At 48.5% G+C, this 52,796-nt stretch carries 52 protein-coding genes and 1 tRNA gene (1 of these 53 only partly in view); 26 read left to right on the forward strand and 27 right to left on the reverse strand.

Annotated features, from left to right (window positions below; all coding sequences use genetic code 11):
- Together ACTU3N_RS19830 and trmL are read left to right on the forward strand one after the other, a co-directional pair.
- A protein-coding gene (locus ACTU3N_RS19830) for a hypothetical protein (protein WP_443087855.1) crosses the window boundary here: on the forward strand, positions 1 to 1,363 show its 3' portion. Its footprint begins 4,391 nt before the window's first position; 1,363 of the gene's 5,754 nt are visible here — the last part of the coding sequence; its start codon lies off the left edge, out of view; its stop codon occupies positions 1,361 to 1,363.
- Positions 1,364 to 1,501: 138 nt separating this feature from the next.
- The gene (gene trmL / locus ACTU3N_RS19835) at positions 1,502 to 1,975 is read left to right on the forward strand and encodes a tRNA (uridine(34)/cytosine(34)/5-carboxymethylaminomethyluridine(34)-2'-O)-methyltransferase TrmL (RefSeq protein WP_443087856.1); all 474 of its coding nucleotides are present in this window, start codon (positions 1,502 to 1,504) and stop codon (positions 1,973 to 1,975) included.
- Between the two features lie 131 nt (positions 1,976 to 2,106).
- On the opposite strand, the gene cysE is transcribed toward trmL, so the two are convergent.
- From cysE to ACTU3N_RS19860, 5 genes are all read right to left on the reverse strand, one after another.
- Positions 2,107 to 2,928, reverse strand: a complete 822-nt coding sequence (gene cysE, locus ACTU3N_RS19840) for a serine O-acetyltransferase (RefSeq protein WP_443087857.1) — start codon at positions 2,926 to 2,928, stop codon at positions 2,107 to 2,109.
- 151 nt (positions 2,929 to 3,079) lie between these two features.
- Complete coding sequence (gene gpsA / locus ACTU3N_RS19845; RefSeq protein WP_443087858.1) at positions 3,080 to 4,099, reverse strand: NAD(P)H-dependent glycerol-3-phosphate dehydrogenase; 1,020 nt, start codon at positions 4,097 to 4,099, stop codon at positions 3,080 to 3,082.
- Positions 4,099 to 4,569: a protein-export chaperone SecB gene (gene secB / locus ACTU3N_RS19850; protein WP_443087859.1), complete on the reverse strand. Its 471-nt coding sequence runs from the start codon at positions 4,567 to 4,569 to the stop codon at positions 4,099 to 4,101. The genes gpsA and secB overlap by 1 nt, the downstream gene beginning before the upstream one ends.
- Positions 4,570 to 4,606: 37 nt before the next feature.
- Complete coding sequence (gene grxC, locus ACTU3N_RS19855) at positions 4,607 to 4,858, reverse strand: glutaredoxin 3 (RefSeq protein WP_263098810.1); 252 nt, start codon at positions 4,856 to 4,858, stop codon at positions 4,607 to 4,609.
- Positions 4,859 to 4,905: 47 nt separating this feature from the next.
- Positions 4,906 to 5,337, reverse strand: coding sequence for a rhodanese-like domain-containing protein (locus ACTU3N_RS19860; protein WP_443087860.1), 432 nt, complete (start codon positions 5,335 to 5,337; stop codon positions 4,906 to 4,908).
- Positions 5,338 to 5,581: 244 nt separating this feature from the next.
- On the opposite strand from ACTU3N_RS19860, the gene gpmM reads away from it, so the two are divergent.
- Genes gpmM through ACTU3N_RS19875 form a run of 3 tightly spaced genes read left to right on the forward strand, consistent with a single transcriptional unit; the run spans position 5,582 to position 9,340 of the window.
- Entirely contained in the window at positions 5,582 to 7,129 is a 1,548-nt protein-coding gene (gene gpmM, locus ACTU3N_RS19865) for a 2,3-bisphosphoglycerate-independent phosphoglycerate mutase (RefSeq protein ID WP_443087861.1), read from the forward strand.
- 9 nt (positions 7,130 to 7,138) lie between these two features.
- Positions 7,139 to 8,404, forward strand: a complete 1,266-nt coding sequence (gene envC, locus ACTU3N_RS19870) for a murein hydrolase activator EnvC (RefSeq protein WP_443087862.1) — start codon at positions 7,139 to 7,141, stop codon at positions 8,402 to 8,404.
- Between the two features lie 3 nt (positions 8,405 to 8,407).
- On the forward strand, positions 8,408 to 9,340 hold the full coding sequence (locus ACTU3N_RS19875) for a divergent polysaccharide deacetylase family protein (RefSeq protein ID WP_443087863.1): 933 nt from the start codon (positions 8,408 to 8,410) through the stop codon (positions 9,338 to 9,340).
- A 5-nt stretch (positions 9,341 to 9,345) separates the two neighbouring features.
- On the opposite strand, the gene ACTU3N_RS19880 is transcribed toward ACTU3N_RS19875, so the two are convergent.
- The 3 genes from ACTU3N_RS19880 to kbl all read right to left on the reverse strand — a co-directional run bounded on the left by ACTU3N_RS19880 (position 9,346) and on the right by kbl (position 12,894).
- A complete protein-coding gene (locus ACTU3N_RS19880) occupies positions 9,346 to 10,380 on the reverse strand; it encodes a glycosyltransferase (RefSeq protein ID WP_443087864.1) in 1,035 nt (344 codons plus the stop codon).
- A gap of 283 nt (positions 10,381 to 10,663) precedes the next feature.
- Complete coding sequence (gene tdh, locus ACTU3N_RS19885; RefSeq protein ID WP_443087865.1) at positions 10,664 to 11,689, reverse strand: L-threonine 3-dehydrogenase; 1,026 nt, start codon at positions 11,687 to 11,689, stop codon at positions 10,664 to 10,666.
- An 8-nt stretch (positions 11,690 to 11,697) separates the two neighbouring features.
- On the reverse strand, positions 11,698 to 12,894 hold the full coding sequence (gene kbl / locus ACTU3N_RS19890; protein WP_443087866.1) for a glycine C-acetyltransferase: 1,197 nt from the start codon (positions 12,892 to 12,894) through the stop codon (positions 11,698 to 11,700).
- A gap of 214 nt (positions 12,895 to 13,108) precedes the next feature.
- On the opposite strand from kbl, the gene rfaD reads away from it, so the two are divergent.
- The 4 genes from rfaD (at position 13,109) to rfaL (ending at position 17,405) form a co-directional block, all read left to right on the forward strand.
- A complete protein-coding gene (rfaD, locus tag ACTU3N_RS19895; RefSeq protein ID WP_443087867.1) occupies positions 13,109 to 14,068 on the forward strand; it encodes an ADP-glyceromanno-heptose 6-epimerase in 960 nt (319 codons plus the stop codon).
- 78 nt (positions 14,069 to 14,146) lie between these two features.
- Positions 14,147 to 15,193: an ADP-heptose--LPS heptosyltransferase RfaF gene (gene rfaF / locus ACTU3N_RS19900; protein WP_443087868.1), complete on the forward strand. Its 1,047-nt coding sequence runs from the start codon at positions 14,147 to 14,149 to the stop codon at positions 15,191 to 15,193.
- Between the two features lie 3 nt (positions 15,194 to 15,196).
- Positions 15,197 to 16,150, forward strand: a complete 954-nt coding sequence (gene rfaC, locus ACTU3N_RS19905; protein ID WP_443087869.1) for a lipopolysaccharide heptosyltransferase RfaC — start codon at positions 15,197 to 15,199, stop codon at positions 16,148 to 16,150.
- A gap of 31 nt (positions 16,151 to 16,181) precedes the next feature.
- The gene (rfaL, locus tag ACTU3N_RS19910; protein ID WP_443087870.1) at positions 16,182 to 17,405 is read left to right on the forward strand and encodes an O-antigen ligase RfaL; all 1,224 of its coding nucleotides are present in this window, start codon (positions 16,182 to 16,184) and stop codon (positions 17,403 to 17,405) included.
- 82 nt (positions 17,406 to 17,487) lie between these two features.
- Here rfaL and yibB read toward each other — a convergent pair whose 3' ends face one another.
- The 8 genes from yibB to rfaQ form a co-directional block, all read right to left on the reverse strand.
- Positions 17,488 to 18,345, reverse strand: a complete 858-nt coding sequence (gene yibB, locus ACTU3N_RS19915; RefSeq protein ID WP_443087871.1) for a protein YibB — start codon at positions 18,343 to 18,345, stop codon at positions 17,488 to 17,490.
- A gap of 93 nt (positions 18,346 to 18,438) precedes the next feature.
- Positions 18,439 to 19,581: a lipopolysaccharide N-acetylglucosaminyltransferase gene (locus tag ACTU3N_RS19920; protein WP_443087872.1), complete on the reverse strand. Its 1,143-nt coding sequence runs from the start codon at positions 19,579 to 19,581 to the stop codon at positions 18,439 to 18,441.
- Between the two features lie 15 nt (positions 19,582 to 19,596).
- On the reverse strand, positions 19,597 to 20,622 hold the full coding sequence (locus tag ACTU3N_RS19925; RefSeq protein WP_443087873.1) for a glycosyltransferase family 8 protein: 1,026 nt from the start codon (positions 20,620 to 20,622) through the stop codon (positions 19,597 to 19,599).
- 88 nt (positions 20,623 to 20,710) lie between these two features.
- Positions 20,711 to 21,424 (reverse strand): lipopolysaccharide core heptose(II) kinase RfaY, encoded by a 714-nt coding sequence (rfaY, locus tag ACTU3N_RS19930; RefSeq protein WP_443087874.1) that lies wholly within the window; start codon positions 21,422 to 21,424, stop codon positions 20,711 to 20,713.
- Positions 21,425 to 21,456: 32 nt separating this feature from the next.
- Entirely contained in the window at positions 21,457 to 22,473 is a 1,017-nt protein-coding gene (gene waaO / locus ACTU3N_RS19935) for a lipopolysaccharide 3-alpha-galactosyltransferase (protein ID WP_443087875.1), read from the reverse strand.
- A gap of 49 nt (positions 22,474 to 22,522) precedes the next feature.
- On the reverse strand, positions 22,523 to 23,320 hold the full coding sequence (gene rfaP, locus ACTU3N_RS19940) for a lipopolysaccharide core heptose(I) kinase RfaP (RefSeq protein WP_443087876.1): 798 nt from the start codon (positions 23,318 to 23,320) through the stop codon (positions 22,523 to 22,525).
- Complete coding sequence (locus ACTU3N_RS19945) at positions 23,313 to 24,437, reverse strand: glycosyltransferase family 4 protein (RefSeq protein WP_443087877.1); 1,125 nt, start codon at positions 24,435 to 24,437, stop codon at positions 23,313 to 23,315. The genes rfaP and ACTU3N_RS19945 overlap by 8 nt, the downstream gene beginning before the upstream one ends.
- Positions 24,434 to 25,483, reverse strand: a complete 1,050-nt coding sequence (gene rfaQ / locus ACTU3N_RS19950; protein WP_443087878.1) for a lipopolysaccharide core heptosyltransferase RfaQ — start codon at positions 25,481 to 25,483, stop codon at positions 24,434 to 24,436. The genes ACTU3N_RS19945 and rfaQ overlap by 4 nt, the downstream gene beginning before the upstream one ends.
- A 401-nt stretch (positions 25,484 to 25,884) precedes the next feature.
- On the opposite strand from rfaQ, the gene waaA reads away from it, so the two are divergent.
- Both waaA and coaD read left to right on the forward strand, forming a co-directional pair.
- Positions 25,885 to 27,162 (forward strand): lipid IV(A) 3-deoxy-D-manno-octulosonic acid transferase, encoded by a 1,278-nt coding sequence (waaA, locus tag ACTU3N_RS19955; protein ID WP_443087879.1) that lies wholly within the window; start codon positions 25,885 to 25,887, stop codon positions 27,160 to 27,162.
- Between the two features lie 8 nt (positions 27,163 to 27,170).
- A complete protein-coding gene (coaD, locus tag ACTU3N_RS19960) occupies positions 27,171 to 27,650 on the forward strand; it encodes a pantetheine-phosphate adenylyltransferase (RefSeq protein WP_443087880.1) in 480 nt (159 codons plus the stop codon).
- A gap of 30 nt (positions 27,651 to 27,680) precedes the next feature.
- On the opposite strand, the gene mutM is transcribed toward coaD, so the two are convergent.
- The 4 genes from mutM to radC form a co-directional block, all read right to left on the reverse strand.
- Positions 27,681 to 28,490 (reverse strand): bifunctional DNA-formamidopyrimidine glycosylase/DNA-(apurinic or apyrimidinic site) lyase, encoded by an 810-nt coding sequence (mutM, locus tag ACTU3N_RS19965; RefSeq protein ID WP_443087881.1) that lies wholly within the window; start codon positions 28,488 to 28,490, stop codon positions 27,681 to 27,683.
- 75 nt (positions 28,491 to 28,565) lie between these two features.
- Entirely contained in the window at positions 28,566 to 28,733 is a 168-nt protein-coding gene (gene rpmG, locus ACTU3N_RS19970; protein WP_003024094.1) for a 50S ribosomal protein L33, read from the reverse strand.
- Positions 28,734 to 28,753: 20 nt separating this feature from the next.
- The gene (rpmB, locus tag ACTU3N_RS19975) at positions 28,754 to 28,990 is read right to left on the reverse strand and encodes a 50S ribosomal protein L28 (RefSeq protein WP_002436699.1); all 237 of its coding nucleotides are present in this window, start codon (positions 28,988 to 28,990) and stop codon (positions 28,754 to 28,756) included.
- A 216-nt stretch (positions 28,991 to 29,206) separates the two neighbouring features.
- Positions 29,207 to 29,875, reverse strand: coding sequence for a RadC family protein (gene radC, locus ACTU3N_RS19980; RefSeq protein ID WP_443087882.1), 669 nt, complete (start codon positions 29,873 to 29,875; stop codon positions 29,207 to 29,209).
- Positions 29,876 to 30,045: 170 nt separating this feature from the next.
- Between radC and coaBC the strand changes: the two genes are divergently transcribed.
- The 4 genes from coaBC (at position 30,046) to ACTU3N_RS20000 (ending at position 33,619) form a co-directional block, all read left to right on the forward strand.
- The gene (gene coaBC, locus ACTU3N_RS19985) at positions 30,046 to 31,260 is read left to right on the forward strand and encodes a bifunctional phosphopantothenoylcysteine decarboxylase/phosphopantothenate--cysteine ligase CoaBC (RefSeq protein ID WP_443087883.1); all 1,215 of its coding nucleotides are present in this window, start codon (positions 30,046 to 30,048) and stop codon (positions 31,258 to 31,260) included.
- A complete protein-coding gene (dut, locus tag ACTU3N_RS19990; protein WP_443087884.1) occupies positions 31,238 to 31,696 on the forward strand; it encodes a dUTP diphosphatase in 459 nt (152 codons plus the stop codon). Before coaBC ends, dut begins: the two co-directional genes overlap by 23 nt.
- A 124-nt stretch (positions 31,697 to 31,820) precedes the next feature.
- Positions 31,821 to 32,417 carry a nucleoid occlusion factor SlmA gene (slmA, locus tag ACTU3N_RS19995; RefSeq protein ID WP_443087885.1) on the forward strand — a complete coding sequence of 199 codons (597 nt, stop codon included), beginning with the start codon at positions 31,821 to 31,823 and terminating at the stop codon, positions 32,415 to 32,417.
- A 185-nt stretch (positions 32,418 to 32,602) separates the two neighbouring features.
- Positions 32,603 to 33,619 (forward strand): SMP-30/gluconolactonase/LRE family protein, encoded by a 1,017-nt coding sequence (locus ACTU3N_RS20000; protein WP_443087886.1) that lies wholly within the window; start codon positions 32,603 to 32,605, stop codon positions 33,617 to 33,619.
- A 34-nt stretch (positions 33,620 to 33,653) separates the two neighbouring features.
- On the opposite strand, the gene pyrE is transcribed toward ACTU3N_RS20000, so the two are convergent.
- Together pyrE and rph are read right to left on the reverse strand one after the other, a co-directional pair.
- On the reverse strand, positions 33,654 to 34,295 hold the full coding sequence (pyrE, locus tag ACTU3N_RS20005; RefSeq protein WP_443087887.1) for an orotate phosphoribosyltransferase: 642 nt from the start codon (positions 34,293 to 34,295) through the stop codon (positions 33,654 to 33,656).
- A 128-nt stretch (positions 34,296 to 34,423) separates the two neighbouring features.
- A complete protein-coding gene (rph, locus tag ACTU3N_RS20010) occupies positions 34,424 to 35,140 on the reverse strand; it encodes a ribonuclease PH (protein ID WP_443087888.1) in 717 nt (238 codons plus the stop codon).
- A 123-nt stretch (positions 35,141 to 35,263) separates the two neighbouring features.
- On the opposite strand from rph, the gene ACTU3N_RS20015 reads away from it, so the two are divergent.
- Complete coding sequence (locus ACTU3N_RS20015) at positions 35,264 to 36,127, forward strand: YicC/YloC family endoribonuclease (RefSeq protein ID WP_443087889.1); 864 nt, start codon at positions 35,264 to 35,266, stop codon at positions 36,125 to 36,127.
- A gap of 59 nt (positions 36,128 to 36,186) precedes the next feature.
- On the opposite strand, the gene ACTU3N_RS20020 is transcribed toward ACTU3N_RS20015, so the two are convergent.
- Entirely contained in the window at positions 36,187 to 37,233 is a 1,047-nt protein-coding gene (locus ACTU3N_RS20020) for a hypothetical protein (RefSeq protein ID WP_443087890.1), read from the reverse strand.
- A 257-nt stretch (positions 37,234 to 37,490) separates the two neighbouring features.
- Here ACTU3N_RS20020 and ACTU3N_RS20025 point away from each other — a divergent pair, with 257 nt between their 5' ends.
- Entirely contained in the window at positions 37,491 to 38,108 is a 618-nt protein-coding gene (locus tag ACTU3N_RS20025) for a trimeric intracellular cation channel family protein (protein ID WP_443087891.1), read from the forward strand.
- Between the two features lie 8 nt (positions 38,109 to 38,116).
- On the opposite strand, the gene ACTU3N_RS20030 is transcribed toward ACTU3N_RS20025, so the two are convergent.
- Positions 38,117 to 38,572 carry a hypothetical protein gene (locus ACTU3N_RS20030; protein ID WP_443087892.1) on the reverse strand — a complete coding sequence of 152 codons (456 nt, stop codon included), beginning with the start codon at positions 38,570 to 38,572 and terminating at the stop codon, positions 38,117 to 38,119.
- Between the two features lie 258 nt (positions 38,573 to 38,830).
- On the opposite strand from ACTU3N_RS20030, the gene gmk reads away from it, so the two are divergent.
- The 7 genes from gmk (at position 38,831) to ACTU3N_RS20065 (ending at position 48,065) form a co-directional block, all read left to right on the forward strand.
- Positions 38,831 to 39,454 (forward strand): guanylate kinase, encoded by a 624-nt coding sequence (gene gmk / locus ACTU3N_RS20035; protein ID WP_443087893.1) that lies wholly within the window; start codon positions 38,831 to 38,833, stop codon positions 39,452 to 39,454.
- A gap of 54 nt (positions 39,455 to 39,508) precedes the next feature.
- On the forward strand, positions 39,509 to 39,784 hold the full coding sequence (rpoZ, locus tag ACTU3N_RS20040; RefSeq protein WP_000135058.1) for a DNA-directed RNA polymerase subunit omega: 276 nt from the start codon (positions 39,509 to 39,511) through the stop codon (positions 39,782 to 39,784).
- An 18-nt stretch (positions 39,785 to 39,802) separates the two neighbouring features.
- Positions 39,803 to 41,920, forward strand: a complete 2,118-nt coding sequence (gene spoT / locus ACTU3N_RS20045; RefSeq protein WP_443087894.1) for a bifunctional GTP diphosphokinase/guanosine-3',5'-bis pyrophosphate 3'-pyrophosphohydrolase — start codon at positions 39,803 to 39,805, stop codon at positions 41,918 to 41,920.
- Positions 41,921 to 41,924: 4 nt separating this feature from the next.
- Positions 41,925 to 42,614, forward strand: a complete 690-nt coding sequence (gene trmH, locus ACTU3N_RS20050) for a tRNA (guanosine(18)-2'-O)-methyltransferase TrmH (RefSeq protein ID WP_443087895.1) — start codon at positions 41,925 to 41,927, stop codon at positions 42,612 to 42,614.
- Between the two features lie 4 nt (positions 42,615 to 42,618).
- The gene (recG, locus tag ACTU3N_RS20055) at positions 42,619 to 44,700 is read left to right on the forward strand and encodes an ATP-dependent DNA helicase RecG (RefSeq protein ID WP_443087896.1); all 2,082 of its coding nucleotides are present in this window, start codon (positions 42,619 to 42,621) and stop codon (positions 44,698 to 44,700) included.
- A gap of 123 nt (positions 44,701 to 44,823) precedes the next feature.
- Complete coding sequence (locus ACTU3N_RS20060; protein ID WP_443087897.1) at positions 44,824 to 46,209, forward strand: nucleobase:cation symporter-2 family protein; 1,386 nt, start codon at positions 44,824 to 44,826, stop codon at positions 46,207 to 46,209.
- Between the two features lie 122 nt (positions 46,210 to 46,331).
- Complete coding sequence (locus ACTU3N_RS20065) at positions 46,332 to 48,065, forward strand: AsmA family protein (RefSeq protein ID WP_443087898.1); 1,734 nt, start codon at positions 46,332 to 46,334, stop codon at positions 48,063 to 48,065.
- 64 nt (positions 48,066 to 48,129) lie between these two features.
- On the opposite strand, the gene yicI is transcribed toward ACTU3N_RS20065, so the two are convergent.
- Together yicI and ACTU3N_RS20075 are read right to left on the reverse strand one after the other, a co-directional pair.
- On the reverse strand, positions 48,130 to 50,448 hold the full coding sequence (gene yicI / locus ACTU3N_RS20070; protein WP_443087899.1) for an alpha-xylosidase: 2,319 nt from the start codon (positions 50,446 to 50,448) through the stop codon (positions 48,130 to 48,132).
- A 10-nt stretch (positions 50,449 to 50,458) separates the two neighbouring features.
- Positions 50,459 to 51,850 (reverse strand): glycoside-pentoside-hexuronide family transporter, encoded by a 1,392-nt coding sequence (locus ACTU3N_RS20075; protein WP_443087900.1) that lies wholly within the window; start codon positions 51,848 to 51,850, stop codon positions 50,459 to 50,461.
- 286 nt (positions 51,851 to 52,136) lie between these two features.
- Between ACTU3N_RS20075 and ACTU3N_RS20080 the strand changes: the two genes are divergently transcribed.
- Together ACTU3N_RS20080 and ACTU3N_RS20085 are read left to right on the forward strand one after the other, a co-directional pair.
- Positions 52,137 to 52,231: transfer RNA gene (locus tag ACTU3N_RS20080), tRNA-Sec, on the forward strand.
- 162 nt (positions 52,232 to 52,393) lie between these two features.
- Positions 52,394 to 52,672: an Arm DNA-binding domain-containing protein gene (locus ACTU3N_RS20085; RefSeq protein ID WP_443087901.1), complete on the forward strand. Its 279-nt coding sequence runs from the start codon at positions 52,394 to 52,396 to the stop codon at positions 52,670 to 52,672.
- 15 nt (positions 52,673 to 52,687) lie between these two features.
- Here the strand turns inward: ACTU3N_RS20085 and ACTU3N_RS20090 are convergent.
- Positions 52,688 to 52,796 (reverse strand): IS3 family transposase (locus ACTU3N_RS20090; protein WP_140417647.1); only part of this gene is annotated, 109 nt, incomplete at its 5' end.

Below are 52,796 nucleotides of genomic sequence, written 5' to 3' on the forward strand. Positions count from 1 at the left end.
AATTCATGAAGTAACCCATTTAACGTCCCTAACCTCCGATCTTTTTACTCATTCCATTCCCACACCTGAAACCTATTATACTGCACTCTTTGCCCGGGAAAATTTTATGCGTGCATTGATGACAGCAGCCACACCAGGTACAGCTGCACCAATCTGGAGAAGCAGTGACTTTCTTAAATTTATGCAAAATGTAGTCAACTACCAGAATGTTCATGTCAGCCTGGATTATGCTTCAGTCATCAGATCAATTAAAAAGGATCCAATGCTGTCCGCCAATATATTCTATTCAGACGCAGAAGTTCTTGCGCTAATTGCTAATGATATTGATGCCCAGCGTAGCGTTGACACATTATTCCGTTCTAAACGAGATACACGGGAAAACAGTTTTCTTGCAGGTAATGATGATACCGACATGCTTGTTTTTCTCACTTTTTTACTGGATGCAACAACAAACGGTTTAATCCATCTTACCTCTCCAGAATCAGGAAATAAAAATAATAAACAAACCCTTCGGGCGATAAAAAGAAAAAAAATAAGTGGTGTGAGCATGGATCTGCAAATTTATGGTAATACCAATAACGCAGCTTTACTTTTCCCGGAATATAATCAATGGACAAAAAGTAAAAGTCCAGAAGCCAAAAAGAACCTGAAAAAGACTATCGCCACTTTGTCTCCTCAGGAAAAGAAAGCCTTATCTTTATGGACAGAATTTGCCGACCAGCATCACACTGTAAACAATATAACAACAAAACCAAAAATAAATAAAAAAATTATCAATAGCATCCGCTTAACTCCTGACGAAAAAATAACTTACGATAATATTCTCACAGTAGTTCGTAGTGGAAAACTCCCTGCTGCATCCGGTGATTTTCTCCGCATTGTCCATTATTCAAAAGGCGAAAAGAATCCATGGCTTAATGATGAACTGGATGTAAACGATTATGTCTCCACGGCGAAAGCGTTTATGAGTGCTTGCCCCGACGACCGATATGCTCTTTCAGAAATTACTGATCTCAGAAATCCCGGGGGAAATATCACCAGTATTGTGTTATACAAAATTGAAAATAGCACCCGGGCATTATCTTTGCCTCCTCTGCTGAACGCTCCTGTAAATACGAATAATGAATACCTCTATCCCCCGGGTAGCCTGTTCAAAGTTAAAAGCCTGGCGATTTCCGTCCCGGTTTCGACAGAAGCAGGCTATAAAAACGCCAATATCTACCGGGCGCAAAGGGTGGCAGTCACGCTAACTGAAGTGAACCCGGAAGAAGCAAAAAAAATCACGACGATAAAAAATATCTTTAATGGTGCGGAAACACACTTTCTCAAGGCTTCCGCAAGACGACATAGCGTGGATGAATAAAAAGCCTCGTTTGTTGGCCCGCCGACAACGATGAATGATTTTCTCCGCATATGGGGAACGCATGGATAAGCGGCACTACACAGGAGTTAGGCTGAGGAGAAAATTCTGCTATCCTGCCCCCGCTATCAAGGGGGCAGTATGTTAAATATCGTTTTATTCGAACCAGAAATCCCACCCAATACGGGGAACATCATCCGCTTGTGCGCGAACACAGGCTTTCGCCTGCACATCATCGAACCGATGGGTTTTACCTGGGATGATAAGCGCCTGCGGCGCGCGGGGCTGGATTACCATGAATTCGCTGCCGTGAAAAGACACCATGATTACGCTGCGTTTGTGCAAACAGAGCAGCCTCAACGCTTGTTTGCGCTGACGACAAAAGGCACACCGGCTCACAGCGCCGTGGAATATCAGGAAGGTGATTATTTGATGTTTGGCCCGGAAACGCGTGGCCTGCCGACGGCGATTCTTGATGCGCTCCCGCCTGAGCAGAAAATCCGCATCCCTATGATGCCGGACAGTCGCAGCATGAACTTGTCGAATGCCGTGTCGGTGGTCGTATACGAGGCATGGCGCCAGCTTGGTTACTCTGGTGCAGTGTTGCGTCGCTAAAAGCGCCTGTTAAACCTGGCGGTGCAACAGCTTGTTGAGCTACTGGCAGCACACCGCGCATTTAATGCAAATCCTGCGCCTGACTGATGCGTTGCATACATTAGTCAGGCAGCTGTATGAGAACCGGATGTTTAAATTCCGTCGCCGTATTCAAACCCATGATTGATGCCGTTGAAATGCTGATCCATATCCATTGACGGCTTCTCGCTCTCGGGTTTGCCCACAATGCGTGCTGGCACGCCAGCTGCCGTGGTATGTGGCGGCACCGGCTGTAACACTACAGAACCCGCGCCGATTTTCGCACCACGCCCGACTTCAATATTGCCGAGGATTTTAGCGCCCGCGCCAATCATCACACCTTCGCGAATTTTCGGATGGCGATCGCCGGAGGTTTTCCCGGTACCGCCAAGCGTCACCGATTGCAAAATCGACACATCGTCTTCAATGACAGCCGTTTCACCGACCACGATACCTGTCGCGTGGTCGAGCATGATACCGCGCCCAATAGTGGCCGCTGGATGAATATCAACCTGGAAGCTAACGGACACCTGATTTTGCAGAAAAATAGCCAGCGCCTGACGGCCCTGATGCCAGAGCCAGTGGCCGATACGATAAGCCTGCAATGCGTGAAAACCTTTCAGATAGAGCAGCGGCGTAGAATATTTATCAACCGCCGGGTCACGGGTGCGCACAGCCTGGATATCACAGGCCGCGGAAGCGATCATTTCCGGATCGGCGGCGTAGGCCTCTTCCACAACTTCGCGAATAGCGATGGCAGGCATAATTGGCGAGGCCAGTTTATTGGCCAGCATATAACTTAACGCACTGCCCAGATTCTCGTGCTTGAGTAGCGTTGCGTGGTAAAAACTGGCCAGCATCGGCTCACAGTCCGCCAGCGCCCGGGCTTCGGCTTTTATATTATTCCAGACCAGATCCAGTTCTTCACACGGCATTGCTTACTCCAGACATATCTAATATGGATACACAAAATCGTTCAGTTTACGCCGGGGCATCAATTCCTGCTGCCCCGTCACCTTGTTGTAACCTGCCGAGCGATGCTCTCAGGATACCTGGATACCGTTAAACTGAAGGAAACGTGTATCTTTAGTGGCTGCTGCGCTCATCTTTACGAGCACGACCTAACAGAGTCAATGCTGCCTCGCGCGCATTTTTACCGCAATACAATACCTGATAAATTTCTTCGGTAATGGGCATTTCGACACCAAACCGGTGCGCCAGCGCACGAACTTCTTTGGTATTGCGGTAACCTTCCACTACCTGGCCAATTTTATCCTGGGCACTCTGCACATCCATGCCCTGGCCGAGCATCATGCCAAAGCGGCGGTTGCGCGACTGGTTGTCAGTACAGGTCAGCACCAAATCGCCAAGCCCGGCCATGCCCATAAACGTTTGCGGATCGGCCCCCAACGCGGCGCCCAGGCGCGACATTTCGGTTAGCCCACGGGTTATCAGCGCCGTACGCGCATTCGCGCCAAAGCCAATACCATCGGACATGCCTGCGCCAATCGCGATTACGTTTTTCACCGCGCCGCCCAGCTGTACGCCGATGAAATCCGGGTTGCTATAGACGCGAAAGCTTTTACCGCAATGCAGTAATTGCTGAAGGTCTTCGGAAAACTGCGGATCGGTTGATGCCAGCGAAATCGCGGTGGGCAAACCTGCGGCCAGCTCTTTTGCGAAAGTCGGGCCGGAAATGACCGCCAGAGGAATCTTCTCGCCTAACGCTTCGCGCGCGACATCCTGCAACAGACGGCCCGTTTCGGCCTCCAGACCTTTAGTGGCCCAGACGATTCGCGCGTCGTCACGCATAAGCGGTTTAATTTGCGCCAGCACATCACCAAATACATGGCTTGGCACCACGACCAGGATATTTCGACTGGCGGATAACGCACGCGCAAGGTCGCTTTCCAGCTGTAGCGTCTCAGGAAAAGGCACATCAGGAAGAAACGCGGCGTTGCAACGGTCATGTTGCAGGGTCGCGATATGTTTAGGGTCATGACCCCAGAGCACAACCTGGTGGCCATTTCTTGCCAGCGTGATGGCAAGAGCGGTGCCGTACGATCCGGCACCGATTACAGTCATTGCAGCATTAAGTGCGTTCATCAGGCATCCTGATGTTGGTCAGCACCTTCGTCGCCGGTCTGCTGTTGCAGGTAGTTCATGAACAGCGCATCAAAATTGACCGGTGCAAGGTTCAGTTGCGGGAATGTACCGCGGGATACCAGGCTGGTGATGCACTCGCGGGCATACGGGAACAGAATGTTCGGGCAGTATGCACCCAGGCAATGAGCCATCTGAGTACCTTCGATACCATCGATTGAAAAAATACCGCCCTGCTGTACTTCGCACAGGAAGCCCGTTTCCTCACCCAGCGCTGCGGTGACGGTAACGCGCAGAACGACTTCATAAACACCTTCAGCCAGCTGGGTAGAAGCCGTATCAAGATCCAGTTTCACTTCCGGCTGCCACTCTTTCTGGAAAATGTGCGGCGCATTCGGCGCTTCGAAAGAAATATCTTTCGTATAAATACGCTGAATCTGGAAAGTCATTTCAGTGTTGTTTTGCTCAGTCATTATTGAATAACCCTTTAGTGTTGTAGTGCTCAAAGCTTTAACGCAACAGCGGATCCAGCCCGCCACGCGCATCCAGCGCATATAAATCGTCACAGCCGCCAATGTGCTGCGCATCGATAAAAATCTGCGGAACCGTTGTACGGCCACTACGTTGAATCATCTCTTCACGTTTTACCGCATCACCATCAATCGGCAGCTCGGCAAACGTCACGCCTTTGCTGCTCAGCAGCGCTTTCGCGCGATGGCAGAATGGGCACGTTGCTTTAGTGTAGATCTCAATATTGGCCATAACTCTTCTCCCGATCTCACCTTGCAGATTGATACCTGCAAAGTAAATTATTTACCGCGAACCAACGGCAGATTTTCACTGCTCCAGCCGGCAATGCCCTCTTTGAGCACAAACACCTTCTCGAAGCCCGCTTTCGTCAACGCATTTGCTGGCTCCTGCGCCTGCATGCCTGAGCCATCAACCACAATAATCGGCGTGGCTTTATGCTTCTCAAGCTCACCTACATTATTGGCTTTGATCTCGTTAGGCAGCAAATTCACGGCGCCAGCGATATGGCCCTTACGAAAATCCTCACGCTGACGTAAATCCACAACTACCGCATCTTCTTTATTGATAAGACGTGTCGCTTCGCCGCGTGAGATAACTTTCACATTAGACGCAATGCCTCTGAATGTGGTGTAGAGCACCGCCCCGAGTAACGCAATCCAGGCGATACACAGTATGGGATGGCGACTAATAAATTGCATAATTTCTTGCATCTGGGGTAACAACTCCCGACTCAGTGAATAAAAACCAGGAAAGGAGTATACCTGCGCAATGTGTCAAATACAGCCAGCGCACGCGATGGAATGCATTTTCTGCGGCGTGTTACGAAAAAAATAGACAAACACATGAAAAACGACCCACTGGCCCACCGCTTTTTTTGATCTTCTGCGGCTATTTGATCGATTCAGCTGTAGTAAAATTACGCAAATTTTTATCTTGTGAGCAGAGGTTGTCGAAATGTCGGTTGCTAAAAAACCTATGGTGCTGGTGATTCTGGATGGCTACGGCTACCGTGAAGATCAGCAAGATAACGCGATTTTCAGTGCGAAAACGCCGGTGATGGATAGCCTTTGGGCAAACCGTCCGCATACCCTGATTGATGCTTCCGGTCTGGAAGTTGGCCTGCCGGATCGCCAGATGGGCAACTCTGAAGTTGGTCACGTTAACCTTGGCGCAGGTCGCATTGTTTATCAGGATTTAACTCGCCTGGATGTTGAAATTAAAGAGCGTACCTTCTTCAGCAACCCGGTTTTAACCGGTGCGGTCGATAAAGCCATCGCCGCGGGTAAAGCAGTGCACATTATGGGGCTGCTCTCCGCAGGCGGGGTGCACAGCCATGAAGACCATATTATGGCGATGGTCGAACTGGCCGCCGGGCGCGGTGCGGAAAAAATCTATCTGCATGCCTTCCTTGATGGCCGCGATACGCCGCCGCGGAGCGCTGAATCATCACTGAAAAAGTTCGAAGATAAATTTGCCGCGCTGGGTAAAGGCCGCGTGGCGAGCATTATTGGCCGTTACTACGCGATGGACCGCGATAATCGCTGGGATCGCGTTGAGCAAGCGTATAACCTGCTGACCGAGGCGAAGGGCGATTTCACCTTTGACAGTGCTGTGGCGGGTTTGCAGGCCGCTTATGCGCGTGATGAGAACGATGAATTTGTCAAAGCCACCGTTATCCAGGCGCAAGGTCAGCCTTCAGCTGCGATGGAAGACGGCGACGCGCTGATTTTCATGAACTTCCGCGCCGATCGCGCCCGCGAAATCACCCGTGCGTTTGTGAATACGGATTTCAACGGTTTTGCACGCCATAAAGTGGTTAAACTCGGTGATTTTGTCATGCTCACCGAATATGCCGCCGATATCAAAACAGCAGTTGCTTACCCACCCGCATCGCTGACTAATACACTGGGCGAATGGATGGCGAAGCACAACAAAACCCAGTTGCGCATTTCCGAAACAGAAAAATACGCGCACGTCACTTTCTTCTTTAACGGTGGCGTAGAAGAGCCGTTCGCTGGGGAAGACCGCATTCTGATTAACTCGCCTAAAGTCGCGACCTATGATTTGCAGCCGGAAATGAGCTCCGCTGAGCTGACCGAAAAACTGGTTGCGGCCATCACCAGCGGCAAATATGACACGATCATTTGTAACTATCCGAACGGTGATATGGTTGGTCATACCGGTGTGTTTGACGCCGCGGTCGCTGCGGTAGAAGCGCTGGACCATTGCATTGAGCAAGTGACGCAAGCGGTTGAATCTGTTGGTGGGCAGCTGTTAATTACCGCCGACCATGGCAACGCCGAACAGATGCGCGACCCGTCTACCGGCCAGGCGCATACCGCACATACCAACCTTCCGGTACCGCTGATTTACGTTGGCGACAAGGCAGTGAAACCTGTTGCGGGTGGCAAACTTTCGGACATTGCTCCGACAATACTCACGCTGATGGGGATGGAAATCCCGCAAGAGATGACTGGTAAGCCGCTGTTCATCGTGGAATAATCCCTCCCCATGAGGGGAAAGGCGATTTGTTCAATTACATGGGCCGGGATTCGGCCTCTGCTCTGCGCCAGCGCAATTAGTGCTGGCGCATTGCTGTGCGCCTTTTCCGCCCACGCGGACGATCGCGACCAGTTAAAATCTATTCAGCAAGATATCGCCGCGAAAGAGCGTGCGGTACGTCAACAGCAGCAACAGCGTAGCGCGCTTCTTGCGCAGCTCAAGACGCAGGAACAGGCGATTTCCGCCGCCGCTCGCCAGCTACATGAAACGCAAAATACCCTTGCTCAGTTAAATAAACAAATTGATGAGATGAATGCTTCAATCGCCAAACTGGAACGTCAGCGGGCGACGCAGGAGCATAATCTGGCAGCGCAACTGGACGCCGCGTTCCGTCAGGGTGAGCATACGGGCATACAGCTGATTTTGAGTGGTGAAGAGAGCCAGCGTGGCCAGCGTTTGCAGGCCTATTTTGGCTATCTCAATCAGGCGCGCCAGGAAACGATTGCCCAGTTGAAGCAAACGCGTGAAGAAGTGGCGATGCAAAAAGCGGCGCTGGAAGAAAAACAGAGCCAGCAACAAACCCTGTTATACGAACAAAAAGCGCAGCAGGCAAAGCTTGAGCAGGCGCGTAGCGAGCGTAAGAAAACGCTTGCCGGGCTGGAGTCATCCATTCAGCAAGGCCAGCAGCAGCTAAGCGAAATGCGCGCTAACGAATCACGCCTGCGCGATCGCATCGCCCGTGCAGAAGCCGCAGCGAAAGCAAGGGCCGAACGCGAAGCGCGCGAGGCGCAGGCCGTGCGCGACAGGCAAAAAGAAGCCACCCGTAAAGGCACGACCTACAAGCCTACCGAAAGCGAGCGCTCGCTTATGTCACGCACCGGCGGGCTGGGTTCACCTTCCGGGCAGGCGACCTGGCCGGTGCGCGGGCCGCTACTACATCGTTATGGCGAACAGCTGCAGGGTGAGCTACGGTGGAAGGGGATAGTTATCGGTGCGTCTGAGGGTAGCGAAGTCAAAGCTATCGCCGACGGTCGTGTCATCCTTGCCGACTGGCTACAGGGCTATGGCTTAGTTGTGGTTGTTGAGCACGGCAAAGGTGATATGAGTCTGTATGGCTATAACCAAAGCGCGCTGGTTAGCGTCGGTACCCAGGTGCGTGCCGGGCAACCCGTAGCGCTCGTGGGCAGCAGTGGCGGTCAGGGCCGACCATCACTCTATTTCGAAATTCGCCGTCAGGGTCAGGCGGTCAATCCACTGCCGTGGTTGGGAAGATAAGTTTTGCTTCATTTTCGCCGTGTTCTGTTTTTTCTTACCGCTGCGTTAGCGTTTAGCGCACCGGTTTTTGCTGGCAAACTTGCTATCGTCATTGACGATTTTGGCTACCGTCCACAGAGCGAAAACCAGGTGCTAGCCATGCCGCCACAAATTTCTGTTGCCGTGCTGCCTAATGCGCCTCATGCACATGAAATGGCGACAAAAGCACATAATAGCGGCCATGAAGTGCTGATCCATCTGCCGATGGCACCTATTAGCAAGCAACCGCTGGAAAAAGACACGCTGCGCCCGGAGATGAGCAGCGATGAAATTGAGCGCATTATTAATGAAGCCGTTAACAAAGTGCCTTATGCGGTAGGTGTGAACAACCATATGGGCAGCGCTATGACGTCCAGCTTGTTTGGCATGCAAAAAGTGATGCAGGCACTGGAGCGCTATAATCTCTACTTTCTCGATAGCATGACCATCGGTAATAGCCAGGCGATGCGTGCCGCTTCAGGTACCGGTGTGAAGGTGGTTAAACGCAAAGTTTTCCTGGACGATACACAAAACGAGGGCGATATCCGTCGCCAGTTTAATCGTGCCGTGGAACTTGCGCGCCGTAACGGTTCCGCTATTGCTATCGGCCATCCGCACCCGTCTACCGTGCGGGTTTTACAACGCGTTATCTACAACCTGCCAGCAGATATTACGCTGGTTCGCCCGAGCGATCTGCTCACCGAGCCGCAGACTGATACCTCCAAACCCAACCTGAGCCCACCTGGCAACGTGGTGCCACAGCCGCCGCGTAATCCATTCCGTGGCGTGAAGCTGTGTAAGAGGAAGCAGGCACTGGAACCGGTGTATGCCACGCGGTTCTTTACGGTTATTAGCGAAAGTATTAGCGAGAGTGCGGCGGTACAGTACTTCCAGCACCAGTGGCAGGGCTGGAAGTAAAAACATCAGTAAATTTTCAGCGCTTTACGGGCAAGGCGGTGGCATGAAACTGTCTTGTCCCGCCATTTATACAGGCGAACAGACCATAACAGCGCCTGGTATGCCAGTTTTACGCTGCGAACATTGCTCACCATGCGTTTAAACATTCCCGAAGCATAAATCTCGGCGATCATTCTCTGGCGAATAAGCAAGTCGGGCTCTTTACGAACCGAATGGCAAACGCGCAGTGCTTCATAAGCTATTTGCTGGTGAAATTCCGGATAAATAGTTATGCGGTCGGCATATTCGCGATTTAATTTTTCCAGTAAGCGGGTGATTTTAATGTAGTGACGCTGATACATCAGGTTTTTCTGACCTGAGCGTTTCAGACGGCTCACCGAAGTGTCATGCAGAAAATATTTATATAACGATTGTTCAGTATATCGCGCACGTTTCGCGTTATACATAAATTCCGTGGACCAAATAATGTCCTGATGATGCAGACCAGGGACAAAAGAAATATTATTGCGGGTAATAATATCGCGGCGGTAAACCCCCATCCAGACAACATGTGTCCAGCGGCGAGAGGCCAGCGCCATACGCAGCCAGTCCGGCCCGGTCATCACGCCAGTTGAGCGTATGCGATCCGCAGGGATAGACTGCCAGGTATGCCCTGAGCGGCGCTCACACCAGTCTGAGTTACACTGCGCGACATCCAGATCGTCTTCCAGCGCCATTTTCATTAATGTTTCATACATATGCGGATACACAATGTCATCCGCATCGACGAAAGCGACGTAGTCGCCAGTTGCATACTCAAGGCCGCGATTCCTTGCAACCGAGGCTCCCGCATTGGCCTGGTGGATAAGTTGGATATGCGGATAAGCCTTTACATAACCTTCTGCTATTTCAACAGAATTGTCAGTTGAGCCATCATTTACAATAATAATTTCCAGTGCAGTCCAGGTTTGCGCTATCAAGGATTCCATACAAGCAGTAAATTCATTACCCGCATTATAAAGAGGGATAATGACACTGAGTGTACCCGGGCTATTCATCATAAAAATACCTGATTATCGTGACGGCAATAACTACATTATTAGTCAGGTTTGCTTAAGAAAAAATTAAGACCATCCTGAATCTGTGCGTCTTATTGGACACACAAATAAAGATTTTGTTGCAAACCATACGCATATTTAAAGATTTTATTTGTCGTAACGGAGACACAGGATAAGAGTATTTCACGCATGCGAAATATTTATGACACTGACAATATTTTACAAAGAGAGCGTTTTTTAAGATATATCGCAGTAAAAAAGGGCTGTGTTATCAGCCCTGATTATTTTAATCCCAGCTCAGTATCACTTTACCTGATTGTCCTGAACGCATTGCGTCAAAACCTTTCTGGAAATCATCAATGGTAAAACGGTGCGTAATAATCGGTGAAAGATCCAGGCCGGACTGAATCAGTGCCGCCATCTTGTACCAGGTCTCGAACATTTCCCGACCGTAAATACCCTTAATAAACAGTCCCTTAAAGATAACTTTAGTCCAGTCGATAGACATATCTGCCGGAGGAATGCCAAGCATCGCAATGCGGCCACCGTGGTTCATCGTGTCGAGCATCGTGCGGAATGCCGCTGGCGCGCCGGACATTTCCAGCCCGACATCGAACCCTTCCGTCATTCCCAGCTCCGCCATCACATCAGTCAGGCTTTCGTTGGCAACGTTTACCGCACGCGTGACGCCCATTTTACGCGCCAGATCAAGACGATATTCATTCACATCGGTAATGACCACATGACGCGCACCAACATGCTTCGCCACCGCGGCAGCCATAATACCAATGGGGCCTGCGCCAGAAACTAATACGTCTTCGCCCACCAGATCGAACGACAGCGCAGTATGCACAGCATTACCAAAGGGGTCGAAAATCGAGGCCAGGTCGTCAGAAATATTGTCCGGAATTTTGAATGCATTAAACGCCGGGATAACCAGATATTGCGCAAAACAGCCAGGACGGTTAACACCAACGCCCACCGTGTTGCGGCATAGGTGTGTGCGCCCGGCGCGGCAATTACGGCAGTGGCCGCAAGTGATATGGCCTTCGCCAGACACACGGTCGCCAATTTTAAAGCCTTTGACTTCCTGACCAATGCCAACGACTTCGCCGACATATTCGTGCCCGACAACCATCGGCACAGGGATGGTTTTTTGTGACCAGTCGTCCCAGTTGTAAATATGGACATCGGTCCCGCAGATGGCGGTTTTGCGAATTTTAATCAACAGATCGTTATGACCGACTTCCGGCTCCGGCACGTCGGTCATCCAGATACCTTCTTCTGCTTTCAGTTTGGCTAACGCTTTCATCTCTGTCCTCAGGCAATCACACCCAATTGTTTCCCAATGCGGATAAAAGCATCCACCGCACGTTCAATTTGTTCAGGGCTATGCGCAGCTGACATCTGCGTGCGGATACGCGCCTGACCTTTTGGTACTACCGGATAGAAGAAACCCGTCACGTAGATCCCCTCTTTTTGCAGCTCGCGGGCAAAGTTTTGCGCAACTACCGCGTCACCAAGCATCACCGGGATAATGGCGTGATCGGCTCCCGCCAGCGTAAAGCCCGCTGCGGTCATTTTCTCACGGAACAGGCGCGCATTTGCCCACAGGCGATCGCGCAGCTCTGCGCCAGACTCCAGCATTTCCAGCACTTTTATCGACGCGGCCACAATGGCTGGCGCCAGTGAGTTTGAGAACAAATAAGGACGCGAACGCTGGCGTAGCCACTCAACTACTTCTTTCCGCGCGGCGGTATAGCCACCCGATGCGCCGCCAAGCGCTTTACCCAGCGTACCGGTGATGATGTCTACCCGATCCATAACGTCGCAATATTCATGCGTACCGCGACCATTCGCCCCGACAAAACCCACCGCGTGTGAATCGTCCACCATGACCAATGCATCGTATTCATCAGCCAAATCACAGACGCCTTTCAGGTTGGCAATCACCCCATCCATGGAGAACACCCCATCGGTTGCAATCAATACATGGCGTGCTCCCGCATCGCGAGCCTCTTTCAGGCGTGCTTCCAGCTCTTGCATGTCATTGTTGGCATAGCGGTAGCGCTTCGCTTTGCACAAGCGTACGCCATCAATAATTGAAGCATGGTTAAGCGCATCGGAAATGATGGCATCTTCCGGGCCAAGCAACGTTTCAAACAGGCCGCCGTTAGCATCGAAGCAGGAGGAGTAAAGAATGGCGTCTTCCATACCGAGGAATTCAGCAAGCTTCTGTTCAAGGACTTTATGTGTGTCCTGCGTGCCGCAGATAAAACGTACCGACGCCATGCCGAAACCGTGGCTATCCATACCCGCTTTCGCCGCTGCGATCAGGTCGGGATGGTTGGCGAGACCAAGGTAGTTATTAGCGCAGAAGTTGATGACATGGCTACCATTTGCCACTGTGATATCAGCCTGCTGTGCTGATGTGATAATGCGTTCTTCTTTAAACAATCCTTCCGCTCGCGCGGTTTCCAGATCGTTCGTTAACTGTTTATAAAAATCCCCACGCATCGCGATTCTCCAGATAGGGCAAATTTCGGAACATATTACCCAAAGCTATACGGTGATACGAGATGACGCGTCATCGTTTATCTATTTTGTAGCATAAATCACGCATGCCCACGCCGTTACATGGGGAATGCTGAAGGGTCGGCAATGTGATGGTATGATAAGGCTTATTAGTGTCTGAGATTGTCTCAACGCTCCACTTTTCAAAGGTACAGCTATGATCATCGTTACCGGCGGCGCGGGTTTTATCGGCAGCAATATCGTTAAGGCCCTGAATGATAAAGGCATCACTGATATTCTGGTGGTGGATAACCTGAAAGACGGCACCAAATTTGTCAATCTGGTTGACCTGCATATCGCCGACTATATGGATAAAGAAGATTTCCTGATCCAGATTATGTCAGGTGAAGAGTTCGGCGATATTGAAGCAGTGTTTCATGAAGGGGCCTGCTCATCCACCACGGAATGGGATGGCAAGTACATGATGGATAATAACTATCAGTACTCCAAAGAGCTTTTACACTACTGCCTTGAGCGTGAAATTCCTTTCCTGTATGCATCCTCTGCAGCCACTTACGGCGGACGCACGTCGGATTTTATCGAATCCCGCGAATATGAAAAACCGCTGAACGTCTACGGCTACTCAAAACTGCTTTTCGATGAGTATGTTCGCAACATTCTGCCGGAAGCGAACTCGCAGATTGTCGGTTTCCGTTATTTTAACGTTTATGGGCCGCGCGAGGGCCACAAAGGCAGCATGGCAAGCGTCGCTTTCCATCTCAACACGCAGCTGAATAACGGCGAAAGTCCGAAGCTGTTCGAAGGTAGCGAAAACTTCAAGCGCGACTTCGTGTATGTGGGTGATGTTGCGGCAGTTAACCTGTGGTTCCTGGAAAGCGGTGTTTCCGGTATTTATAACCTCGGCACCGGTCGCGCCGAATCTTTCCAGGCCGTTGCAGATGCAACGCTGGCCTTTCATAAAAAAGGCAGCATTGAATACATTCCGTTCCCGGATAAATTAAAAGGCCGCTATCAGGCATTTACCCAGGCCGATTTGACCAGGCTGCGCGCAGCAGGCTATGACAAGCCGTTTAAAACGGTTGCCGAAGGTGTGACTGAATATATGGCATGGCTGAATCAGGATGCAGGTTCGCAAAATCATTCAGGCGGTAACTGAGTGCCCCTTATTACATGCTAGCTATGTAATAAAGGCGCGCAAAGGCAGCCTAAAATAAAAGCTTGAAGGATGTAGCGAATGAAAATTCTGGTGATTGGCCCATCCTGGGTGGGCGATATGATGATGTCGCAAAGCCTCTATCGCACACTTAAGGCGCGTTTTCCCCAGGCAGTGATTGATGTGATGGCACCCGCGTGGTGCCGTCCGCTTTTGACACGTATGCCGGAAGTGAATGAAGCGATTCCGATGCCGCTGGGCCACGGCGCACTGGAAATAGGTGCGCGGCGTAAGCTCGGGCTAAGTCTGCGTGAGCGGCGATACGATCGTGCTTACGTCCTGCCTAATTCATTCAAATCAGCGCTTGTCCCCTTCTTTGCTGGCATTCCGCACCGTACCGGCTGGCGTGGAGAGATGCGTTACGGCCTGCTTAATGATGCGCGCGTGCTGGATAAAAAAGCCTGGCCGCTGATGGTCGAGCGCTATGTTGCTTTAGCTTACGACAAAGGCGTGATGAGTTCGGCAAACGACCTCCCGCAGCCGTTGTTATGGCCGAAGCTGCAGGTAACTGACAGCGAGATATCACAGGTTTGCTCTACATTTGATATTTCGCCAGAACGCCCTGTTATCGGTTTTTGCCCCGGCGCAGAGTTTGGGCCAGCCAAGCGCTGGCCGCACTATCACTATGCGGAGCTGGCAAAGCAACTGATTGATGAAGGTTATCAAATACTGCTGTTCGGCTCGGCAAAAGATCATGAAGCAGGAAATGAAATCCTGACCGCACTGAGCACAGAGCAGCAGGCATGGTGTCGCAATCTGGCCGGTGAAACCCAGCTTGAACAAGCGGTGGTACTGATTGCGGCATGTAAAGCCATCGTCACCAATGATTCTGGCCTGATGCATGTCGCGGCAGCGCTTGACCGCCCACTGGTTGCGCTCTATGGCCCAAGCAGTCCGGACTTCACTCCGCCGCTCTCTCATAAAGCGCGCGTCATTCGCCTGATTACGGGTTACCATAAAGTTCGTAAAGGCGAAGCTGCGGAAGGTTATCACCAAAGCCTGATGGATATCTCGCCTCAGCGTGTGCTGGAAGAATTAAAGGGTTTATTGCTGGATGTGGAAGGGTAATCAATGCGGGTACTGATCGTAAAAACGTCCTCTATGGGCGATGTGCTGCATACTTTGCCCGCGTTAACCGATGCCATGCAGGCGATCCCCGGTATTCGCTTTGATTGGGTCGTGGAAGAGGGCTTTGCGCAAATTCCTTCATGGCATGCTGCGGTAGAACGAGTGATTTCTGTGGCGATCCGTCGTTGGCGCAAAGCCTGGTTTTCTGCACCTGTCAAAGCAGAAAGGAGGGCATTTCGCGAGGCTATCCAGGCAGAGCGTTATGACGCAATCATCGACGCGCAAGGTTTGGTTAAAAGCGCGGCGCTTGTGACCCGGCTCGCAAAAGGAGTGAAACACGGTATGGACTGGCAAACGGCGCGCGAACCATTGGCAAGCCTGTTTTATAATCGCCGCCATCACATCGCGAAGCAGCAACATGCCGTGGAACGTACCCGCGAACTGTTTGCAAAAAGCCTCGGCTACGCTAAACCAATAACTCAGGGTGATTACTCTATTGCCCAACACTTTGCTGTAGAAAACGCAGCGCAGTCGCCCTATGTCGTGTTTTTACATGCCACCACCCGTGACGATAAGCACTGGCCGGAAAGCCACTGGCGCGAGCTGATTGCTTTGTTGAGCAGTTCCGGTTTGCGCATCAAGTTGCCGTGGGGAGCACCACACGAGGAAGCCCGGGCTAAAAGGCTGGCTGAAGGGTTTGATTACATTGAAGTGTTACCGCGAATGAGTCTTGAAGGGATAGCACAAATACTCGCAGGCGCACGTTTCGTGGTTTCGGTGGATACAGGGTTGAGCCATCTGACAGCAGCCCTGGATCGACCAAATGTGACTTTATATGGTCCAACTGATCCAGGACTAATTGGTGGGTATGGGAAAAATCAGGTGGTTTGCTGTTCTCAAAACTCTTCATTGGCGGATCTAGCTGCCATTGATGTATTTAACGCATTGAATAATTGATATAATTATTTGAATAAGCTGTGGAGAAATAATGTCATTTATAGCATTTCTTTCTGATGAGCAGAGAGACTGGAAGAGTCTTTGGAATAAAGCGTTAGTTTTTCTATTTATTTGCACATATTTTTTGAACGATATTACAAGATATAAGCACCTGATCATCATCCTTATGATCATTACAACGCTTTATTACATTGTAAAGCAACCGGGAGACTATCTTCGAGGGTTGAAAAATTATATTTTTTACAGCGTGGCATTTTTAACCGTTGTTATGTTAGTGTCGCTATTTATCACACCTGATATCACATCCAGTTTCAAAGCGTTACAAAAATCGGTTTTAGAAAGCTTATTACTTTTTACTATTGCCATTCCAGTTATTTTGAGGGATGAAAGTTTTGAAACCATCTCAAAATTAATTACGTATGCCTTTCTTGCAGCCTTAAGTTTGCTTTGCATTACTGAACTTATACCTTATATTCAGGACTACAAAAAAGGCATAATGCCGTTCACTGATTATCGGTATCGGGGAATTTCCGACTCTTTAGTCTACCTTTTTCCGGCTCTCTTAAACTTATGGCTTTTTAAAAAGATAAAGCATAAAGTTGCTTTTATTGTCCTTGGTGCTGTTTTTATATTTTTGCTATTGGGTACGTTATCGCGGGGTGCATGGCTTGCCATTTTAGTTGCAGGTCTGGCATGGGTAATATTAGCAAAACAGTGGAAAATACTATTCGTAGGGATGATTTTTGCTGCAGTAACTGCAGCGGCAGTCTTATCACACGAAAAAACGTCTGAAAAACTCATATATAAATTACAACAAACGGACAGCTCTTACCGCTATAAAAATGGCACACAGGGCAGTGCTTTAGATTTAATAGCAGAAAACCCAGTAGTAGGTTATGGCTACGGTAATGATATCTACCGGGAAATATATAATAGCAGAGTTGCTGATTATCCGGAGTGGATCTTCAGGAGTTCCCTTGGGCCACATAACTTAATACTATATATTTGGTTTGGTGCAGGCATAATGGGATTGGCAGGACTTCTTTTTCTCTATTTTTCGATAGGGAAAGAATGCATTCAAAAACTGTCATACACTGCCGTTAATTCGCCCTATAATGTTTACCTTTTTATTTTTACCTGTTTTATTGGCTACTACATAGTACGGGGAAATTTTGAACAGATAGAACTTAATCATCTGGGGATTTTAACGGGTATTTTAATTTCCTTAAAGAATTCATCTAAATTTAAGATATAATCACTCCCCTCTGATAATTAAATATTGTCAGAGGGTTTTCCGTTTGCAAAATAGTTTTCCCATCATAAATGATATGCCAATATTATTTTCTCAATATGAGTCTACGCAATGCATGAAGCCTGGAACCCCATTTTGAGCGCCTGTAACAACGAAAGAGATCAAACCACTTTCCCCTACCTAGATAATTTAACTTGATCAAATCAGGGCGCTTATAAAAACACATTAAAAATATACCCTGATCGTCATCGACAATATTATATTGCAAAGTTTTTCTCTGACACTCAAAAACCAGAGAAGCCATTTCTAGCCATTTTTCTTTTGATCCGACGATAGCACCACCAATAATATATACTTTGTTATCAATCATATATTGAAATGCTTGTTGTTCAGACGTAATGTTTAATCCCTTTTTAATGGTAAAAAAATGTATTTTATTAGGGTTGAATGGATAATCCCATAATTTTAATCCATTGGTAACTTTGGGTTTTCTGCAATATCCAAAGTCAACCCAGGCAACCATTGGTGTTTTTATCAGGCCACAATTAATAGCTTTTGTAACAAAATAAGTTTTTAAGTTACATACCAACACATAATCCGGTGACCAATATTCCGGATTTTGTAATTGATGCTGTGCCAACTGACTTATAAAAGCAACATCTTTTTGAATTCTTTCTATTCTTTTCCTAACATACTTGAATTTATTCTTTATATCGACAGCTATGACAGTTGTTGGCTTTCCCTTTCGAATAGATTCAATTTTACTTTTCAAATCGCTCGATGTAAAAATCACCATTTCATTATCAAGCGATGCCAAATACTCGAAATATTTTATATATGCGTCAGCAGAACGCGCAAGCTTCTCACGGTATCCTTTATTAGAAGTCCATTCGCCACGTCCGATGTCAAAATAAGCTGTCACAATAGTGATTGGGGTATTCATAATCAATAAGAACCATATATTTAAAATAAAATCATTTAAAAAAAACAAAGCAACACACTTTTTTTGCTAAAAATAGCCAACTTATGGGGAAATTTAATCAAACCATTTTTGTATTAAACTTTCGAATGCCACTGTTACTGCTTCCCAACTAAAGTGATCGAAAACATATTTCTGCCCTTGTAAAGCAACCTGCCCAAGAGAAGGCTCATTAAGCACAGTTTCGATATCGTGGACAATACTTTCTGGTGTCATTGGTTCGCTAAGATGAAAGCCTGTTTGATGCTCTTTAACAAACTCAGTCATACCACCTCGCGTACTAACCAGTACAGGCCTACCGGCTCCCATAGCTTCAATGGCGACCATACAAAAAGGTTCTTTGAATTGAGAAGGTATTACCACTAAGTCTGCTAAGGGATAATAATGATGCATTTCTTCTGGAGCTACGCTACCTAACATAATACAACTGGTCGGGAATTTTTCCGCAATGCTACGTACTTCTGACTGATATTCTGCTATTTCCCCTTTACTACTCGAGTACGCATCGCCAACAATAATAAGCTTAACATTATCTCTTTTTTTGGCGATTTTTTCATACGCCTGCAATAATAATAATACGCCTTTATCCGGAACAATACGTCCAGCATAGAAAATAGTAATATCTTTCTCATTTATGCCCAACTGCGCTCGGGATAGTTTTTTTTCTGCTGAGTTATAATAAGCTAAATCAATTCCATTTGGTATAACTTCAATATTTGCAGAGGGTAAGTAGCTTTGATAATAAGCCTTGAGATAATTGCTCGGAACAATAATTTTCGCATCTGCTCCGATATTCTTTGGCTCAAACGCATTATGCATATGAAGCACTACATTCGAATCTGGCGCTCTATGCCTGATCTGTCTATATAATTTTAAGCTGTTATGTATAACAATTACACTTTCAGCATCACTCGCAAATTGTTTTTTTATATTAATTATGCGCTGAGAATAAGGTAAAGGATCGAGGCGGGTCCACTTTTGGAAAAGACGTTTATATACACGACTAAAACCAATACGATGAATACTACAATTTTTGTTTACTTCGCTAAAATCTGAATAACCTTCATTCTTGATGCATACAATTTTATTTTTATACGCCAATCGTTGGGCGACATTATACATCCATGATTCAACAGCTGCAGCTCCCTTTGGTGGTATAGAGAATATAGGAGTAACAGTGAGTACTATTTTTTTAATCATTGTAATTGCCGATTATTATTTAGAGATTTTTTTTAAGTTATATTTAAAAGCGGTCAATAATCCTTTTATAAATTTGCCCTGATACAACTGATGCTTATATTTCTCTTTAAGTTCAAAGATTTTAGTTGCAGAAACTAATGGATCTTTATTCCATGGTGTAAGGTTATAAACCCTACGGAAATATGCGGATGAGTGATAGTCAGCCCAATCATGCCATGGTTTTGTTATCCCTGTATAATGAATAAAAATAGTATCATCATTAATCACCTGCTTATAGTATTCGCTATTTTTCACTTCAAACTCAGACTTCAGAGTAAACACTGTATTATATTTTCGTGGCAGATAATACAAATGACCAAGTAATATCAAATTCAATACATCTTGATCCGGGTATTTTAAATTATTTATCACATCATCATCTAATAATAAATTAAAAATTCGTTCCGTTAAGTTTTCGTTTTGCCATGCAATCAAATTTATATACATGACACCAGAATTAAAATAATAACCATCGAACTCAGGATTATTAAGCCGCTCTGCACTTTTCTTCTGCATTGAGTCGACATCTTTAACTACTGCACCATAGTTCCCCTGAAAGTCGAATGAAAATAACTCAGTGATATCATTTTTACAAATAATATCTGCATCTAAATATAAAAGGGCATTTAATTTGTCTGAAAAATAGTCAAAAGAAATTAGTCTGTAATATATAGAAATTGGCCAAATATTTGTTTTTGGTAAATTTTGTAAAGGCTTATCATCAATTTTATATAGCTTTATAACCGTATTATATTGTTTCGCTAATTGAATTAAATGCTCAATATATTCACCAGAGAATTCATCGGAAATCACATGAAAAGTGAAGTCATGCTTTTTATTATATTCAAGAATAGACGCGATAGATATAGCAGCTCCGAGTTGATAATTTTTATCGACTCCCCAGGAAACATTGAAAGTTTCACGGTCACTGCATTCATATAATCTCTCATTTAGGATTGTGATGCTTTTGAATATATTTTCTGTTGAGACATTCAATTTCATTTCTTATATTGCCCCTACGATATAACCAGTAAAAACCACATGTAAATTTAAAAATTATAAATTATCTTTTATACGATAAAGCTTTAAGTCAATTTGGTTTTTTCCGTAGGCCAATTTTATATTTCACTCGTTTCATCCATTGTCGAACTTTTCGCTTTAAAATAAAACGATAGTAAGAATAATCCATGATATCGTTTTGTATGCCGTAATGCTTTTCTAAATCCAGGCGATCCTTTGCTTTACGCAAGCCGTTTGGCTTTTTCCCGGATAGGTCTATAAGACGGATCCCCTTATCTGTGACTATAAAGTTACCTTTGTGCGGATCGCCTGATACCATATTATGTTTATGCAATTGTATAATTGAATCATGGATCTGTTTTTTAATATTCTCAGGCACTACGTTATACCGTTCAAGTTCTATACCTTGAATATATTCAATTAACATAATATAAATATACGTGTAATTAAATATTTTCTTTTCTGCCAGCAGATATTGATCATTGACCGAAGTTACGCCTTCTTTCCAGACCCGATCAGTCTGTTTAATCAAATTTTCATAGTAGTCTTTTTTAAAAAAAGATTTCAAAAACCTTTCTGTCTTTTTATGTTGAGGGACAAAAATTTTTAATACCATTGGCCCACGGGCAGTCTCAATTAAAACAACTTTCGTGTCCTCTATAGATCTAAATATTTTTAATACCTTCAATCTATTTTTCATAAAATCTTGAAATACGGACAAGTAAAAAGAGTCACCATCTTTTGTGAAAACTGTATATTTGTTTATTTTACATTTACTGATCATAATATATCTTTAACACGGAAAAGTGAGAGAAATTACTTAGCGACAAATTTTTGCTTGTAATATTTCATATAACACCCGATCCATTCCAGATAATGCTTTTGGTTATATTTATGCTTTGCGCAATACCTAAACTGACTACTATTCACAGGCGGTAATAACTTATCCTCTTTCCACGGTGACGCTTTTTTAGCAGCTATAAAACTATCAGCAACAGGATAATTCCCCCAGCTATGCCATGGCTTAGTCGGTCCGATATAATGTATTAAAACAGTCTCATCGTTAACAGGGCTAATAAAATTCTTTTTGAGCTCATAATTAATACTCAACCGAGTATTATATTTTTTTTCTAAAAAGATAACTTTCCCTACCAATAACATATTTAAAATATCTTGATCAAGGTGAGTGATTTTTTTTGAAACAACAGGATCAGCAAGTAATTCCATAGCCTTTTTAGATATATTTTCAGCGGCCCATTGCTTTAAATTAATCAAAAGAAATCCAGCATTGAAATAGCCTTTTTTCAAAGCGGGGACAGAGAGAAGCTCTGCTCGCTTATTCCACCATGTTTGATCATTTTCGGCGACAACCGCTGCTAAAGTATTGTTTGTGAACTCCAAATGAACAATGTCATGAATACTTCCTTTACAAAAGATATCTGCATCCAGGTATAAAACTCTTTTCAACTTAGCTGAAAAATAATCGGCTATTATAAAACGAAAATAGGTTGCATATGACCAATTTTTTGTAGTGGGAAGATTTTTTAATTGCTCACAATCAATTAAATAAATAATAATTTTGGTCTTAAATTGTTGGGCTAGCAGATCAAATTTAGTGCAAAATTCATCTGAGACTGTGTCAGTAAAGACATGGAAAACTAAGTTTTCCTCAGGATTATTTAGAAGTAGAGATGATATTGAAATACCGCAACCAAAAAGAAAGTTCTCATCTATACCATAAGCGATATCGAGACTAGCATCTGCACTTTCATTATATGTATATTCAATGACTGATTTTATAGTATCTGCTTCGTTAAAGTCACTTATCTTCATTTCATTACTCTTAAGAGAAAGATATACTCGCATTTCATTAAATATAAATTCAAAGAGACTTTCGTATCGTTCTTTCGTGGATTTTTTTTGCTTGTATTTTAGCTTTTTCTAATAGCGGCGATTCCTTTATTAAAATATCTCTTAAAGGGAGATCGAAATATAATTTTAAGAATCGCCAAATGTCTCCACGAGTCAAGCCTATATTTAATGAAGAAAAATAAAGACCGATTAAATCTTTATCACGCCATCGCAGTGGAACGTGTGAGCGGAGTTGTGCACGATGTAAATCGATAACAGATATTTTTAAACTCTCTTCATCTCCATTAAATGGGAGATGCAAAAGAAAATGGCAGATATAACAATCACGGTGATTAATTCCTGCAAGGTGCATTTTTCGCACCATTGTAGCCACGCGCGTAATCAACATCCTTTTAATACGCGGGGCCGGTGGCTTAACAGCCCACTCAGCACAATAATCTTCGAGACTAATTGTGGGTGTAAGATCTTCCGTAATAATAAATGATGTCTTAGTTAGAGGATTTAACCCTTTTTCACCAAAAGCAACACCATTCATTGTATCGACACCAACTTTATGCAAACGATGAATAGCCTTCCACTCACGGTCTGCACCCAGTACAGGTAACCGTAGTGAAATTAAATTTTTTACGATTTCTTTTATTGTTGTGCCACGATGCCATTTTAGAAAATAGGTTTTACCTGAAAGTTCGAATCGCAAGGTTCGACGTGATTCAAGCTCACGGAAAACTTCACCCTGCAATTTTTTGACCTCTTCAAAAGCATCTTTATCACACCAAAGCGTCGCAAATGGTGCTTTCAATTCAACCATGCAAACCACCAATAATTATGTCAGCCGCTCTATCAGGCAGACTGTATAAATCTTTTACATCCGCATAGTTTCGGGCATTTGCAGCCCATTTTTCACGAAGATGCGAATTTTGTAATGCCTTTAGTAGCGCTTCATTTAAAGTTCTTTGCTGCCAGGGTTCATTAATGACATCTCCACAATTGGCATCGGCAATATAAGGCGCATAACCACATACTGAGCTGACAATCACCGGCAATCCGGCAGCGATTGCTTCTAAAAGAACAATACCTGCTGCCTCCTGATACGCCGGATGTAGCAGCAAATCTGCTGCAGCCATTAGCTGTGCAATATCGCTGCGGCCAGCAAAAAAATGGACATTCTCATGCACACCCTTTTTCTCAGCCAGAGTAGCAAAACGCCTGGGTTGATCCTGACCGACGATAAAGAGCTTTGTATGTCGTTTTATTGTGTCCGGGAGCGCCGCAAGCGCCTCAATACTACGATCAACACCTTTACGTTTGAAATCTGAGCCCACCTGAAGCAGCAATAAATCCTGCTCATCAATATTATTTTTTTTGCGGAAAATAGCTCTGGCATCGGGGATTTGATGGTTATATTTCCGTTCAGGATAAATGCCAGGAGGTAATATATGAAAGCGTTCTGTTTCAGTATCGTAATATTTTTGAAAATCACCAATCTGCTTATCAGTAAGCATTAATAGTTGAGTGTTTTTCCCTTTTTCAAAGGTTGCTCGTTCAAATTCCGCATAATGACGATAACGTGCTGTTAGCCGATAGAAAAATCCTTTTTCTTTTGCGACTTTCTCTGCATAACATACATCTGCTGCATAATAAACATCCAGTCCAGGCATTTTATTAAAACCAACAACACGATCTACCGGATGTTGCTGCAGATGTCGTTGTACCCAGCAATAGTATTCTGCATTTCTTCCATGATTTGTTCGCGCCTTGATAGGGACAATAATAATTTCAAAATTATCAGGCTTCTCCCCTTGCCAGGTCTGCGTGTAAACCCGAACGCGATGCCCCCTTGCAGCAACAGTTTGTGCTATGCGCATAAAGTCACGTTGTAAACCGCCAAACGGAAAATATTTATACAAGCAGAATGCAATAATCATTTCGCATCTCCCTGCGGCAGCAATTTTTTTGTTGCTTCGATAACATCTTCAGGCGGAATAACAGAGAGATATTTTTTATTCCTGTCAAGTTGTGAACGTGGTGGCATTGTTTGATAGTTGCCAGCCCAGAATTGAATAATATTATCCGTCCATGGACGCCAAAAAATATGATCAGTTGCACCAAAAAGACAAATAACAGGCGTTTTCACCGCAGCTGCAATATGACCAGGCGCTGAATCCACACCAATAAATAATAGCGCGTGGTCAATTAATGCCCCCAACTCGGGAAACCGTGTTTTGCCCGCCAGTTCAGTTACAGGCCTGGACTTACATAAGCTCGCTATCTCATCTATGCAGCTTAAATCCTCTGCTCCGGGTCCGGAAGTTAGTACAACCTGGAAACCTCGCTGTTGTAGCGAATCTATAACTTCAGCAAATTTTTCATTATCCCAGCATTTAAAAAGCTGGCGAGCCGTTGGTTGAATAACCACATATTTATCTTTTACTCCCAGCTTTTCCAGCTCATTACGCATATGCTCCCAGTGCTCTGGTTTATAGCTCATGGTTGTTTCATAGCATATATCGGTTAAGCCAAGAGGAGCTAATGTGGACAAATTTCGCTCAACACAATGTTCACCCTGAAAGGGAGCAAATATAGTGAAGCTCTTTTTCCAAAATGCTGACTGCCGGTGCGCATAATCCTGGGAGAGAGATACTCTTGCGCCTAATAACCGCACAAATAAGGCAATAATTCTTTGATCCGTGAGATTCACAATCAGATCATATTTATTTTTTCTTAGTTGATTTACTAACGAGAAAAAGTTTGAAACTTTCGCTTTAAGCCCCGTTCCTTTATTACTGATACCATAAAGCGCATTGATATCCGGATTTTCCGACAAAATAGGGATTGTATCCTGATATAAAAGGACGTCGATTTTCGCATCAGGATAATTGCGTTTCAGGGTGCTAATCACTGGTGTTGTTAGCAGCATATCTCCATGGAAACGCATTTTAATAATCAGGATTCGTTGAAACGAGTTTTCCACAAGCGACTCTTTTTGTAGATGTTATCCGGTAGAAACGGAAAAAAAGCACGCTACCGCCCCAGGCTCTACAGCTACCTGAATACTGAAGTCGTGCTCAATTTTCGGCTTAGTGTACCACTTATTAAAGCGCAATCCGAGATGAATGTTTTTTAACCTGATTCACTATTATTTACTTTATAAACAACGAGTAAAAGGAGCGAATCCACCTGTTCCTGGCTTCCTGAACCTGGCATCCCTGGGCAAAGCCACTTCAGGAGAGTCTTATAAAAGTAAATAATATCCGCTAATGCGTCTGCCCGACGGGATTTTCCTGTTAATTCAGCTTAAACCGGGAAAAATGATGGCAATAGCAAAGTTAAATACATAGAATCCCAAGCACATTCATAAGCCAGCAAAGTACTATGCTTCAATTGCTCTACACCACATTGCTGTACATTATTCAGCCGCTTATCTGGGTGCGTCTGTGGGTGCGTGGTGCCAAAGCTCCGGCTTATCGCAAACGCTGGGGTGAACGATATGGGTTTTACCGCAATCCGCTGAAAGCGGGCGGTATTATGCTGCATTCAGTATCGGTAGGTGAAACGCTTGCTGCCATTCCGTTGGTACGCGCGTTACGTCACCGCTATCCCGATCTTCCCATTACGGTTACGACGATGACACCTACCGGCTCAGAGCGTGTTATGTCTGCTTTTGGCGGAGATGTTCAGCATGTTTACCTGCCTTATGATCTCCCCGACGCGCTAAACCGTTTCCTTGATAAAGTAGACCCTAAGTTGGTATTAATCATGGAAACTGAGCTATGGCCCAATCTGATAAGCGCATTGCATAAGAGAAAGATTCCTCTCGTCATCGCCAATGCTCGCCTCTCGGAACGTTCCGCTGCTGGTTACGCGAAACTGGGCAAATTTATTCAATCTCTGCTGCGTCGTATCACGCTTATCGCAGCCCAGAATGCTGAAGACAGTGAACGCTTCATTATCTTAGGTGCAAAGCGGAGCCAGCTTAAAGTAACGGGAAGCCTTAAATTCGATATCTCCGTTACCCCGCAACTGGCCTCACGTGCCGTTGCTTTGCGCCGCCAGTGGGCTCCTCACCGCCCTGTGTGGATTGCGACCAGCACCCATGAAGGCGAAGAAACAATTATGCTGGCTGCCCATCAGGCATTGCTTAAGCAATTTCCTGATTTGCTGTTGATCCTTGTTCCCCGGCACCCTGAGCGTTTCCCCGACGCAATAAAAATGGTGCGTGATGCGGGCCTAAGCTACACCACACGTTCATCCGGGGAAGTACCATCGGCCAGCACGCAGGTTGTGGTAGGCGATACGATGGGGGAACTGATGCTTCTTTATGGTATTGCTGATTTGGCTTTTGTCGGTGGTTCGCTGGTCGAACGTGGGGGTCATAACCCACTCGAAGCAGCCGCCCATGCCGTTCCTGTATTAATGGGGCCGCATACCTTCAACTTTAAAGATATTTGCGCGCGTCTGGCACAAGCGGATGGTTTAATTACCGTCACTGATGTTGACTCCCTTACGAAAGAAATTACGTCTTTACTGACCGATGAGGATTATCGTAATTTCTATGGTCGACATGCGGTAGAAGTGCTCCATCAAAACCAGGGAGCATTACAACTTCTGCTGCAATTGCTGGAACCCTATCTGCCACCAAAAGCGCAATAAGGTTAATTATGCAGACACGCGCGATTTATCCGGGCACCTTTGACCCTATAACCAATGGGCATATTGATATCGTTACTCGTGCCGCGACGATGTTTGATCAAGTTGTGCTTGCTATCGCCGCTAGCCCAAGCAAAAAACCCATGTTTGACCTTGATGAGCGCGTCGCGCTGGCTCAGTCGGCAACGCGACATCTGCCGAATGTCACGGTAGTCGGTTTTAGCGATTTGATGGCAAATTTTGCGCGGGCGCAGCAGGCGAATATTTTGATTCGCGGGCTACGGGCAGTCGCAGATTTTGAATATGAGATGCAGCTGGCGCATATGAATCGCCACCTTATGCCTGAACTGGAAAGTGTGTTTCTGATGCCTTCGAAAGAGTGGTCATTTATCTCTTCAACGCTGGTAAAAGAGGTCGCCCGTCATCAGGGCGATGTTGCACATTTTTTGCCGCCAGAGGTGCTCAACGCGCTGTTGAATAAGCTCAAATAATTTTTTACCCGGAAACACTATTCCGGGTAATCATTTCTGGCATTGACGGCAGTAAAAAGTGGAACGTTGCGCGTGTTTCGCTGTAACTATCGGCGTACCGCACACGCGGCAGGGTTCCCCTTCCCGCCCATACACTTGCAGCTCTTGCGCGAAATATCCCGGTTTCCCGTCGCTTTGCAGAAAATCTTTTAACGTCGTGCCACCTTGTTCAATAGATCGCAGCAGTACAGCTTTGATTACCCGGACCAGAATTTCGCATTCTTGTCTTGAGAGCGATGATGCTAACCGATCGGGGTGGATCGCCGCAGCAAATAACGACTCACTGGCATAAATGTTGCCCACCCCGACAACCAGCTTGTTATCCATCAGCCAGGGTTTAATAGCCGTTTTTTTCTTCGCACATTTCTGTTGTAAATAATCGGCATTGAACTCATCGCTTAGCGGCTCTGGCCCGAGATGTGCCAGTACATTGTGGCCTTCCAGCTCTTTTGTCCAAAGCCATGCGCCAAAACGTCGCGGATCGGTATAACGCAGCACTTTGCCATTGCTCATTACCAGATCGACGTGGTCATGTTTTTCGGCGGGAAGTTCCTCAGAAAGTATGCGCAGACTACCGGACATACCAAGGTGGATGATGATCCAGCCATCAGGCAGCTCCAGCAGAAGGTATTTTGCGCGGCGCTGCACACTGAGCACCTGTTTGTCGCTCAGGCTATGTATTTCTTCTGACACCGGCCAGCGCAATCGCCCGTTACGCACTACGGCATGAAGAATAGTTTGGCCTACCAGGTGCGGTTCGATGCCACGGCGGCTGGTTTCGACTTCAGGTAATTCAGGCATCTCATCTCCGGTTTACAGGTAGTCAGAAATGCAAAAACCCCGCACTGGCAGGGTTTTTGTTCAAGGAAACTAAAATTATTTGATTTTAGCTTCTTTGTAAAGCACGTGCTGGCGGACAACTGGATCGAACTTTTTCAGTTCCAGTTTTTCCGGCTTAGTACGTTTGTTCTTCGTAGTGGTATAGAAGTGACCAGTACCAGCAGAAGAAACCAGCTTGATTTTCTCACGAATACCTTTAGCCATGATTTATTTCCTCTAAGTACTTAGTACTTTTCGCCACGGGCACGCAGTTCAGACAGAACTGTATCGATGCCTTTCTTATCGATTACACGCATACCTTTAGCAGATACACGCAGGGTGACAAAACGCTTTTCGCTCTCAACCCAGAAACGGTGAGAGTGCAGGTTCGGCAGGAAACGGCGTTTAGTCGCGTTCAGTGCGTGGGAACGGTTGTTACCGGTCACCGGACGCTTGCCAGTAACTTGGCAGACTCGGGACATGTCTATTCTCCAAAAATCAAATTAGCTCGAGCTTCGTATGGGGTATTGGCGCCTCGTCAGGCTTTACAGCCCGGTCATCGCAGTTCATTGTGAACTCTCGATTGCCAGGCCCAAATGCCAAACCCGAGATTCTCAAAGGTGGCGTAGTATACGCTGACTCGCCGGTGTGCTCAAGTCCCGAACAGACAAAGATCCCGATGGATCGTGAAGAGTGGTCTAAATCCAACCACGTTCTGCAAAAGAAACGCACTCTCCACAGCCGATTACCAGGTGGTCAAGCACACGAACCCCCATGAATTCGCAGCATTTTACCACGCGTTCAGTGATTTGTTTATCGGCTTTACTCGGCTCAGCGTGACCAGAGGGGTGATTGTGCGCGAGGATCAAGGCAGAGGCGTTGATTTTTAGCGCTTCACGGAGTATTTCGCGCGGATGCACTTCAACCTGATTGATTGTGCCGGTAAAAAGGCGGCTATGCTTCAATACCCGGTTTTGGCTATCCATAAATATCACCATGAAAACCTCACGCTCCTCTCCCGCCAACTGACTTTGCAGGAATTCGCGTGTCATATCAGGGCTGAGAAGTGAGTTATCTTCCAGCAGTCGCGCATTATAGTAACGGCGCGCCAGTTCACCGATACCCTTTAGCTGGGCATATTTCGCAACGCCAATGCCGTGTACACCCTTGAAATCATCAAGATCGGCGCTGAGCAGAGTATAGAGCGAGCCAAATTGTTTTAGCATTTCACGGGCAACGGTAAGGACACATTTACCTTGTGTCCCGGTTCGTAAAAACAGCGCTAAAAGTTCCACATCCGTCAGTGCTTCAACCCCAAATTGCAGCATTTTTTCACGCGGCTTCTGGGGCATCAAAATAACATCCATATCCTCTCCTCCCTGTCACGAGCCCATCCTGCCATAGCTATTGTCAGCTCTTCGACTATTACATTTCATCCTTGCGTAGCATCTCGCAAAGTGATGCGCGGGCAAAAGCACGACAGCTCCAGGTTTGTGATAAAATTCTGGCTTCTGGTGAAATCCAACAGGAAAGAATCATGATGAGTCTGGCGGGTAAAAAAATCGTTCTCGGCGTAAGCGGCGGCATCGCGGCCTATAAAGCGCCCGAGCTGGTACGCCGTCTTCGCGATCGTGGTGCGGAAGTTCGCGTTGCAATGACTGAGGCGGCTAAAGCCTTTATTACGCCAATGAGTCTACAGGCTGTTTCCGGGTACCCGGTTTCTGATAGCTTGCTTGATCCCGCAGCCGAAGCGGCAATGGGGCATATCGAGTTGGGTAAATGGGCCGATTTGGTCATTCTTGCACCGGCAACCGCCGACTTAATTGCTCGCGTGGCGGCAGGTATGGCAAACGATTTAGTATCAACCATTTGCCTCGCTACGCCATCTCCTGTTGCGGTCGTTCCCGCTATGAACCAGCAGATGTATCGCGCCGAAGCAACTCAGCATAACTTGCAGGTGCTCGCCTCTCGCGGTTTGCTGTTGTGGGGCCCGGATAGTGGTAGCCAGGCCTGCGGCGATGTTGGCCCCGGTCGTATGCTGGATCCGTTGACGATTGTCGACATGGCGGCAGCGCATTTCTCGCCTGCGAAAGATTTGCAGCATCTGAACATTATGATTACCGCCGGTCCGACCCGTGAACCTCTGGATCCGGTACGCTACATCACCAACCTAAGCTCAGGGAAAATGGGTTTCGCTATCGCAGCGGCTGCTGCAAAGCGCGGGGCAAATGTCACCCTTGTGGCTGGCCCGGTTTCTCTGCCGACGCCGGCTTTTGTCCAGCGAGTGGATGTCACTACGGCGCTGGAAATGGAAGCCGCAGTGCAGAGCCGCGCTCAGCAGCAGCATATTTTTATCGGCTGCGCTGCTGTAGCAGATTATCGCGCAGCCACCGTAGCTGAAGAAAAAATCAAAAAGCAAGGTGATGAAATAACGATAAAAATGATAAAAAATCCGGATATTGTCGCGGGTGTTGCCGCGCTTTCCGTTAATCGTCCTTATGTTGTTGGGTTTGCCGCCGAAACAAATAATGTGGAAGAATATGCCCGGCAAAAACGCGCCCGCAAAAACCTTGATTTAATTTGCGCTAATGACGTATCACAAGCCGATCGGGGTTTTAACAGCGACAGCAACGCATTACACCTTTTCTGGCAAGACGGTGAGAAACGCTTACCGCTTGAGCGCAAGGAACTTCTGGGGCACTTATTATTAAACGAGATTGTTACCCGTTATGATGAAAAAAATCGACGTTAAGATTCTGGATCCGCGTGTCGGCAAAGCCTTCCCGCTACCGACCTATGCCACTTCTGGCTCCGCTGGACTTGACCTGCGAGCCTGTCTCGATGAGTCCGTAGAGCTGGCTCCGGGTGCAACGACGCTGCTGCCTACTGGCCTGGCTATCCACATTGCCGATCCGTCTCTGGCTGCAGTTATTCTCCCGCGCTCAGGTCTTGGCCATAAACATGGCGTGGTACTGGGCAATCTGGTTGGGCTGATTGATTCGGATTATCAGGGGCAACTGATGGTTTCTGTATGGAACCGTGGGCAGGACAGCTTTACGATCGTCCCCGGGGAGCGCATCGCGCAGATGGTGTTCGTTCCGGTGGTCCAGGCTGAATTTAATCTGGTTGAAACATTCGACGCTACCGAGCGTGGCGAAGGCGGCTTTGGCCACTCAGGGCGTCAATAAACCGTCCTTTTTAACGCATCACACGGCGAAATAACGCGATAAGATCACCGCAAACGCAATACGTTTGCGGTCGTTGTGTGGATGCTCGCCTGACGAGTGCATATTTTCAGGGGTGTTTTAAAACATGGCAGAAAAACAAACTGCGAAAAGGAATCGTCGCGAAGAAATACTTCAGTCTCTGGCGCTGATGCTTGAATCCAGCGATGGGAGTCAACGTATCACGACGGCGAAACTGGCAGCATCCGTCGGCGTTTCCGAAGCCGCGCTGTATCGCCATTTCCCCAGCAAAACGCGCATGTTTGATAGCCTGATTGAGTTTATCGAAGACAGCTTAATCACGCGTATCAACCTGATTTTAAAAGATGAAAAAGATACAACCATGCGCTTGCGTCTGATAGTGCAGCTCATCCTGGGTTTCGGGGAGCGTAATCCAGGTTTGACGCGCATTATGACTGGCCATGCGCTGATGTTTGAGCAGGATCGCTTACAGGGCCGTATTAACCAGCTGTTTGAACGCATCGAAGCGCAGCTGCGCCAGGTTTTGCGTGAGAGAAAAATGCGCGAAGGCGAAGCATATGCCACAGATGAAACATTGCTTGCAGGACAATTGCTGGCCTATTGTGAAGGTATGTTATCGCGTTTTGTTCGCAGTGAGTTTAAATATAGCCCGACGGATGATTTTGACGCGCGTTGGCCGCTGTTAGCCGCACAATTACAGTAGTTCCTTTGATGCAGCCTTAGGCGGCTGCATTCTCACTTCTTATCTATCTGTGAAAAAGCCCAACATAATTCGTTGAGATGCCAGATGTCGCTGCATCAAACTTTTTCTACTCTCCTTCTCGCACCATCTTTCCTAAGTTAAATCACCTCATAAATGCCCTACAAAAAATGATAAGGAGACGCTTGATGGCAACATCACGTCGGGAACTGCTAAAACTGAGCGGCATCGCTACCGCATCACTATTACTCAGCCAGAAGAGCATCGCAGCCTGGGCACCTTCAGCCCGTTATCCGGACCCCAGCATCATCGCCCTGGATGATAGCTTTCGTGGTTATATGCTCTCCAGCGCCAAAGTGGAGCAGATTGCCACAGGATGCCGCTGGGCAGAGGGGCCCGTCTGGTTTGGCGACACCAGAATGTTGCTCTGGAGCGATATACCTAACAACGCAATAATGCGCTGGGACGAAGCGAGTGGTGAAACCCGTGTTTTTCGGCATCCGTCAAATTATTCCAATGGCCATGCCCGCGACCGGCAAGGTCGGCTGATTAGCTGTGAACATGATACGCGGCGCATCACGCGCACTGAATACGACGGTACGATTACGGTGCTGGCGGATAAGTACGACGGTAAGCCGTTGAATTCACCAAACGATATTGCGGTGAAATCAGACGGCTCCATTTGGTTTACCGATCCTCCTTTTGGTATTGCTGGCTTCTATGAAGGGCATAAAGCCACGCCGGAACTTGCGCAAAACGTCTATCGGCTGGAACCGGAATCGCGCACGCTGAGCGTGATGTTAGGGGATGTAAAAGGTCCAAACGGTATCTGTTTTTCTCCTGACGAAAAAACAGTGTATGTGGTGGAAAGCCGTGCTACCCCGAATCGTTTAATCCTTGCCTGGGACGTTGTTGGTAACGAATTAAAAAACCGACGGGTACATATTGATTGCGGCAATGGTACTGCTGACGGTATCGCTTGCGATGTGGACGGAAACTTATGGTGTGGCTGGGGTATGGGCAGCGCAGAGCTGGACGGTGTACGTGTGTTTAATCCGCAAGGGAAAGCGATTGGGGCAATTAACCTGCCGGAGCGCTGCGCCAATCTCTGTTTTGGTGGTGAGCAGCGTAATCGTCTGTTTATGGCTTCCAGCACTTCAATTTACTCACTGTATGTGAATACTCAGGGTGCCAGGCTTTTGTAAAAATAAGCCCGGCAGCCGACTGCCGGGCGCTATTTCAGACGCCATATTCCTCACGATAAGCCGTGACAGAGGCCAGATGATTTGCCATCTCGGGCTTCTCTTCCAGGTAAGCAATTAAATCTTTCAATGTGATGATGGAGATAACTTTACAACCATAATCCCGCTCAACTTCCTGAATGGCGGAAATATCCGCACGCCCGCGCTCCTGGCGATCCAGAGAAATCAAAACGCCTGCCAAAGTCGCACCGTGCGCCTGAATAATTTCCATAGATTCACGGATAGCGGTACCAGCAGTAATCACATCATCCACAAGCATTACTCGCCCCTGCAGCGCACTACCCACTAGGCTGCCACCTTCACCGTGATCTTTGGCTTCTTTGCGGTTGAAACAATAAGGTACATCACGCTCATGATGCTCAGCCAACGCAACCGCTGTCGTGGTCGCGATCGGGATACCCTTGTAGGCAGGGCCAAATAACAGGTCGAAGTCGATACCTGAATCCATCAACGCTTCGGCATAAAAACGGCCTAACAGTGCCAGATCGCGCCCGGTGTTAAACAGACCGGCATTAAAGAAATAGGGACTTTTGCGCCCGGACTTCAGCGTGAACTCACCAAATTTCAATACCTGCTTGTTAAGCGCAAATTCGATAAACTGGCGCTGATACGGTTTCATGGATTCGCTCCTCACATTTCCATCATTTATTGCTTAGCAAACTCATTCGTACTGCGTCGTAATCGCAAAGAACAAGCAGTACGAGATATAAAACGCAAAAAAAAAGGGCGACAACGTCGCCCTAATAACTAATTGACCAGCGCCGCCTTCTGCGTCGCGATAATGGTCTCAATTCCCCCCCTGGCGAGTGCCAGCAGGGTGAGTAGCTCCTCATGGGAAAAGGGCTCGCCTTCCGCCGTCCCCTGAACTTCAATCATGCGGCCATCTTCCGTCATTACGACGTTCATATCTGTTTCAGCAGCGGAATCTTCCACATATTCAAGATCGCAAACGGCTTCACCGTTAACAATACCTACAGAAACCGCTGCAACCATCCCTTTCATCGGGTTAGTTTTCAGTTTACCGGCGCTGACCAGTTTGTTCAGCGCATCAGCCAGCGCAACGCAGGCACCGGTAATAGAGGCGGTACGGGTACCCCCATCAGCCTGGATGACGTCGCAGTCGAGAGTGATGGTGAATTCGCCAAGCGCATTGAGATCCACTGCCGCACGCAGCGCACGAGCAATCAGGCGCTGGATTTCCATGGTGCGACCACCTTGCTTGCCTTTTGCCGCTTCACGCGCATTACGAGTATGGGTAGAGCGCGGCAACATGCCGTACTCTGCAGTGATCCAGCCCTGGCCCTGGCCTTTAAGGAAGCGTGGAACACCTTCTTCAATCGAAGCAGTGCACAGAACTTTGGTATCACCAAATTCTACCAGCACGGAGCCTTCTGCGTGTTTTGTGTAGTTACGGGTCAGGGTGACGGGGCGCACCTGGTTAGCGCTACGGCCTGCTGGACGCATAATGATTTCTCCGGCTGTTACGAGTGTGGCGCGCATTATACTGGCTTAGGACGGTTATTCCTATCCTGATAAGGCCGTGAAAGCTATAATCCCCGCATCTCTCCTTAAAATACGGGAACGACTATGATTCGCAGTATGACCGCCTACGCCCGGCGTGAAATCAAGGGTGAATGGGGCTCCGCCTCCTGGGAACTGCGCTCGGTTAACCAGCGTTATCTGGAAACGTACTTCCGCCTGCCGGAGCAATTCCGCAGCCTCGAACCGGTTGTGCGCGAACGTCTTCGTACCCGTCTGACGCGTGGCAAAGTTGAATGTAATCTTCGCTTTGAACCCGATTCCAGCGCGCAGGGTGAATTGATACTTAATGAAAAATTGGCCAAACAGCTGGTATCTGCGGCGAACTGGGTCAAAATGCAAAGTGATGAAGGGGAAATTAACCCCGTCGATATTTTGCGCTGGCCTGGCGTGATGGCGGCGCAGGAGCAGGATCTGGATACTATCGCCACAGAAATTCTCGCGGCACTCGATGGCGCGCTGGATGATTTTATCATCGCTCGCGAAACGGAAGGCCAGGCGCTAAAAGTACTGATCGAGCAGCGTCTTCAGGGCGTGAGCGCAGAAGTGGCTAAAGTTCGCGCGCATATGCCTGAAATTTTGCAATGGCAGCGTGAACGCCTGGTCTCCCGACTGGAAGAAGCGCAAGTGCAGCTTGAGAACAATCGTCTGGAGCAAGAACTGGTGCTGATGGCACAACGTATCGACGTTGCCGAAGAACTGGATCGTCTTGAGGCGCACGTAAAAGAGACGTACAACATTTTGAAAAAGAAAGAAGCCGTTGGTCGTCGTCTCGACTTTATGATGCAGGAGTTCAACCGTGAGTCGAACACGCTGGCATCCAAGTCTATTAATGCCGAGGTGACCAACTCAGCTATCGAGCTGAAAGTGCTGATCGAGCAAATGCGCGAACAGATCCAGAATATCGAGTAGCAAAAGTTGGAATGTTTTGGAATGCAAATGAGCAATAGCTCATTTGCATTTCCTGTTTTTTATTTATTTTGTAATTCCTGATATTTTCCATTCACAGAGCTAACGATATTCAAAATGCTCACTAACTTTTGCATTTCACTTTTGAGTTTAGGGTAGTCGGTGACCTTAATGCCAGCGACGTCAAGAACACAGATAAGGAAATCATAAACACGCCTGATACCCCAACCAATCTCTCTTAACGTACTCACCATGTTCATCTTTTTAACTTTATTGATATCATCATATTCCGCCTCAATCAAAGCAGATTTTTTCCTGGAGGCATAAAGACAGTCAAGAATATCATTTATGCTGCTATTATAAATTCGTATTGCTTTATGTATGTCTTTTATTTCTCTTTTTACCAGCATGTTTAAGAAATCATCTTCCTTTCTTTCATTTTTTTCATTAAACTGCTTTATGGTTTTTATTACTGAGTTAATAAAAGCATCGGATACTTCATCGCTAAACCCATCCCTGACATTTGAAAGGGGAAATATTTTCTTATACAAACTACCGGGCCGTAAGATCGTAAATGGGTTTTCCTGCAAAACTTTCACTTTTGCATTTGCTTGTTCCGCTAAAGCTAAATTATTAAAACCATCAGTAATATGCTTGTGGTGCGCGTAATAACTGTCCGCAACATTCTTTCTTTCCGTGGTTTCTATCTGTTTTTTAGTTTGTATCGTTCGATGAATGTTAGATATAAAAACACCCAGCGTCGGTGCTATTGCCGATATATACAACGGAACCTTACTATGATCAAAAATCTCATCAATATTGCCAATAGTCAACACAACATTATTTTGCACTAATATTTCATATTCAAAGCCAGCGGCAATAAACACCGGAATGATCGTCCCCATCCAAAATACAGGTTGCCTGGAAAGGCTGTCTTCATTTAACCGGAACAAATTAAATAATGATTTTCCTTGTTCAATTATGAAAAGCGGCAGATCAAAAGAAAACATATTGCGATACGTTAGACGTTGGCCAGTTTTTTGATAAAACCAATCATTAAGATGAATATAGGCCACAATAAGGCATAAACAGAAAAACGACAACTCCATAGCCTGATTCCTGAAATTTTAAAAATTACGCCAATTAGAAAATTCTCATTCTAAAAGGTATTAATAGTAAAATCGATACTTTTCAGGCGGTTATTTTAAAATAATGTATAACTGACAAATGACGTTACGGTTCACAGCAAGAAACACCTTCATTTTGCATAAGTTTATCTAATCCGAAAAAATCACTTTAGAAAATATCAATCGTGCATAAACCCATAAATAGCTAACCTGCTGCCTTTGCTTCCGGAAATGCGAGCATGCTACTACATATACTTTATCTTATCGGTATTACTGCCGAAGCTATGACAGGCGCACTGGCTGCAGGTCGCCGCAGAATGGATACTTTTGGCGTCATTATTATAGCCAATGCCACAGCATTAGGCGGTGGCTCAGTGCGCGATATTCTGTTGGGGCATTATCCACTCGGGTGGGTGAAACACCCTGAATACGTCATTATTGTTAGCATCGCAGCTGTATTGACCACCATTTTTGCTCCCGTTATGCCGCATCTTCGCCGCTTTTTTCTGATTCTTGATGCCCTCGGTCTGGTCGTGTTTTCTATTATCGGCGCGCAGGTGGCGCTGGATATGGGCGAAAGCCCGGTAATTGCACTCATTGCCGCAGTGGTCACGGGTGTATTTGGTGGTGTGCTGCGCGATATGTTCTGTAAACGCATCCCGTTAGTATTTCAAAAAGAGCTGTACGCAGGAATCGCTTTTGCCTCAGCCCTGCTTTATATCTCTCTTGGTCACTTTATTTCCAGTCATGATGTGGTGGTCATTACCACCCTGATGTTCGGCTTTATAACCCGCCTGTTGGCAATACGCTGGAAACTCGGTTTACCTGTGTTCTGGTACAAACACAATATGCATTAATACATATGCTAACCATACTGCCAGCCCTTCAAACCCGGGCGTATGGATAAAAGAAATATGTTGCCGGTTTTTCTGCACCAATCGTCGGTAAGCGAAAGCATACAAACGCTGCAGACTAAAAAACACCTGGTTTCATCGCCAGTTGCTCTTAACGTTGGCGGCGCCAGAGAAACGCCCAGCTCACTGAACCAACGCAGTAACGGCTTATCTGCCATCAATGTGAAGCGATGCCACAGGTACAAACCATGCATCGGGAAGAAATCTCGCATCGTTCGTACTTGTCCTTGTAACAGCGCCTCCCTCTTTTGGGCAATCAGATTTAACTCAGGCAAAATCTTCGGTGCCGTATCCGCTGAGCCTGGCAAAACATACGGTATGTGCAATGGCAAGCGCGCCGGGTACATTGCCTGACTGAGCACGCTATATAACATCAGGCAAATCGCTATACCGGTTTTCCTCCACATGTTGCCTTCTCCTTTTTGATAACGGCTTTGTTATAGCGCTAACGGTAGGCACTTTTCGAATAGCAAAAAGTATATCTGCGAGATGGCTTCCGACATTTCGTAGACGTTGTGAAAATTTGCAAAAAAATCAGGAAAGCAACGCGCAAAACACCATATTGGGTGTGAAAAAGTGTGACAAACACTACGTCACATAGCGGTGATGTGTATAATAGGCACGTATGTAAGTTTTCTTTCGCAATTCACATACAAAAGACGCTCATGGCTCAAGGCACGCTATATATTGTTTCCGCCCCCAGCGGCGCGGGTAAATCAAGCCTTATTCAGGCTTTACTGAAAACCCAACCGTTATACGACTCACAGGTTTCTGTTTCACACACGACGCGCGCACCGCGTCCGGGTGAAGTGCACGGTGAACACTATTTCTTTGTTAATCATGACGAATTCAAAGCCATGATTAAGAATGATGCGTTTCTTGAGCATGCCGAAGTGTTTGGCAACTTCTATGGCACATCCCGTGAGGCTATTGAGCAGGTGCTCTCGACTGGCGTAGATATCTTCCTTGATATCGACTGGCAGGGTGCGCAGCAAATCCGCTCCCGTATGCCCCAGGCACGCAGTATTTTTATCCTGCCGCCATCGAAAGAGGAACTGGATCGTCGCCTGCGCGGTCGCGGGCAGGACAGCGAAGAGGTGATCGCAAAACGTATGGCCCAGGCAGTTGCGGAAATGAGCCATTACGCGGAATATGATTACCTTATAGTGAATGATGATTTCGACACCGCGCTGGGTGATCTGAAAACCATTATTCGCGCCGAACGTCTGCGCATGGGCCGCCAAAAGCAGCGTCATGACGCTTTAATCAGCAAACTATTGGCAGACTGAGCCTGGTTTAAGTATCATGCCCAGTCATTTCTTCACCTGTGGAGCATTTTAAATATGGCACGCGTAACTGTTCAGGACGCTGTAGAGAAAATTGGTAACCGTTTTGACCTGGTACTGGTCGCCGCGCGTCGCGCTCGTCAGATGCAGGTAGGCGGTAAAGATCCGCTGGTACCGGAAGAAAACGATAAAACCACCGTCATCGCGCTGCGCGAAATCGAAGAAGGTCTGATCAATAACCAGATCCTCGACGTACGTGAGCGCCAGGAGCAGCAAGAGCAGGAAGCCGCAGAACTGCAGGCTGTTACCGCCATTGCTGAAGGTCGTCGTTAATTAACCTGCAGGTCACCCTTGTATCTGTTCGAAAGCCTGAATCAGCTGATTCAAAACTATCTGCCTGAAGACCAAATCAAACGGCTCAGGCAGGCGTATCTCGTTGCACGTGACGCTCACGAGGGCCAGACACGTTCAAGCGGTGAACCCTATATCACGCACCCGGTAGCGGTGGCCTGTATTCTGGCCGAGATGAAACTCGACTACGAAACGCTGATGGCTGCGCTACTGCATGACGTGATTGAAGATACCCCGGCCACTTACCAGGACATGGAACAGCTGTTTGGCAAAAGCGTTGCTGAGCTGGTGGAAGGGGTGTCTAAGCTTGATAAACTCAAGTTTCAGGACAAAAAAGAGGCGCAGGCCGAGAACTTTCGCAAGATGATCATGGCGATGGTGCAGGACATCCGCGTCATTCTGATTAAACTTGCCGACCGCACTCACAATATGCGTACGCTGGGCTCGCTTCGCCCGGATAAGCGCCGCCGTATCGCTCGCGAAACCCTCGAAATATATAGTCCTCTGGCGCACCGTCTGGGCATACATCACATCAAAACCGAGCTTGAAGAGCTGGGCTTTGAAGCGTTGTACCCAAACCGCTACCGCGTTATCAAAGAGGTGGTGAAAGCCGCACGCGGCAACCGTAAAGAGATGATTCAAAAAATCCTCTCTGAAATCGAAGGGCGTTTACAGGAAGCGGGCATCCCCTGCCGCGTCAGCGGGCGTGAAAAACATCTTTACTCCATTTACTGCAAGATGGTGCTAAAAGAGCAGCGTTTTCACTCAATCATGGATATTTACGCTTTTCGCGTCATCGTCCACGATCTTGACACCTGCTATCGCGTGCTCGGCCAGATGCACAGTCTCTACAAGCCGCGCCCTGGGCGCGTAAAAGACTATATCGCTATCCCTAAAGCGAACGGTTATCAGTCTCTGCACACTTCCATGATTGGCCCACACGGCGTGCCGGTTGAGGTGCAAATCCGCACTGATGATATGGATCAGATGGCGGAAATGGGTGTTGCTGCGCACTGGGCTTATAAAGAACACGGTGAGAGCAGCACGACCGCGCAGATCCGCGCTCAGCGCTGGATGCAAAGCCTGCTGGAGCTGCAACAAAGTGCCGGTAGTTCATTTGAATTTATTGAGAGCGTGAAATCTGATCTGTTCCCGGATGAGATTTATGTTTTCACCCCGGAAGGCCGCATTGTTGAACTGCCTACTGGCGCAACGCCGGTGGATTTCGCCTATGCCGTCCACACGGATATCGGTCACGCCTGCGTCGGCGCGCGCGTTGACCGCCAGCCTTATCCACTGTCTCAGTCGCTAAGCAGCGGGCAGACGGTGGAAATCATTACCGCGCCGGGTGCCCGCCCGAACGCGGCCTGGTTAAACTTTGTCGTCAGCTCAAAAGCGCGCGCCAAAATCCGCCAGATGCTGAAAAACCTCAAGCGCGACGACTCGGTAAGCCTGGGCCGCCGTCTGCTGAATCATGCGCTGGGCGGGAGCCGCAAACTGGCGGAGATTCCGCAGGAGCATATCCAGCGCGAGCTGGATCGTATGAAGCTGGCAACGCTTGACGATCTGCTGGCAGAAATCGGCCTCGGCAACGCCATGAGCGTGGTCGTGGCGAAAAATCTGCAGCAAGGTGAAGCCTTACCAGGTGCAGCGACGCCAGCCGGTGCAAGCACCGGTCATCTGCCGATCAAAGGTGCAGACGGCGTACTGATAACCTTTGCAAAATGCTGTCGCCCAATCCCAGGTGACCCGATTGTCGCCCACGTCAGTCCTGGTAAAGGGCTGGTTATCCATCATGAATCTTGCCGTAATATTCGTGGCTATCAGAAAGAGCCGGAGAAATTTATGGCGGTGGAGTGGGATAAAGAAACCGCGCAAGAATTTATCACTGAAATCAAGGTAGATATGTTCAACCATCAGGGTGCGCTGGCTAATTTGACGGCAGCGATTAACACCGCCTCTTCCAACATTCAAAGCCTGAATACGGAAGAGAAAGATGGCCGCGTCTACAGCGCATTCATCCGTCTCACGGCGCGCGATCGCGTTCACCTGGCGAATATCATGCGTAAAATCCGCGTGATGCCGGACGTGATTAAAGTCACCCGTAACCGAAACTGATTTTATGAATTCTCAGCGTTATGCGCGTATTCGCGAGATGCTCGCCAGGCGTCAGCCCGATCTGACCGTCTGCATGGAGCAGGTTCACAAACCTCATAATGTTTCGGCGATTATCCGTACCGCAGACGCCGTGGGAGTGCATGAAGTCCACGCCGTCTGGCCGGGCAATCGCATGCGCACCATGGCCTCTTCTGCTGCAGGCAGTAATAGCTGGGTCGAGGTAAAAACGCACCGCACCATCCATGATGCAGTGAGCGTTCTGAAAGCACGCGGCATGCAGATCCTGGCGACCCATCTGTCTGATAAAGCGGTCGATTTTCGTGAAATAGACTATACCCGCCCAACCTGTATCCTGATGGGACAGGAAAAAACCGGGATCACGCAGGAAGCGCTGGATCTGGCGGATCGTGACATTATCATTCCGATGACTGGCATGGTGCAGTCGCTGAACGTTTCTGTTGCCTCTGCGCTTATCCTTTATGAAGCGCAGCGCCAGCGGCAAAACGCAGGCATGTATCAGCGTGAAAACAGCATGCTGCCCGATGCTGAGCAGCAGCGCCTGCTGTTTGAAGGCGGTTATCCCGTTCTGGCTAAAGTCGCCAGGCGTAAAGGCTTGCCCTATCCGCATGTCAATGCAGCAGGCGAAATCGAAGCCGACCCGACGTGGTGGGCAACTATGCAGGCGGCAAAGTAAAACGATGAAAGGCCGATTGCTCGACGCTATCCCGCTCAACTCGCTGACCGGTGTCGGTGCAGCGCAAAGTAGCAAACTGGCAAAAATCGGCCTGCATACGGTTCAGGATCTTCTGCTTCACCTACCGCTACGTTACGAAGACCGTACTCACCTTTACCCCATCGCAGAGCTGCTGCCGGGAGTTTATGCCACGGTTGAGGGTGAAGTGCTGAACTGTAATATCACCTTCGGCGGTCACCGGATGATGACCTGTCAGATAAGCGACGGTTCCGGCATCCTTACTCTGCGCTTTTTCAACTTCAACGCGGCGATGAAAAATAGCCTCGCCACGGGCCGCCGCGTGCTGGCTTATGGCGAAGCAAAGCGCGGGAAGTTCGGCGCAGAGATGATCCACCCTGAGTACCGGATTCAGGGCGATCTGAGCACACCTGAATTACAGGAAACGCTGACGCCGGTTTATCCCACCACCGAAGGCGTCAAACAGGCCACCTTGCGCAAGCTGACCGATCAGGCACTGGATTTGCTGTCTACGTGCGCCATCAACGAATTATTACCGCCCGAACTGGCGCAAGGGCTGATGAGCCTGCCGGACGCGTTGCGTACTCTGCATCGCCCGCCTCCAACGCTGCAACTCGGCGATTTAGAAAGCGGGCAACATCCGGCGCAGCGCCGTTTGATTCTCGAAGAGCTGCTGGCCCATAACCTGAGTATGCTGGCCCTGCGCGCCGGAGCCCAGCGTTACCATGCGCTGTCACTCAGCGCGAAAGATGAATTAAAAAACGGTTTACTGGCTTCACTGCCCTTCAAACCTACCGCCGCACAGGCACGAGTTGTTGCGGAGATTGAGCGCGATATGGCGCTGGATATTCCCATGATGCGCCTGGTGCAAGGCGATGTTGGCTCCGGTAAAACGCTGGTTGCCGCTCTTGCGGCCCTGCGCGCTATCGCCCACGGTAAACAAGTTGCGATGATGGCACCGACTGAACTACTGGCGGAGCAGCATGCCAACAACTTTCGTCACTGGTTCGCGCCTCTTGGGGTAGAAGTGGGTTGGCTGGCCGGGAAACAAAAAGGCAAAGCGCGTCTTGCCCAACAAGACGCAATCGCCAGCGGCCAGGTGCAAATGATCGTCGGCACCCATGCTATCTTCCAGGAGCAGGTGCAGTTTAATGGCCTGGCGCTGGTTATCATTGATGAACAGCACCGCTTCGGCGTGCATCAGCGCCTGGCGCTGTGGGAGAAAGGCCAGCAGCAGGGCTTCCATCCGCATCAGTTAATTATGACCGCAACACCCATTCCACGTACGCTGGCGATGACCGCTTACGCGGACCTTGATACCTCCGTTATTGACGAATTACCGCCGGGGCGTACGCCGGTCACCACTGTTGCCATCCCGGATACGCGCCGCAGCGAGATTATCGATCGCGTGCGCAACGCCTGTACAGGCGAGGGCCGCCAGGCATACTGGGTTTGTACGCTTATCGAAGAGTCCGACCTGCTCGAAGCGCAAGCGGCGGAAGCCACCTGGCAGGAGTTAAAACTCGCTCTGCCCGAACTTAATGTCGGGCTGGTTCACGGGCGAATGAAGCCCGCTGAAAAGCAAGATGTGATGCAGGCCTTTAAGCAAGGCGAGCTGCACTTACTGGTCGCCACGACGGTGATTGAAGTGGGCGTGGATGTCCCCAACGCCAGCCTGATGATTATTGAAAACCCTGAACGCCTCGGCCTTGCGCAACTCCACCAGCTTCGTGGTCGTGTCGGGCGAGGTGCAGTGGCATCACACTGCGTTCTGCTCTACAAATCGCCGCTGACGAAAACCGCGCAAAAGCGCTTACAGGTGTTGCGCGACAGCAACGATGGCTTTGTGATTGCGCAAAAAGATTTAGAGATTCGCGGCCCAGGCGAGCTATTGGGAACCCGGCAGACAGGCAATGCTGAGTTTAAAGTCGCTGATTTATTGCGCGATCAGGCACTCATCCCGGAAGTTCAGCGCATTGCGCGGCATATTCATGAACGTTATCCGCAGCTGGCACAAGCGTTAATAGAACGCTGGATGCCGGAAACTGAGCGCTACTCTAACGCCTGAGTTCAGAACCTAATTCCATAAAATAAACCCCCTTTAGATAAGTATGTTTTTTACATGGCAAACGTTTGCTTTTACCTGGTAGTCCGATAAAATCAGCGCTTTTCTATCAGGGGATTGCTTGAGATGTCCGTAAACACCATCGAGTCAGAAAATGCGCAACCGGTTGCGCAGACTCAACCCAGCGAACTGATCTACCGCCTTGAAGACCGCCCGCCGTTGCCGCAAACGCTTTTTGCTGCACTCCAGCATCTGCTGGCGATGTTTGTCGGCGTGATCACGCCCGCGCTGCTTATCTGTCAGGCTCTGGGTTTACCGGCTCAGGACACGCAACACATCCTTAGCATGTCGCTTTTCGCCTCCGGTGTGGCCTCTCTTATTCAAATCAAAGCATGGGGTCCGGTTGGTTCTGGCTTGTTGTCCATTCAGGGCACCAGTTTTAACTTTGTTGCGCCGCTGATTATGGGCGGTACCGCACTGAAAACCGGTGGTGCGGATGTGCCCACCATGATGGCGGCGCTATTTGGCACCCTGATGCTGGCAAGCTGTACAGAAATGATCATCTCACGCATTCTGCCGCTGGCGCGCCGCATTATCACTCCGCTGGTTTCAGGTGTTGTCGTGATGATTATCGGCCTGTCGCTTATTCAGGTTGGCCTGACATCTGTCGGCGGCGGTTTTGCGGCCATGGGTAACAACACCTTTGGCGCACCGAAAAACCTGCTGCTGGCTGGAGTGGTTCTGGCAATTATTATTCTGCTCAATCGCCAGCGTAACCCTTATCTGCGCATCGCTTCGCTGGTGATAGCCATGGCTGCCGGTTATGTCCTGGCAATGATGCTGGGTATGCTGCCGGAATATAACGCCCCGGCAGAAACAGTCATGGTGCCTACGCCGCTCTATTATGGCCTGAGCATTGACTGGAGCCTGCTGCTGCCGTTAATGCTGGTGTTTATGATTACCTCCCTGGAAACCATCGGCGATATCACCGCAACCTCTGATGTTTCTGAACAACCGGTTACCGGCCCGGTGTATATGAAACGCCTGAAAGGCGGCGTACTGGCTAATGGCCTCAACTCTTTTGTTTCTGCCGTATTTAACACCTTCCCCAACTCCTGCTTTGGTCAGAACAACGGTGTTATTCAGCTGACCGGTGTTGCCAGCCGCTATATCGGCTATTTTATTGCTGTGATGCTTATGCTGCTTGGGCTGTTCCCCGCAGTCAGCGCATTTGTACAGCAGCTGCCAGAGCCTGTGCTTGGCGGCGCTACGCTTGTGATGTTTGGTACTATCGCCGCATCCGGCGTGCGGATAGTCTCACGCGAACCGTTGAACCGCCGCGCCATCCTGATTATTGCATTATCCCTGGCTGTTGGTCTGGGCGTTTCGCAACAGCCGCAGATCCTGCAATTCGCGCCGGACTGGTTGAAGAACCTGCTCTCTTCCGGCATCGCCGCGGGCGGCATTACCGCTATTGTGCTGAATCTGATTTTTCCACCAGAGAAAAACTGAGTAACACTATGGCAACGGGGTAATAGCCGTTGCCAGACTCCTCTCCTTTCCGTATTCCGCCCTTGAGCATTGCGCATAAATCGTGCATAACACCCTTATTGACACTTCGGGGATGGAAGATCATGAAATTTCTTGGAAAGCTAATTTTCGCTATTGTTATCGTCCTGTTGGTAGCGATACTGGCCGTCTATATTCTGCTGCAAACGCGCTGGGGCGCAGCGCAGGTCAGCCGCCTGGTCAACGACAATAGCGACTATCACCTCACGTTTGGCGTGATGGATCACCGCTTTTCATCTCCTTCCCACGTCTTATTAAAAGACGTGAATTTTGGCCGCAAAGGCCAGCCCGCAACGCTGGTTGCCAAAACGGTAGATATTGGCTTCAGCAGCCGGCAACTGACCGATCCGTTGTATGTCGATACTATTTTGCTGCAAGACGGCACACTTAACTTGTCTCCGGCCGCCGCACCACTGCCTTTCCGGGCCGATCGCTTACAGTTAAGTAATATGGCTTTTAATAGCCCGGCAACCGGCTGGGAGTTAAGCGCGCAGCGTGTGACCGGCGGTGTTGCGCCCTGGCAGCCAATCGCAGGGAATGTTCTTGGCAGCAAAGCCCAAATTCAAATGAGCGCAGGCTCGCTAACATTAAACAGCGTTCCCGCCAGCAATGTGCTTATCCAGGGCAGTATTGATAACGGTGTTGTTACGCTAACAACTATTGGCGCTGATATGGCGCGTGGTTCGCTCACCGGCGATGCGCAACGCGATGCTGACGGCGGATGGCAAATCAAAAACCTGCGACTGACCGATATCCGCCTGCAAAGCGATAAATCGCTCAGTGATTTTTTCGCGCCGCTGACCACGCTGCCGTCGCTGCAAATCGGTCGCCTGGAAGTGACGGATGCGCGTTTGCAGGGGCCTGAGTGGGCGGTGACCAATCTCGATTTGAGTTTGCGCGACCTGACGCTGAGCAAAGGCGACTGGCAAAGCGATGATGGCAGGCTGTCGATGAATGCAGACGAGTTTATTTACGGCTCCCTGCATCTGTTCGATCCCATCCTGAATGCCACATTCACCGCGCAAGGCATTGCGTTACAGCAGTTCACCACGCGCTGGGAAAACGGCATGGTGCGTACCTCCGGCAACTGGCTGCGTGAGGGCCATGCGCTGGTTCTGGACGATGCGGCGTTCGCGGGGCTGGAGTACACCCTGCCCGAAAACTGGAAACAGTTATGGATGGATGAACTTCCACCCTGGCTGGACAGCATGACGCTGAAAAAATTTAGCGCCAGCCGCAATCTGGTGATTGATATCACGCCGGAATTTCCGTGGCAGCTTACCGCGCTGGATGGTTACGGCGATAATCTGCAACTGGTTCGCGAGCGCAAGTGGGGCGTATGGGGCGGTTCGGCAAAATTTAACGCCGCGGCGGCAACGTTTAATCGTGTAGATGTGCGTCGCCCGTCTCTGGCGTTAAATGCTAACAGCGGCACGGTGAATATCACCGAAATGAGCGCTTTTACCGGCCAGGGATTACTTGAAGCCAATGCCGTGGTTGCGCAAACGCCCGATCGCAGCGTTAAAGTAAGCCTTAACGGACGCGGCGTGCCGGTGAATATTTTGCAAGAGTGGGGCTGGCCTGCAATACCGATAAGCGGCGATGGTAATTTGCAACTGAGTGCCACTGGCGCAGTGCGCGCCGATGTCCCATTGAAGCAAACAATTACTGCCGACCTGCAAGTTATCAATACGCAGAAACAGCAGGTGAAGCAGAGTATGCAGGGCGGCGTGGTTTCAGGCAGCGAGGTCACTCCCCCACCAGAGGCGTCGGAAACGCCCCCTTCTTCTGAGAATTAGCAATTCCTGCGCAGCCGCCAGGCAGGTTTTAGCCCTGTTCCATACCAGAAGAGGGCCATGCGTTTTAAAGCGTTATACGAAACGCATCTCCCTGCGGCGACAACATTACACCTGATTCGCCGCGGTAATGTGTCGCCTCTTCTACAGCAGAAATGTGCAGGATATTGCGCAAACACAGCGTCCAGCCCTGAGCATCGCCTTCTGAGCTGACGCTGATTACGCCGCCTTCGCGCCGGGCGTAGAGCCGAAAGATAACGTCCCCATTTTCGCCAGGCACTTCGCACAGCGCCTCGCGCCCCTCATCCAGCGCGAACAGATGAAATGTAGCGCCCTGATGCCAGGGATAATCTGGCCGCTGTTCGTTATTACCCAGCGCAAGAAGGGTGTTGTCGCGCACATATACCGGGAGGCTCATAAAATCGTGACGCTGCGTATACCAGCGGCTACCATCGAGCATGTCGTTATGCCACAGATGCGTCCAGCGCCCTTCGGGCAGATAAAACTGCACGTCTCCCGCCTCGCTAAATACCGGGGCAATCAGTAACGAATCACCGAGCATATACTGCCGGTCGAGGTAGTCGCAGGCGGGATCGGCAGGAAAAGCCAGCACCATAGCGCGCATCATTGGTAAACCGCGCTCGCTGGCAAACGCAGCCTGGCGATAAAGGTAGGGCATCAGCCGACATTTCAGGCGGGTGAAATGGCGCACCACATCACAGGCTTCGTCATCATAGAGCCACGGCACCCGGTAAGATTTGCTGCCATGCAGACGACTATGGCTGGAGAGCAGGCCAAATGCGCACCAGCGTTTATAGACATGCGCAGGGGCGGTATTTTCAAAACCGCCGATATCATGACTCCAGAACCCGAAGCCAGACAGGCCAATGGAAAGCCCGCCGCGCAAACTTTCGGCCATCGATTCATAGTTGGCATAGCAATCGCCGCCCCAGTGCACCGGGAATTTTTGCGCCCCGACGGAGGCGGAGCGGGCAAACAACACCGCCTCCTGCTCGCCAACGGTTTCTTTCAGGACATTCCACACCAGCTCGTGATAGAGATAAGCAAAATGGTTGTGCATCTTCTGCGGACATGCACCGTTATGCCACACCACATCGACAGGAATACGCTCGCCAAAGTCGGTTTTAAAGCAGTCCACGCCGAGTGCGACAAGCTCTTTGAGTTTGTCCGCATACCACTGACAAGTATCAGGGTTAGTAAAATCATAAATCGCCAGCCCTGGCTGCCATTTATCCCACTGCCACAGCGAACCATCCGGGCGCTTCAACAAATACCCTTTCTCTTTCAGCTCGTTGAAAACAGGCGATTTCTGGCCGATATACGGATTTATCCAGACACAGATTTTCAGGCCTCGCGCTTTCAGGCGCTTGATCATACCTGCCGGGTCCGGGAAGGTAACCGGGTCCCACTCAAAATCACACCACTGGAAAGCCTTCATCCAGAAACAGTCAAAATGGAAAACATGCAGCGGAAGCTGTCGCTCCGCCATACCATCGATAAAGCTGTTAACCGTCTCTTCATCGTAGTTCGTGGTGAAAGAGGTGGTAAGCCACAGGCCAAAGGACCAGGCGGGCGGCAATGCCGGGCGGCCGGTCAAAAGCGTGTAACGATCTAATACCTCCTGCGGAGTCGGGCCATCAATCACCAAATACTCCAGGTACTCGCCCTCAACGCTGAACTGCACTTTAGAGACTTTCTCCGAGCCGATTTCAAACTCCACCGCTTCCGGGTGATTAACCAGCACCCCGTAGCCACGGTTGGTCAGGTAGAACGGGATATTCTTATAAGCCTGTTCAGTACTGGTTCCTCCATCACGGTTCCAGGTCTCCACACTTTGCCCATTGCGCACCAGCGCGGTAAAGCGCTCGCCAAGGCCGTAAACCGTTTCACCAACGCCTAAATCCAGCCGCTCAAACAGATAATTGCGCCCACTGTTACTGTCCTGCACATAACCATTATTTTTCATCTGACTGCCGGTGATACGCTTACCACCGCGTAAAAAGTCAATGGCCCAGTTGTCACCTTTGCCTACCCGAACGGTTAGTTCGCCGCTTTGCAGTTGTGCAAACGCTTCGTTGTTGCGTATCTCTACAGGCACATTTTGCGCAATATTCAGCGGAAAATGCGGCCCGTTATTGAGCGCGCCCTGAAAATGCTCGATGCGAACACCGATAATGCCTTCCTGCGGCGAGAAAAAGCGCAGCGTAAAAAGAGGCGTATCCAGCTGCCAGCCTCGCTCGCGCACATCGCGCGGTGCTGCATAGACCACCATCTCCGAGCCATGCTGTTCAACGTCAAACACCTGTATCGGCTGGATTAACGTCAGCCCCGGTTGAATAAGCCAGTTGCCATCACTAATTTTCATACCCTTCTCCTTACTGGAATTCTTCCTGAGCGTTGACGCCTCCGAACCCAGGCTGCTCCCGATGTTTGCCATGCGCAAGCTGCACCATAATGATCTTCAGGAACGGCGTAGTCAGGGTGTAATAGCGCTTAGCGATAAAGGCACTCAGCAGGTAACAAACCGCCGGAACCAACGTGAAAAGACCAATGATAATACTGAGGGTGGTGCTGTTCTGACTCTGAGCGGCAGCGTTGTACCCGCCACCTGCCAGCGCCCAGCCAATCAACGCGCCGCCAACCGCCAGCCCCAGCTTCAGCACAAACAACGTGCCGGCAAAACTGATACCGGTCAGGCGTTTACCATTGCACCACTCACCATAATCAACCGTGTCTGACATCATTACCCACTGGATAGGGGTGACAAGCTGGTGCAAAACACCAATGGCGAAAATAAAGGCGAACATAGTGATGCTGGCCTGAATCGGCACAAAGAACATGCCAATACTCAATACGGTAAGCGCAGCATTGGTCCACCAGAAGATAGTGACTTTGCATTTCCAGTCGGTGAGCGGCTTCGCCAGCGCACTACCAATCAGGTTACCGACGCAGTAGGTCGTGAGAAACGCAGTGAAAATGGCGGCATCCCCCATGATCCAGGTGACGTAATACATCATTGCGCCGCCACGTACACATACGGCCAGGATATTAAGGATGGTAAGCAGCCCGACGATGCGCCACTGGTCGTTTTGCCAGATGTCGCGCAAATCTTCACGCATTGGCGTGGTATTTGGCGGGGCCTGAATACGCTCTTTGGTGGTGAAAAAGCAGAATGCCAGCATCATAAAGGCCGCAACAGCAAGCACCGCAATCCCACCCTGGAACCCGGCCACTTTGTCTTCACCACCGATAAAGTTTACCAGCGGCATCATCAGCACGGTGGAGAGCATTCCTCCCGCAGTCGCCAGTACAAAACGCCAGGATTGCAAAGAGATGCGCTGCTGCGGATCGTTGGTAATGACGCCACCAAGCGCACAGTAAGGAATATTTACCACGGTATAAAGCAGGGTGAGCAGCGTATAAGTGATTGCGGCGTAAACCATTTTACCGCTGGTACTCAAATCCGGCGTGCTATAGGCCAGTACGCACACCACGCCAAACGGCAGCGCACCGAAGATTATCCACGGGCGAAATTTCCCCCAGCGGCTGCGCGTGCGGTCTGCAATAAGCCCCATGCACGGGTCGGAAATGGCGTCCAGCGCACGCGCCAGAAGGAACATGGTGCCGACAAACCCGGCGGGGATGCCAAAGATATCGGTATAGAAAAACATCATGTACAGCATTACGTTATCAAAAACGATATGGCTCGCAGCGTCGCCCATACCGTAGCCAATCTTTTCTTTCACAGAAATTATCTGACTGTTCATTTTGATTCCTTAACGCATAAGAAGTACGCGAAAACCGTTTTGAAAGTTGTAAACGATCGGTTTTAAGGGGGGAATTGCGATTTCTGGTATTCAGATTATGTTTCTTCTTTTCTGTGATCGTGGTTCCTTAAGCGCATGCAGAAATGCTAACATTCAGAAAAATCAGAGATTTATCATAAACCGCCGTTAACCACGGCAGCAGAATGAGAAAATTTATGGTGGGGGGATGTGGTAAATACTTGAAAGTAGCTATAATGCGCCCGCCTCCATGTAGCAATGCAGGCGCGGAAGATCGTCGTCTCCGGTGAGGCGGCTGGACTTCAAATCCAGTTGGGGCCGCCAGCGGTCCCGGGCAGGTTCGACTCCTGTGATCTTCCGCCAAAATGCCTCCTCACCCATCCGAGAAAGTCTTAAAAACCCTTTATTTTCAATAATAATAGTGGGTTAATCATCCGTAACTGTCCGAGAAAATCTCTCTGAATCCATGAAAAATATGTATAGTGATGTGTATAAATTTTTTATACACATTTTTGACTTATACACATGCCACTAACAGACATACAAATTAAACGAGCAAAGCCCCAAGACAAGCCCTACACATTGAACGATGGGCAAGGCCTATCATTGCTTATCAATCCCGATGGCTCGAAGGGCTGGCGTTTCCGTTTCCGCTTTGCCGGGAAAGCACGGTTAATGTCATTTGGCAGTTACGAACTTGTGAGCCTCGCAGCAGCACGTGAGAAACGCGATACAGCTCGCAAGCAGGTAGCAAACGGCATAGACCCAGTGGAAGAACGTAAAGCCCAAAAACTGGCACAGTGAATCGCCACGGATAATCTAGACACTTCCGAGCCGTTGATAATATTGATTTTCATATTCCGTCGGTGGCATCTGATCACTCGAACCATGCCGACGCTTACTGTTATAAAACATTTCGATGTAATCA

It is taken from the genome of Vagococcus sp. WN89Y (assembly GCF_052220145.1).
GTDB lineage: Bacteria > Pseudomonadota > Gammaproteobacteria > Enterobacterales > Enterobacteriaceae > Kosakonia.

Excerpts from the sequence above, each read along its gene's own strand:
- trmL (WP_443087856.1), top strand. The coding sequence starts at position 1,502 with ATGTTAAATATCGTTTTATTCGAACCAGAAATCCCACCCAATACGGGG.
- cysE (WP_443087857.1), bottom strand. The coding sequence starts at position 2,928 with ATGCCGTGTGAAGAACTGGATCTGGTCTGGAATAATATAAAAGCCGAA.
- gpsA (WP_443087858.1), bottom strand. The coding sequence starts at position 4,099 with ATGAACGCACTTAATGCTGCAATGACTGTAATCGGTGCCGGATCGTAC.
- secB (WP_443087859.1), bottom strand. The coding sequence starts at position 4,569 with ATGACTGAGCAAAACAACACTGAAATGACTTTCCAGATTCAGCGTATT.
- grxC (WP_263098810.1), bottom strand. The coding sequence starts at position 4,858 with ATGGCCAATATTGAGATCTACACTAAAGCAACGTGCCCATTCTGCCAT.
- ACTU3N_RS19860 (WP_443087860.1), bottom strand. The coding sequence starts at position 5,337 with ATGCAAGAAATTATGCAATTTATTAGTCGCCATCCCATACTGTGTATC.
- gpmM (WP_443087861.1), top strand. The coding sequence starts at position 5,582 with ATGTCGGTTGCTAAAAAACCTATGGTGCTGGTGATTCTGGATGGCTAC.
- envC (WP_443087862.1), top strand. The coding sequence starts at position 7,139 with ATGAGGGGAAAGGCGATTTGTTCAATTACATGGGCCGGGATTCGGCCT.
- ACTU3N_RS19880 (WP_443087864.1), bottom strand. The coding sequence starts at position 10,380 with ATGATGAATAGCCCGGGTACACTCAGTGTCATTATCCCTCTTTATAAT.
- tdh (WP_443087865.1), bottom strand. The coding sequence starts at position 11,689 with ATGAAAGCGTTAGCCAAACTGAAAGCAGAAGAAGGTATCTGGATGACC.
- kbl (WP_443087866.1), bottom strand. The coding sequence starts at position 12,894 with ATGCGTGGGGATTTTTATAAACAGTTAACGAACGATCTGGAAACCGCG.
- rfaD (WP_443087867.1), top strand. The coding sequence starts at position 13,109 with ATGATCATCGTTACCGGCGGCGCGGGTTTTATCGGCAGCAATATCGTT.
- rfaF (WP_443087868.1), top strand. The coding sequence starts at position 14,147 with ATGAAAATTCTGGTGATTGGCCCATCCTGGGTGGGCGATATGATGATG.
- rfaC (WP_443087869.1), top strand. The coding sequence starts at position 15,197 with ATGCGGGTACTGATCGTAAAAACGTCCTCTATGGGCGATGTGCTGCAT.
- rfaL (WP_443087870.1), top strand. The coding sequence starts at position 16,182 with ATGTCATTTATAGCATTTCTTTCTGATGAGCAGAGAGACTGGAAGAGT.
- yibB (WP_443087871.1), bottom strand. The coding sequence starts at position 18,345 with ATGAATACCCCAATCACTATTGTGACAGCTTATTTTGACATCGGACGT.
- ACTU3N_RS19920 (WP_443087872.1), bottom strand. The coding sequence starts at position 19,581 with ATGATTAAAAAAATAGTACTCACTGTTACTCCTATATTCTCTATACCA.
- ACTU3N_RS19925 (WP_443087873.1), bottom strand. The coding sequence starts at position 20,622 with ATGAAATTGAATGTCTCAACAGAAAATATATTCAAAAGCATCACAATC.
- rfaY (WP_443087874.1), bottom strand. The coding sequence starts at position 21,424 with ATGATCAGTAAATGTAAAATAAACAAATATACAGTTTTCACAAAAGAT.
- waaO (WP_443087875.1), bottom strand. The coding sequence starts at position 22,473 with ATGAAGATAAGTGACTTTAACGAAGCAGATACTATAAAATCAGTCATT.
- rfaP (WP_443087876.1), bottom strand. The coding sequence starts at position 23,320 with ATGGTTGAATTGAAAGCACCATTTGCGACGCTTTGGTGTGATAAAGAT.
- ACTU3N_RS19945 (WP_443087877.1), bottom strand. The coding sequence starts at position 24,437 with ATGATTATTGCATTCTGCTTGTATAAATATTTTCCGTTTGGCGGTTTA.
- waaA (WP_443087879.1), top strand. The coding sequence starts at position 25,885 with ATGCTTCAATTGCTCTACACCACATTGCTGTACATTATTCAGCCGCTT.
- coaD (WP_443087880.1), top strand. The coding sequence starts at position 27,171 with ATGCAGACACGCGCGATTTATCCGGGCACCTTTGACCCTATAACCAAT.
- mutM (WP_443087881.1), bottom strand. The coding sequence starts at position 28,490 with ATGCCTGAATTACCTGAAGTCGAAACCAGCCGCCGTGGCATCGAACCG.
- rpmG (WP_003024094.1), bottom strand. The coding sequence starts at position 28,733 with ATGGCTAAAGGTATTCGTGAGAAAATCAAGCTGGTTTCTTCTGCTGGT.
- rpmB (WP_002436699.1), bottom strand. The coding sequence starts at position 28,990 with ATGTCCCGAGTCTGCCAAGTTACTGGCAAGCGTCCGGTGACCGGTAAC.
- radC (WP_443087882.1), bottom strand. The coding sequence starts at position 29,875 with ATGGATGTTATTTTGATGCCCCAGAAGCCGCGTGAAAAAATGCTGCAA.
- coaBC (WP_443087883.1), top strand. The coding sequence starts at position 30,046 with ATGATGAGTCTGGCGGGTAAAAAAATCGTTCTCGGCGTAAGCGGCGGC.
- dut (WP_443087884.1), top strand. The coding sequence starts at position 31,238 with ATGATGAAAAAAATCGACGTTAAGATTCTGGATCCGCGTGTCGGCAAA.
- slmA (WP_443087885.1), top strand. The coding sequence starts at position 31,821 with ATGGCAGAAAAACAAACTGCGAAAAGGAATCGTCGCGAAGAAATACTT.
- ACTU3N_RS20000 (WP_443087886.1), top strand. The coding sequence starts at position 32,603 with ATGGCAACATCACGTCGGGAACTGCTAAAACTGAGCGGCATCGCTACC.
- pyrE (WP_443087887.1), bottom strand. The coding sequence starts at position 34,295 with ATGAAACCGTATCAGCGCCAGTTTATCGAATTTGCGCTTAACAAGCAG.
- rph (WP_443087888.1), bottom strand. The coding sequence starts at position 35,140 with ATGCGTCCAGCAGGCCGTAGCGCTAACCAGGTGCGCCCCGTCACCCTG.
- ACTU3N_RS20015 (WP_443087889.1), top strand. The coding sequence starts at position 35,264 with ATGATTCGCAGTATGACCGCCTACGCCCGGCGTGAAATCAAGGGTGAA.
- ACTU3N_RS20020 (WP_443087890.1), bottom strand. The coding sequence starts at position 37,233 with ATGGAGTTGTCGTTTTTCTGTTTATGCCTTATTGTGGCCTATATTCAT.
- ACTU3N_RS20025 (WP_443087891.1), top strand. The coding sequence starts at position 37,491 with ATGCTACTACATATACTTTATCTTATCGGTATTACTGCCGAAGCTATG.
- ACTU3N_RS20030 (WP_443087892.1), bottom strand. The coding sequence starts at position 38,572 with ATGTGGAGGAAAACCGGTATAGCGATTTGCCTGATGTTATATAGCGTG.
- gmk (WP_443087893.1), top strand. The coding sequence starts at position 38,831 with ATGGCTCAAGGCACGCTATATATTGTTTCCGCCCCCAGCGGCGCGGGT.
- rpoZ (WP_000135058.1), top strand. The coding sequence starts at position 39,509 with ATGGCACGCGTAACTGTTCAGGACGCTGTAGAGAAAATTGGTAACCGT.
- trmH (WP_443087895.1), top strand. The coding sequence starts at position 41,925 with ATGAATTCTCAGCGTTATGCGCGTATTCGCGAGATGCTCGCCAGGCGT.
- recG (WP_443087896.1), top strand. The coding sequence starts at position 42,619 with ATGAAAGGCCGATTGCTCGACGCTATCCCGCTCAACTCGCTGACCGGT.
- ACTU3N_RS20060 (WP_443087897.1), top strand. The coding sequence starts at position 44,824 with ATGTCCGTAAACACCATCGAGTCAGAAAATGCGCAACCGGTTGCGCAG.
- ACTU3N_RS20065 (WP_443087898.1), top strand. The coding sequence starts at position 46,332 with ATGAAATTTCTTGGAAAGCTAATTTTCGCTATTGTTATCGTCCTGTTG.
- yicI (WP_443087899.1), bottom strand. The coding sequence starts at position 50,448 with ATGAAAATTAGTGATGGCAACTGGCTTATTCAACCGGGGCTGACGTTA.
- ACTU3N_RS20075 (WP_443087900.1), bottom strand. The coding sequence starts at position 51,850 with ATGAACAGTCAGATAATTTCTGTGAAAGAAAAGATTGGCTACGGTATG.
- ACTU3N_RS20085 (WP_443087901.1), top strand. The coding sequence starts at position 52,394 with ATGCCACTAACAGACATACAAATTAAACGAGCAAAGCCCCAAGACAAG.